The organism is Trichocoleus sp. FACHB-90, assembly GCF_014695505.1.
In the GTDB taxonomy this organism is placed as follows: Bacteria; Cyanobacteriota; Cyanobacteriia; order Cyanobacteriales; family FACHB-T130; genus Funiculus; species Funiculus sociatus.
Map to the genome: position 1 here is coordinate 1 of NZ_JACJOK010000011.1, position 57671 is coordinate 57671.

General features: G+C 45.4%; 41 protein-coding genes and 1 riboswitch (1 of these 42 running past the window's edge). Of the genes, 18 read left to right on the forward strand and 23 right to left on the reverse strand.

Features of this window, described 5'->3' with window-relative positions:
• Window positions 1-187: 187 nt before the first annotated feature.
• The 3 genes from H6F74_RS02450 to H6F74_RS02460 all read right to left on the reverse strand — a co-directional run bounded on the left by H6F74_RS02450 (window position 188) and on the right by H6F74_RS02460 (window position 2815).
• Window positions 188-556 carry a hypothetical protein gene (locus H6F74_RS02450; protein WP_190435773.1) on the reverse strand — a complete coding sequence of 123 codons (369 nt, stop codon included), beginning with the start codon at window positions 554-556 and terminating at the stop codon, window positions 188-190.
• Window positions 557-648: 92 nt separating this feature from the next.
• Entirely contained in the window at window positions 649-918 is a 270-nt protein-coding gene (locus H6F74_RS02455; protein WP_190435776.1) for a hypothetical protein, read from the reverse strand.
• Window positions 919-1159: 241 nt separating this feature from the next.
• Window positions 1160-2815 carry a mechanosensitive ion channel family protein gene (locus tag H6F74_RS02460; protein ID WP_190435779.1) on the reverse strand — a complete coding sequence of 552 codons (1656 nt, stop codon included), beginning with the start codon at window positions 2813-2815 and terminating at the stop codon, window positions 1160-1162.
• Between the two features lie 261 nt (window positions 2816-3076).
• Here H6F74_RS02460 and ahcY point away from each other — a divergent pair, with 261 nt between their 5' ends.
• The 9 genes from ahcY to H6F74_RS02505 all read left to right on the forward strand — a co-directional run bounded on the left by ahcY (window position 3077) and on the right by H6F74_RS02505 (window position 15628).
• Complete coding sequence (gene ahcY / locus H6F74_RS02465; protein WP_190435782.1) at window positions 3077-4354, forward strand: adenosylhomocysteinase; 1278 nt, start codon at window positions 3077-3079, stop codon at window positions 4352-4354.
• A 150-nt stretch (window positions 4355-4504) separates the two neighbouring features.
• Window positions 4505-5110, forward strand: coding sequence for a DedA family protein (locus H6F74_RS02470; RefSeq protein ID WP_190435785.1), 606 nt, complete (start codon window positions 4505-4507; stop codon window positions 5108-5110).
• A 250-nt stretch (window positions 5111-5360) separates the two neighbouring features.
• Entirely contained in the window at window positions 5361-6734 is a 1374-nt protein-coding gene (locus H6F74_RS02475) for a DUF3370 domain-containing protein (RefSeq protein WP_190435788.1), read from the forward strand.
• Window positions 6735-6982: 248 nt separating this feature from the next.
• Window positions 6983-11587 (forward strand): CHAT domain-containing protein, encoded by a 4605-nt coding sequence (locus H6F74_RS02480; protein ID WP_190435791.1) that lies wholly within the window; start codon window positions 6983-6985, stop codon window positions 11585-11587.
• Window positions 11588-11625: 38 nt separating this feature from the next.
• Window positions 11626-11976, forward strand: coding sequence for an HNH endonuclease (locus H6F74_RS02485; RefSeq protein ID WP_190435794.1), 351 nt, complete (start codon window positions 11626-11628; stop codon window positions 11974-11976).
• Window positions 11977-12018: 42 nt separating this feature from the next.
• A complete protein-coding gene (sufU, locus tag H6F74_RS02490; protein ID WP_190435797.1) occupies window positions 12019-12501 on the forward strand; it encodes a Fe-S cluster assembly sulfur transfer protein SufU in 483 nt (160 codons plus the stop codon).
• A 6-nt stretch (window positions 12502-12507) separates the two neighbouring features.
• On the forward strand, window positions 12508-13026 hold the full coding sequence (locus H6F74_RS02495; protein ID WP_190435800.1) for a Ycf51 family protein: 519 nt from the start codon (window positions 12508-12510) through the stop codon (window positions 13024-13026).
• A gap of 140 nt (window positions 13027-13166) precedes the next feature.
• Window positions 13167-14306: an iron-containing alcohol dehydrogenase family protein gene (locus H6F74_RS02500; protein ID WP_190435803.1), complete on the forward strand. Its 1140-nt coding sequence runs from the start codon at window positions 13167-13169 to the stop codon at window positions 14304-14306.
• Window positions 14307-14440: 134 nt separating this feature from the next.
• On the forward strand, window positions 14441-15628 hold the full coding sequence (locus H6F74_RS02505) for an aspartate aminotransferase (RefSeq protein ID WP_190435806.1): 1188 nt from the start codon (window positions 14441-14443) through the stop codon (window positions 15626-15628).
• Window positions 15629-15721: 93 nt separating this feature from the next.
• Here the strand turns inward: H6F74_RS02505 and H6F74_RS02510 are convergent, their stop codons facing one another.
• From H6F74_RS02510 to H6F74_RS02545, 8 genes are all read right to left on the reverse strand, one after another.
• Window positions 15722-16492 (reverse strand): ABC transporter ATP-binding protein, encoded by a 771-nt coding sequence (locus H6F74_RS02510; protein ID WP_190435808.1) that lies wholly within the window; start codon window positions 16490-16492, stop codon window positions 15722-15724.
• Window positions 16493-16557: 65 nt separating this feature from the next.
• Window positions 16558-17403: an ABC transporter permease gene (locus tag H6F74_RS02515; RefSeq protein ID WP_190435810.1), complete on the reverse strand. Its 846-nt coding sequence runs from the start codon at window positions 17401-17403 to the stop codon at window positions 16558-16560.
• Window positions 17404-17574: 171 nt separating this feature from the next.
• A complete protein-coding gene (locus H6F74_RS02520; RefSeq protein ID WP_190435814.1) occupies window positions 17575-18636 on the reverse strand; it encodes an ABC transporter substrate-binding protein in 1062 nt (353 codons plus the stop codon).
• Window positions 18637-18669: 33 nt separating this feature from the next.
• Window positions 18670-19380 (reverse strand): hydrogenase nickel incorporation protein HypB, encoded by a 711-nt coding sequence (gene hypB, locus H6F74_RS02525; RefSeq protein WP_190435817.1) that lies wholly within the window; start codon window positions 19378-19380, stop codon window positions 18670-18672.
• Entirely contained in the window at window positions 19364-19750 is a 387-nt protein-coding gene (gene hypA / locus H6F74_RS02530; protein ID WP_190435819.1) for a hydrogenase maturation nickel metallochaperone HypA, read from the reverse strand. Before hypA ends, hypB begins: the two co-directional genes overlap by 17 nt.
• Window positions 19751-19753: 3 nt before the next feature.
• Entirely contained in the window at window positions 19754-20959 is a 1206-nt protein-coding gene (gene speB, locus H6F74_RS02535) for an agmatinase (RefSeq protein ID WP_190417431.1), read from the reverse strand.
• Between the two features lie 88 nt (window positions 20960-21047).
• Window positions 21048-21163: riboswitch (guanidine-I (ykkC/yxkD leader) on the reverse strand.
• A 201-nt stretch (window positions 21164-21364) separates the two neighbouring features.
• Entirely contained in the window at window positions 21365-22795 is a 1431-nt protein-coding gene (locus H6F74_RS02540) for a DUF3370 domain-containing protein (protein WP_190435824.1), read from the reverse strand.
• 32 nt (window positions 22796-22827) lie between these two features.
• The gene (locus tag H6F74_RS02545; RefSeq protein ID WP_190435827.1) at window positions 22828-23346 is read right to left on the reverse strand and encodes a peptidase C15; all 519 of its coding nucleotides are present in this window, start codon (window positions 23344-23346) and stop codon (window positions 22828-22830) included.
• Between the two features lie 198 nt (window positions 23347-23544).
• Between H6F74_RS02545 and hisH the strand changes: the two genes are divergently transcribed.
• A complete protein-coding gene (hisH, locus tag H6F74_RS02550; protein WP_190435830.1) occupies window positions 23545-24180 on the forward strand; it encodes an imidazole glycerol phosphate synthase subunit HisH in 636 nt (211 codons plus the stop codon).
• A 208-nt stretch (window positions 24181-24388) separates the two neighbouring features.
• The gene (rsmD, locus tag H6F74_RS02555; RefSeq protein ID WP_190435834.1) at window positions 24389-24943 is read left to right on the forward strand and encodes a 16S rRNA (guanine(966)-N(2))-methyltransferase RsmD; all 555 of its coding nucleotides are present in this window, start codon (window positions 24389-24391) and stop codon (window positions 24941-24943) included.
• A gap of 37 nt (window positions 24944-24980) precedes the next feature.
• Here rsmD and petG read toward each other — a convergent pair whose 3' ends face one another.
• Window positions 24981-25094, reverse strand: coding sequence for a cytochrome b6-f complex subunit V (gene petG, locus H6F74_RS02560; RefSeq protein WP_190417421.1), 114 nt, complete (start codon window positions 25092-25094; stop codon window positions 24981-24983).
• Window positions 25095-25382: 288 nt separating this feature from the next.
• On the opposite strand from petG, the gene H6F74_RS02565 reads away from it, so the two are divergent.
• On the forward strand, window positions 25383-25757 hold the full coding sequence (locus H6F74_RS02565; RefSeq protein WP_190435837.1) for a cytochrome c: 375 nt from the start codon (window positions 25383-25385) through the stop codon (window positions 25755-25757).
• A gap of 80 nt (window positions 25758-25837) precedes the next feature.
• On the opposite strand, the gene H6F74_RS02570 is transcribed toward H6F74_RS02565, so the two are convergent.
• Complete coding sequence (locus H6F74_RS02570) at window positions 25838-27628, reverse strand: ABC transporter ATP-binding protein (RefSeq protein WP_190435839.1); 1791 nt, start codon at window positions 27626-27628, stop codon at window positions 25838-25840.
• A 324-nt stretch (window positions 27629-27952) separates the two neighbouring features.
• Window positions 27953-29902: a patatin-like phospholipase family protein gene (locus H6F74_RS02575; protein WP_190435842.1), complete on the reverse strand. Its 1950-nt coding sequence runs from the start codon at window positions 29900-29902 to the stop codon at window positions 27953-27955.
• A gap of 667 nt (window positions 29903-30569) precedes the next feature.
• On the opposite strand from H6F74_RS02575, the gene H6F74_RS02580 reads away from it, so the two are divergent.
• The gene (locus tag H6F74_RS02580; RefSeq protein WP_190435846.1) at window positions 30570-31580 is read left to right on the forward strand and encodes a 1-acyl-sn-glycerol-3-phosphate acyltransferase; all 1011 of its coding nucleotides are present in this window, start codon (window positions 30570-30572) and stop codon (window positions 31578-31580) included.
• Window positions 31581-31649: 69 nt separating this feature from the next.
• On the opposite strand, the gene mtnA is transcribed toward H6F74_RS02580, so the two are convergent.
• Window positions 31650-32708 (reverse strand): S-methyl-5-thioribose-1-phosphate isomerase, encoded by a 1059-nt coding sequence (gene mtnA, locus H6F74_RS02585; RefSeq protein WP_190435849.1) that lies wholly within the window; start codon window positions 32706-32708, stop codon window positions 31650-31652.
• A gap of 127 nt (window positions 32709-32835) precedes the next feature.
• The gene (gene dxs / locus H6F74_RS02590; protein ID WP_190435852.1) at window positions 32836-34743 is read right to left on the reverse strand and encodes a 1-deoxy-D-xylulose-5-phosphate synthase; all 1908 of its coding nucleotides are present in this window, start codon (window positions 34741-34743) and stop codon (window positions 32836-32838) included.
• A 444-nt stretch (window positions 34744-35187) separates the two neighbouring features.
• On the opposite strand from dxs, the gene H6F74_RS02595 reads away from it, so the two are divergent.
• From H6F74_RS02595 to H6F74_RS02605, 3 genes are all read left to right on the forward strand, one after another.
• On the forward strand, window positions 35188-38022 hold the full coding sequence (locus H6F74_RS02595) for an ATP-binding protein (protein WP_190435855.1): 2835 nt from the start codon (window positions 35188-35190) through the stop codon (window positions 38020-38022).
• A gap of 161 nt (window positions 38023-38183) precedes the next feature.
• Complete coding sequence (locus H6F74_RS02600) at window positions 38184-39632, forward strand: ATPase domain-containing protein (RefSeq protein WP_190435858.1); 1449 nt, start codon at window positions 38184-38186, stop codon at window positions 39630-39632.
• Window positions 39633-39885: 253 nt separating this feature from the next.
• Window positions 39886-41484 (forward strand): ATP-binding protein, encoded by a 1599-nt coding sequence (locus H6F74_RS02605; RefSeq protein ID WP_190435861.1) that lies wholly within the window; start codon window positions 39886-39888, stop codon window positions 41482-41484.
• Window positions 41485-41501: 17 nt separating this feature from the next.
• Here H6F74_RS02605 and H6F74_RS02610 read toward each other — a convergent pair whose 3' ends face one another.
• Entirely contained in the window at window positions 41502-41978 is a 477-nt protein-coding gene (locus H6F74_RS02610) for a cupin domain-containing protein (RefSeq protein ID WP_190435864.1), read from the reverse strand.
• 249 nt (window positions 41979-42227) lie between these two features.
• On the opposite strand from H6F74_RS02610, the gene H6F74_RS02615 reads away from it, so the two are divergent.
• Window positions 42228-42761, forward strand: a complete 534-nt coding sequence (locus H6F74_RS02615; RefSeq protein WP_190435869.1) for a transposase — start codon at window positions 42228-42230, stop codon at window positions 42759-42761.
• A 171-nt stretch (window positions 42762-42932) separates the two neighbouring features.
• On the opposite strand, the gene glcD is transcribed toward H6F74_RS02615, so the two are convergent.
• From glcD to H6F74_RS29125, 3 genes are all read right to left on the reverse strand, one after another.
• Window positions 42933-44405, reverse strand: a complete 1473-nt coding sequence (glcD, locus tag H6F74_RS02620; protein ID WP_190435875.1) for a glycolate oxidase subunit GlcD — start codon at window positions 44403-44405, stop codon at window positions 42933-42935.
• A gap of 8 nt (window positions 44406-44413) precedes the next feature.
• Window positions 44414-47437 (reverse strand): tetratricopeptide repeat protein, encoded by a 3024-nt coding sequence (locus tag H6F74_RS02625; protein ID WP_190435878.1) that lies wholly within the window; start codon window positions 47435-47437, stop codon window positions 44414-44416.
• Window positions 47438-47742: 305 nt separating this feature from the next.
• On the reverse strand, window positions 47743-51321 hold the full coding sequence (locus tag H6F74_RS29125; protein WP_199300769.1) for a PAS domain S-box protein: 3579 nt from the start codon (window positions 51319-51321) through the stop codon (window positions 47743-47745).
• Window positions 51322-52027: 706 nt separating this feature from the next.
• Here H6F74_RS29125 and topA point away from each other — a divergent pair.
• Window positions 52028-54364: a type I DNA topoisomerase gene (gene topA / locus H6F74_RS02645; RefSeq protein ID WP_190435881.1), complete on the forward strand. Its 2337-nt coding sequence runs from the start codon at window positions 52028-52030 to the stop codon at window positions 54362-54364.
• Window positions 54365-54499: 135 nt separating this feature from the next.
• On the opposite strand, the gene trpD is transcribed toward topA, so the two are convergent.
• The 3 genes from trpD to trpB all read right to left on the reverse strand — a co-directional run.
• Complete coding sequence (gene trpD, locus H6F74_RS02650) at window positions 54500-55528, reverse strand: anthranilate phosphoribosyltransferase (RefSeq protein ID WP_190435884.1); 1029 nt, start codon at window positions 55526-55528, stop codon at window positions 54500-54502.
• A 182-nt stretch (window positions 55529-55710) separates the two neighbouring features.
• Window positions 55711-56772, reverse strand: coding sequence for a 3-deoxy-7-phosphoheptulonate synthase (gene aroF / locus H6F74_RS02655; protein ID WP_190435887.1), 1062 nt, complete (start codon window positions 56770-56772; stop codon window positions 55711-55713).
• Between the two features lie 95 nt (window positions 56773-56867).
• Window positions 56868-57671: the 3' portion of a tryptophan synthase subunit beta gene (gene trpB / locus H6F74_RS02660; RefSeq protein WP_190436061.1), read on the reverse strand. 423 nt of this gene lie beyond the right edge of the window; only the last 804 of its 1227 coding nucleotides appear in the window; its start codon lies beyond the right edge, outside the window; it ends in the stop codon at window positions 56868-56870.

Genomic DNA, 57671 nt, shown 5'->3' on the forward strand with positions numbered 1-57671 from the left:
ACCCACATGGGCAAACGCGAAAGCTAAGAACATCGGAAGCCGGATGCACCGAAAGGGGCACGTCCGGATTTAACTGGGAGGGGCGGGAGATAATACTCCCCCTCGACCCAACCCAAAAGCCCACCTTACTTGTTTGTAGAAACACCGATTTATTCCATCTTCTGTTAATCGGTGAAGCTTTTAGCGGTTAGACGCCCACTAATTCAAGGGCTTCGGAACCAGCAAGTTGCCTAGCGATCGCCATCCGCGTTTCCAGCTTGGCAACGCTAAACTGGTTGCGGAGATACTCTAGATGAGCTACGGCGTTAGCCCGTTCAGCAGTTAAGCGCATCACCGTATTCAGTGCGTGTTGGTACTCCAAATTCACCATTAACAATTCAAAGCGGCGACCTTTGCGTTGATTATCGTTTTTCAAATCAGGCTCGAATGCTACGCTTTTATCAGCACTCGCTTCCATCCGATTAACTACCATTTGCGCTGCGGTAAGCTGAGAATCTATCTCATTAACAGTTTGTGCAGCTTGAGCGATCAGAGCTGGATATTGACTCAGTTTCATTTGCATCTTACGTGAGGAGAATACTTGTATAGAAAATTCTGTACTAGCCCGCGCAGGCGGGCGAGAGTTCGTTCGCTCTGGACTTTATGTTGTCAAGGCTTCGCCACTAATTCCTTGCGTTGCGACTTTTGCGTTGCTGACACATCCACCGAAACCCTCTCTGGCTGGGCAATTGGGGCTTTCTCCAAAACCTGAACTTCGATATGGACAGCAACCAGGTAAGAACCAGCCTCCTCTCCCACTGCATCGGCAATCAAGGCCGCCAAGTCGGGGCGTTCAGCAGTGATCGGGTTCCTCAAGGTGCAACGATCCCATTCATGCTGCGCGGAAGGGTTGAGGGTGAGAATGTAGTGCTTGGTCATGGGATAAAAACTTGACTCCATATGGGGTTCAGGCATTTGCTCGACTTGATTAGCCCACCTCTTTATTATAGTATATTTGTACTAAAAATGGCTGTTATAGGGTCGATTTATACGCTTTTTTTTAATGCGCGGCTACAAACAGATCCCCCCTTGCCTTCTCAGGATTAAAGAGGCAAGGGGGGATCTGTGAAACGCTTGATCAATCAAGAGTTGAGCGTCATGAACCAGCAATCATCAGCAACTACCGGATTAGCATTTTAGACTCGTGTCCATCCATCTGAGCTTTGGCTGGTAAAGATTGGTTAAACCAAATCTCCTGCTGAGGTAACGGAATCGGCACGCCAGCCTCATCAAACGCCACTTTCAGGCGGCGGCGAAACTCCCGCGCTACGTCCCATTGCTTCAGGGGCTGGGTTTTTATCCAAACGCGGATAATTACGCCCCGTTCTCCAAAATTATCAACTCCCAGCACTTGGGGTGCCTCCAAGATTTGCTGTAGCCAAATCGGGTCGCGGCTCATTTGTTGGGCAATATCATCAATCAGCTTTAACGCCTGATCCACATCGGTGTCGTAAGCAACAGGGATATTTAAGTCAGCCCGCGACCAGTTGCTGGAAAGGTTGGCAACTATTTTGATTTCGCTGTTGGGAATTGTGATCAATCGCCCTTCAGCATCGCGGACTTGGGTAATTCGGAGATTGATGTATTCCACTAAGCCGCCCACATCTCCGACAGCGATGACATCGCCGACGGCATACTGGTCTTCTACGATGATTAAAAAGCCGTTAATCGCATCTTTAATCAGGTTTTGGGAAGCAAGAGACACGGCAACGCCAACTAAGCCAGCACCAGCCAGCAAGGGGGCAATATTCACTCCCAAGGTAGTCAGGGCAACCAAGATGCCAATCCCGATGCAGCCGAGGGTGGTAATGCTTTTGGTGACGGCAGAAATGGTAGAAACTCGCAGTTGCACGCGGCGAGAGGCTTCTGGGGTGAGTAAATAACTACTGGCTAAAGCAGCGGCGAATCGGTCAGTCAGGACGTAGGACAGACGAATTAGCACGTAAGTACCCAGTCCGACAATTCCCACCAGCAAAGGAACTTGTAGGGCAGAGAGGGCTAAAACCTGAACTATACGGGTGTAGGGAAACAAACCCAGGATAATCAGCCCTCCACCGCCCCAAATGCCGCCTTGAGCCAGTTGATACAGACGGCGCTGAACTTCTTGTAAATTTCCCTTTTGCTGTTGAGTCAGCTGGGTGGTAACTGGGTGGACTGTTGGGGGACTAGCGGATGCTGCTAACCGTATTTGCGATCGCTTGCGCCAACGTCCTAGACTCCAGCTAGCCACAACCATCCCCAAAATCAAACTACCAGCGATCGCGCTAGATCGAGTTATAAACTGGGGCTCTCGTTCCTGTTTCGCCCGAACCAAACCCTCTTGCAGCGATTCTCTCAGCTTTTGGGCCCGTGTATCTAAATCTGCCCCTTGCAGGTTCGCATCCGGTTGTGTAACCGTCAGCACAGGTTGATCGTTGACAACGATAACTGGCAAATTATTTTGCTTTGCGATCTCAACTTGCAGTTTAGCGGCATCATCCTGCAAGTATTGGTTGCTAATATTTTCCAATCTCTGCTGAATATCTTGAATCCGCGCTGGTAACTCGGATTTTGGTGCTGCGACTTGAAACAGACAGCGACCATCCAAACGGATGCAACCAGCAACCATATTGCTTTGCGAGTCATTCAGCGGCCAGCTGGGAATGGGCAGTTGCAAATTCTGCGGCAGTGGGGTTTGTGCCTGAACTGGAGATACTACCCACCCAGCGAGCAGAATTGATCCAGCTAGACTTGCCAATGCCTTTGGGCGGTTCGCCCAATCAGATTTAGAACGCATTTCCAACCTCCGGAATATGCTTTTGAACACAAGTACATCAGTCTGAAGCAGACTAAGTACAGATGCCTATGTTAGTCACTCATCTCCAGATGCGTGTGATTTTGAGTCTGAGTTTTGAATTTTGAATCAAGAAGTGCTTTTACATTGAACATTTAAAAGCATTCAGGACTTCCATCTGAGGACTGAGGCTACCGTTTTACCTGCCCAGTCGAGTAATCTAGTGAGAACTGCAAGTTTAATTTTTGTTGAGAAGCCAATCTAATGACTGCAACTTTTACTCAGCCCAAGCACGAAGTCAAAGACCTCTCCCTCGCGCCTCTAGGTAAACAACGCATTGAATGGGCCGGTAGGGAGATGCCCGTGTTGAAGCAAATACGCGATCGCTTTGCCCAAGAAAAACCCTTGGCAGGTATTCGTTTAGTTGCCTGCTGCCACGTGACGACCGAAACAGCGCATCTAGCGATCGCTCTCAAAGCCGCTGGTGCTGATGCCCTGCTCATTGCCAGCAACCCCTTGTCCACTCAAGATGACGTTGCTGCCAGCCTCGTTGCGGATCATGGCATCCCCGTATTTGCCATGAAAGGTGAAGACGCCGAAACTTACACTCGCCACGTGCAAATCGCCCTCGACCACAAACCCAACATCATCATTGACGATGGTAGCGATGTGGTTGCTACCCTGATTCAGGAACGTCAACACCAGATTGCCGATTTGATTGGCACCACTGAAGAAACCACAACCGGCATTGTCCGCCTGCGCGCCATGTTCAGAGATGGTGTTCTCACTTTCCCCGCCATCAATGTCAACGACGCTGACACCAAGCACTTCTTCGATAACCGTTACGGCACCGGGCAATCCACCCTGGATGGGATTATCCGCGCCACCAACGTTCTGTTAGCTGGTAAAACCATTGTCGTTGCTGGCTACGGCTGGTGCGGCAAAGGCACGGCACTTCGGGCGCGGGGAATGGGTGGCAACGTGATTGTCACCGAAATTGACCCCACCAAAGCGATTGAAGCGGTGATGGATGGTTTCCGAGTGCTGCCAATGGCAGAAGCCGCCCCTGTAGGCGATTTGTTTATTACTGTCACTGGCAACAAGCACGTCATTCGCGCCGAGCATTTCGATGTCATGAAAGACGGGGCGATGGTTTGCAACTCCGGTCACTTCGACATCGAAATCGACCTTAAATCCTTGGGTGCCAAAGCGACTGAAGTTAAGGAAGCGCGGAACTTCACCCAAGAATACCGCCTCCAGAATGGTAAATCTGTTATTGTGCTAGGCGAAGGGCGTTTAATTAACCTGGCGGCTGCGGAAGGACATCCCAGCGCAGTTATGGATATGAGCTTTGCCAACCAAGCTTTAGCTTGCGAACACCTCGTCAAAAACAAAGGCAAGCTGGAACCCGGTTTGCACTCCATTCCAGTCGAGATTGACAAAGAAATTGCACGGCTGAAGTTGCAAGCAATGGGCGTTCAAATTGATAGCCTGACCCCAGATCAAATCGAGTACATCAACTCTTGGACTTCAGGCACATAAAAAGTAGCCAGTAGTCATTAGTTATTTGGGAGCCAGAGCCTGCTTTCCCTCGTTCCCAGGTTCAGCCTGGGAACGAAGATATAGAGGCTCTGCCTCAGTTTTTAGTGCAGTATCTCAGTAATAACGCCATTAATCAAAGGAATTCACTCAATGGTTGATTGGATAACCAACACAATGCAATCTCTGGGGTATGTCGGAATAGGACTGCTGATGTTTTTGGAGAACCTATTCCCTCCTATTCCCTCAGAATTAATCATGCCGCTAGCAGGTTTTACGGTGGCAAAAGGGAATATGAACTTTGTGCTGGCGGTTACAGCAGGAGTGTTGGGAACTATGTTGGGCGCATTGCCCTGGTACTATGTGGGCAAACTCGTAGGCGAGGAAAATTTAAAGCGATTAGCCAACAAGTATGGCAAGTGGATTGGGCTATCCAGCAAGGATATCGACAAGGCAGATAATTGGTTTGATAAGCACGGCGGTAAAGCAGTGTTTTACGGCCGCTTGGTTCCGGGAGTTCGCACTTTAATTTCGCTTCCGGCAGGCATCAGCGGTATGCCGTTGGTGCCTTTTTTACTGTACTCAACCCTTGGCACTACATTATGGGTGGGTTTGCTGACTTATGCCGGATACGCCCTGGGAGACAACTATGAGCTTGTGGAGCAGTATCTTGGCCCGGTTTCTAAAATTGTGTTTGTGGTTCTAGTTGTTGCCTTTGTTATCTGGCTGGTGATGAAACGGAAGAAGAAACAAACTTAGAGAAATAGAGGCGTTTTAAATTGAATTAAACCAGATTTTATCCTCCTAATAATATTAATTAGGGAAATGTAAAATGCCTTTTAATTTACCGTATTTGGTGTACAATACCCATGCGGTAAAAAGTAAATCCTAACTTCTGATAAACTGAAATGCACCATTGTAAACAATCGGGAGGCAGAGTCTCGATTTGATAGGGATGCAAAATTTCAGTTTATAAAAAGTCGTAAATTTAATCTGTGTCGAGGTAAAATTGCTGCCATTTTTACTACTTTTTCTTCTTGCCCAAGAACCAATACCTGCACCAAAAGAAGTGGTGCAACCTCAAGAGGTTTTCCCCCTACCAGGAAAACTGGATAAGGTTCCAGTTTTTAATAGCAATAGTCCGGAATTGGTGCAGACAGAGGGGATTTTGCTGTCTACATTTCCCCCTACTGGCAAAATCCCAAATGCTCACTTAAATTTGCCACTCCAGGGACGCTTTGATGTGTTTGCCCACCACATCGCTAAGGCGGCGACTCCAGAAGACTTGCGGACTCTTTATCTGGGGATAATTGTGCATAATCCCGGTACCAAGGCGGTGAAGGTGGATATCTTGCAGGCGGCGAGTTATCTGAGTCAGCCGGATGCGCCGTTTGTACCGATGCCCTCTGTGCAGGAGAATCCCTTGGGTACAGTTTACGCTGGCCCAGGCGATCGCGTAAGTAATGACATCTTGCGGGGCATTCGTCAGGCAGGTTTTCCCGCCCAGTTAGTCATTCCACCAGGGCAAAGTAAACTGTTGTTTAATCAGCCGATTCCGGTGAAGACGCTAACGCCGCCGTTGAATGGTCGCTCTACGTTGATGCGGCTGCACAGCGACGCGAATGTGTATATTGCTAGTTTAGGGATGTATGCGCGGCAAAATCCTGATGGCAGTGAAAGAGCGCCAACTTTGTCAGAATGGCAGACGCTGTTAAATACTGGTAGTTTAGCAGGGCCGCGCGATCGCGCTCCCACACCACCAGAACGAAGCAACGGCCAATTTCTCTACGGTCGTGTTGCTGGTGTTGCCCAAGGTTCTGTGTGGAAAGCTAGGCTGGTGGAAGTTCCATCTGCCCAGCATCGCAGCATTCCCCCGCGAGGATCGGCGTTTTCCTATGCTTTGAATACCTTACCTCGTGGCACGCTAGGCACCAACCAGAGTCAAAGTGCGCCGATGAAGGTGCGTTATCCAGACACCGCCTATCGCGCTCACGGCAACTACGGCATTCACTACAGCCTGAGTTTACCGTTAATCAATGACACCAGCAACGCCCAAACTGTGACTGTGGCTATCCAAACACCGATTAAACAGGATCAGCTGCAAGGGGGACTGCGTTTTTTGGAACCACCCGCACCGCAAGTCTTTTTCCGTGGTACTGTCCAACTCCGCTATAACGATGACCGAGGTTTGCCGCAAATTCGTTACGTGCATTTAGTACAGCGTCGCGGTCAACAGGGAGAACCTTTGGTAACGTTGAAGATGCCACCAGGGGATACACGTTTGGTGCAAGTAGACTTTCTCTATCCCCCAGATGCTACCCCGCCGCAGGTTTTGACTGTGAGAACCCAAGCAAATTCGTCCGAAGATGCTCTTGTTAAATGAAGCAACACCAAACATTTACATCAAATTTAATATAATTTTTATAGGAATTTAACCATAATTTAATTAAATTACGTATAAGTATAAGTATTGCTCGAAAAAAAAGAATAAGTTTACATAAAATACTAAAAAAGTAAGGGAAAAATAGATGCAAGCTGCACAAACCCAAATTAGAGAAAAAATTTTAGGGTAATTATTGCAGCCAGAAAGCGTTTGATTTCGGCAAAAGTAATAATTTTGGCCAGAGTTATATGAATAATGCTGGGAGAAGCCTGCGTTGTCTGCTGGTAGTTTTTCCGTTGTTAGGAGTTATCAGCAGTAAATCGGTACAGGCTCAAACGTCTATTGTTCCTGCGGCTGACGGCACTGGCACCAATATTATCCGCGATAGCGATGTCCTAAAAGGACGACCTTCGGTTCGCTTCGACATCAGCGGCGGACAGCAATCTGGGGCGAATCTTTTCCACAGCTTTGAGAAATTCGGACTCAACTCAAACCAAATTGCCAACTTTCTCTCCCAACCAGGTATTGAGAATATTTTGAGCCGCGTCGTTGGTGGCGATGCCTCGATTATTAACGGTTTGATTCAAGTTACAAATGGGAAGTCTAACCTCTTCCTGATGAATCCAGCAGGCATTGTATTTGGCGCTGGAAGTAGTCTCAACGTACCTGCTTCCTTCACAGCGACTACAGCCACCAGCATTGGCATTGGTTCGCATTGGTTCAACGCACTGGGTGACAAGAACTACGCCGCACTGACGGGCAATCCCAACGCTTTTGCTTTCGCCGTCAGTCAACCGGGAGCCATTGTCAACGCTGGCAACCTCAGCGTAACGCAGGGAAAAAACTTAACCTTACTAGGCGGCACAGTTGTCAGTACGGGGCAACTAAAAGCACCAGGAGGTAACATCACTGTAGCAGGCGTACCTGGCGATCGCATACTCCGCATAACTCAGCAAGGACTGCTGCTAGGTTTAGAAATCCAACCACTGGCAACGACGGACACTCAACCTGGAAACTGGACGTTGCCGATTCCCACATTACCGCAATTGCTGACTGGCGGGGGTGCAGGCAATGCTACGGAACTGACAGTTAACAGCAATGGACAGGTAATATTAACGGGGTCTGGCATCCAGATAAACGGTGACGCAGGTACTACTATTGTGTCCGGTACTCTTGATGCCTCAAATAAGACATCTGGTGCAGCTGGAGGCACTGTGGAAGTGCTGGGTAACAAAGTTGCGTTAGTGGAACAAGCTCAAATCGATGTCTCTGGAGATGGAAAGGGAGGCACCGCCTTAATTGGCGGCGATTATCAGGGTAAAGGTGAAGTACCGAACGCCACTCAAACATTTGTAGGCAAAGACGCAACTATCAAAGCTGATGCTATTGGTAATGGCAATGGCGGTAGAGTTATTGTTTGGGCAGATGAGACGACAGATTTTTTCGGAAATATTAGCAACAAAGGTGGCACCAATTTCGGTAACGGTGGATTCGTTGAGGTATCTGGGAAGAAAAATCTAGCTTTTGACGGCGTTGTAAACGTAGGGTCAACTGCTGGAAAAGCGGGTCAACTATTATTAGATACTCCCAACGTTGTTATTAGCGATACTGTGCATTATCTTGCCCAGCTAGACGACAGACAAATCTTCGTTAGAGATCCAGGCAACACATTTTTGATTTCAGCCGACAAAATTGAGAACATTTTGGCTACAGGAAATGTCTCAATTATCGCCACAAATAACATCACTATTAACAGCGACATTGATGCCAGCAGCAATGCCAATTCCTCCGATCTTACATTCACTTCTACCATCATCATCAACTTAAACGCCTCCATCGCCTTAAATGGGGGAAATATTACCTTTGATGCTCCTGTTCTCCTTGGCAGTAGCGAAACCATTAGCACAGGTAATCGTTCAGGTGACATTGTATTTAAAAGCACCCTGAATGCAGTCAGTACCCCTCTGGATCTAACTCTGAGTGCAGGTACAGGTAACATTACTTTCGGCCGCGCAGTCAGCGCTTCTAACATTACGTCTCCAGGCACACTCCTCAACGTCAACGGTACGCTGTATTTCAGTAGTCCCCAACCTCCGCCTCCTCCCCCTCTTCCTTCTCCTCTGCCTTCGGTTCCAGATAGGCCCTTTAGACCTAATCCGGGTACTGTGACTAACCCTGTTATTGTGACTAATTATACCAACCCGTTGGGTAGTTACTCTACAGGCGTACTCCTCAACGATATCCCCTTTAGACCTAATCCGGGTACTGTGGCTAACCCTGTTATTGTGACTAATCCTGTTATTGTGACTGCGAGTAGTAATAATATTCTTGTTGTCGATGACAGCCTCAAGAACAGGTTAAATGCACGTCATGCTGGCAGGGTAACGCGCAACAGCGATGGAAGGCTGAAATTGTCAACTTCTGAAACATCTGCTGTTTGCGCTGCACAATTGCAACAGCGATCGCAAAATCTGCAACTGCGAGATCCGCGTTGTTTGCAAGAACAACCCGCCGCACCAGTAACATCAGCGTCAGCTCAAGATAGCCGTAAACTGGCGGCAGATCGACTATTACAGCAAGGTTTTGAGCAGTATCAGCCGAATAAGGTTCAATCTGCCATCCAGTCTTGGCAACAGGCATTAAGAATTTACCAGGAACTCAAAGACGTTCCGGGGGAACTTGCTGCTAGAGGTGTTCTGGGTGCGGCTTCTCTGGTTCAGGAAAACTACAGGGATGCGATCGCGCTCTTACAGCCATTTTTGACTATGGGGCGGGAAAATGGCAATTCCACTGGGAAAGCGCAAGCACTCTCAAATCTGGGAATTGCTTACAAAGCTTTGGGAAATTATGCAAACGCGATCGCATCCCATCAGCAAGCTTTAACGATTATGCAGGAAACCAAAGACCGTCAGGGAGAGGGTCAGGTTTTAGTAAATTTAGGTAATACTTATGAAGCTTTGGGTGAATATGACAAAGCAATTAAGTCTTATCAGCAGAGTTTAACTATTGTACGGGAAATTAAAGATCGTTCAGGGGAAGGGACAGCATTAGGAAATTTGGGAGCTATTTACGCTAATTTGGGCAAGTATGACGAAGCAGTTAAATCTTACGAACAGAGTTTAGCGATTGCCCGACAAATTAGCAACAAGGAAGGACAAGGAAGTTCCCTAAACAATCTCGGATCTGCTTACCACGTTCAAGACGATCATGTCAAAGCGCTTGGTTACTATCACCAGAGTTTAGCGATCGCTCTCACAACTAGGGATCGCCAGTTGCAGCAGAAAGCACTCTCGAATTTAGGAATTGCTTACGAAGATTCAGGTGAGTACGCCAAAGCAATTGAATATCACAAGAAAAGTTTAGAGATTGCGCGATCGCTTGGTGACAGACGCGGCGAGGGAATGGCTCTGAATAATCTAGGACATACCCTATTTACCTCTGGCAAACTCCCAGAAGCAGAAAAAAAACTCCGCGATGCAGTTGAAGTTTTGGAATCTTTGCGATCGGGATTAAATGATATCCACAATGTCTCACTTTTTGATACGCAAGTTCTTACCTACAGCCTGCTGCAACAAATCCTAATCGCTCAGAAAAAAGAAGATTCTGCTCTGGAAATTTCTGAACGGGGACGCGCCCGTGCTTTTGTGGAGTTACTGCAACAGCGGTTATCTCCTGAAAAATCTGCTCGATCTAAAACTAATTTAAACCCTCCCACAATCGCGCAAATTAAAAGAATTGCTAAAGAACAAAATGCCACGCTGATTGAATATTCAATTGTTCCTGAAGAAGAATTCAAAGTACAAGGTAAACTCAGAGGTAAGGCCTCTGAACTCTTTATTTGGGTAGTTCAGCCTACAGGTAAGGTGGCGTTTCGCTCAGTTGACCTTAAACAGCTACGGCGGCAAAAAAAATCGTTTGAAGATTTGCTGGCTGACAGTCGTATTTTACACGGCCCTAATCTTGGCCAAGGAGAAGCTGCTAGAGAGAAACTTCATCAAGTGCTGATTCAGCCGATTGCTGAATTCCTGCCCAAAGACCCAAATTCCCACGTAATATTTATCCCGCAAGACAGGTTGTTCCTGCTGCCTTTCCCGGCGCTAAAAGCTGCCAATGGCAAATACTTAGTCGAGCAACACACAATACTAACAGCTCCATCTATTGAGGTGCTAGACTTAACGCGCCAGCAACAGCAACGTATAACGACGTTGCATAAAACATCTCAACATAGCAAAGATGTGTTAGTGGTGGGCAATCCGACAATGCCGACAATGCCCGCAAAACAGCCAGGGCAAACGCCTCAGCAACTAGACCCATTACCGGGTGCAGAACAGGAAGCACAGACGATTGCTAAACTTTTGAACACCACGGCGATTATTGGCGACAAGGCAACGAAGGTTAATATTGTGCCGCAGATGTCTAAGGCGCGGCTGATTCATCTAGCAACCCACGGATTACTTGATGATATTCAAGAATTAGGCGTTCCCGGCGCGATCGCTCTAGCTCCATCAAAGAATGATAATGGATTCCTCACTTCAGGAGAAATCTTTGACTTGAAGCTAAATGCTGAACTTGTGGTATTGAGTGCCTGTAATACGGGACGCGGTGAAATTACCGGAGATGGTGTTATCGGGCTATCGCGATCGCTCATTTCCGCAGGAGTACCCAGCGCGATCGTATCCTTGTGGGCGGTGCCTGATGAGCCAACTAACCTTCTAATGACAGAATTGTATCGAACTCTGCAAACAAACCCTAATAAAGCCCAAGCATTGCGAAGCGCAATGTTAGCGACGATGAAACAGTATCCAGACCCGTTAGACTGGGCAGCATTTACCTTAATTGGGGAAGCGGAGTAGAAACAACGGTTAAAAAATAAAATATAAACAATTCCCCAATGTCATCTTGGCGAGAAATTAGGCAACAAGCATTGCAAAGAGATAACCGCACCTGCCAAGTTTGCGGCAAACAACACAGCGGACAAGTTCATCACATTATTCCCAGAAGCAAAGGTGGAACTGATCACTTGTGTAATTTGATAACACTTTGCGGCAGATGTCACATGGTAATTAGCCCAGTTCCCGAATGGCTGATAAAAAAGCTTTGGAAAATTCCTGCTGAGGAAATTAGTGGGGTAAGCCAACAGGTGCAAAATCGGATCGACGAAATTACAGAGACTAGGAAGCAAAAACTGGGAGAGAAATCTGGGAGTGAGGTTAACCAGCCCTGCCAAATTGAGAGACACTGATAGGATCGAGAAGGATTCATAAATTTTAATACTTATCCACTCATGACTCTGGGCAACCTGCGCGACCTTTATCAACAGGTCATTCTCGAACACTACAAAAAGCCACGGCACAAAGGCAAAACTAATCCGGTGCATCGGTATCAGAAAGGACATAATCCTTCCTGTGGCGATACGATTGAGCTGACGTTGCATCTGAACGATGCAGGCAACGCCATAGAAGAAGTAAAGTTTGAAGGAGAAGGCTGCGCGATCGCGATGGCTTCTGCTGACTTGATGGCGGATGCCTTACGAGGAAAGAGTGTAAGCGAAGCGCTGGAAATGGTTGAACGCTTCCAAAACATGATGAAAGGGCAAGCTGAGTTTCCTAAAGAACAGCGAAAGCTAAACGTCATGCAAGGCGTTTCTCAGTTCCCAGTCAGAATCAAATGCGCTAACCTTACCTGGCATACTTTAAAAGCTGCCCTGGAATTGCCCAATGGCAATTCAGGAAATGGCTTTATCAGTAATGAAAAAGAAGACGCTTGATCTGCCATGCTAACGACTGCTGATTTTTTAAACTATGCCAAGTGGGCGGGTATCCTCACTCTAGCCTGCGGTGTCTTGGCAGGACTGGGGTTTATTTTGCAATGGGGTATCCGGTTTCGCCTAGTCGGTATCACTGGCTTTATGGGCGTACTGACTGGTGGTTTATTTGCTTTGGGTTTGGTGCCGTTAACCCACCCGGTAGTTCCGGGTGCGGTGCGCTATAAGCTGGTTTATGACACTGGGGGCGCGCAGACAGTAATCAAGGTTCCTCCGGAAATTACCGAAACAGAATTGGACGCAACGCTGCGTCAAGCCGCCACCAACTTGTTTTCTTATGGTCGTTTAGGTCAGATAAACAATCAACTCACTATTCGCGCACGCACCGTCATCCATCCAGAACCAGGAGTTTCTAAACCGCTTTACTTGGGTGAGGTGAAGCGGAGTCTCGTCACCCGCGATGATGACCAGTTGGCTATTAAAGTTTATCCGGAAAATATCGCCCAACTGCCAAAACCCAACGCTTGAGCGTTTGTCATTATGAAATAGAGGCGGTTGCTTCCAGTATCAGGAAGCAACCGCCTCAGGAAAATTCTATTTATTCGCTGTAAATTTTTTTAAGAAAAATCTTGAGAGATACCCCTATTTAGAATAAAATAGTTCGTTCTATGCCCAACCAATCTTTGCCAGATTTGTCTACTCAAACCGCTACTTCGTTGTTTTCACTCTGTGTAGCTCCCGGTCGGGTGCTGCGGGGTCAGAAGGCGCTCTCGCAAGCGGGAGAAGCGATCGCGCGTTTGGGGCATCGTCCCTTAATTGTGGGAGGCGATCGCACCCTTGCCGTCACACTGCCCCAATTGCAAGCCGTTCTAGAGCAATTAAGCTTTGCAACAGCATCTTATAGTCCAGATTGTAGCGAAGCCAGCCTAGGATCTCTGCGACAAGCAGCCACAGATTCCCAAGCCGATCTGATTATCGGCATCGGCGGCGGAAAAGCATTAGATACCGCCAAATTACTCGCTCATCAGTGCGGGTTGCCAGTAGTCACTATTCCTACCTCAGCAGCTACCTGCGCCGCTTGGACAGCCCTATCCAACGTTTATTCTGACACCGGAGCTTTTCTGTACGATGTCAGCCTCGACCGCTGTCCAGATTTGCTGGTGCTGGATTACGATTTGATTCAGACTGCCCCGCAACGCACCCTGGTAGCTGGTATTGGCGACGCTTTGGCAAAGTGGTACGAAGCTTCTGTGAGTAGCGGTCATTCTGAGCAAAGTTTGCTAATTGCCGCAGTTCAACAGGCGAGAGTCTTGCGCGATATCTTGTTTCAAAAGAGTGCGGCCGCCCTCCTTGAACCAGGTAGTGAAGCCTGGCGCGATGTTGTCGATGCCACAATTTTACTAGCTGGGGTAATTGGTGGATTGGGCGGCGCTCAATGTCGTACAGTAGCAGCTCATGCCGTACACAATGGTTTGACTCACATCCCGGCAGCTCATGGTGCCATACATGGGGAAAAAGTCGCCTATGGTATTCTCGCACAGCTGCGTTTGGAAGAAATGGTACAAGGCAACCAATTAGCTGCTACAGCCAGACAACAGTTATTAAAGTTTTACGCTGAGATTGGGCTGCCTCAAACTTTGGAGGATCTGGGTTTAGGTGACATCACTTTAGCTCAGTTGCGGCAAGCAGCTGAAATTGCCTGCGCTGCTAATTCTGATATCCATCGGCTACCCTTTAAAGTTGTGCCTGACGAACTGATGGCGGCAATGGTTTCTACTACAATTGGTCTGTCAATAGCTAATGGCTAATGGCTGGCGATTAATTAGCTATCTTTTAAAAATGTTTTGATTGAGTTAAGAGGTGGCATTTCATGTTCCAATTCCTAATAAGGATTTAGAGCGCTGCCTCGCTGAAAATATACACCAGTTTACGGATAGGTCTGATGACGTTAGATTGGATTAGCCCAGCCGAAAGGCTGCAAGCCCTGCCGCCCTATGTATTTGCCCGCCTGGATGAACTGAAAGCTAGGGCGCGGGAGCAGGGGTTGGATTTAATTGATTTGGGAATGGGGAATCCAGATGGGCCTGCACCGCAGCCAGTGATAGAGGCAGCGATCGCAGCTTTGCACAACCCCGCAAATCACGGCTATCCCCCGTTTGAAGGTACTGGCAGTTTCCGTCGCGCTATCACTAACTGGTATCGTCGTCGTTATGATGTTGACCTCGATCCGGATAGCGAAGCTTTGCCGCTATTGGGTTCTAAGGAAGGGTTGACTCACTTGGCGCTTGCTTATATCAATCCGGGGGATTTGGTTTTAGTACCTTCTCCGGCTTATCCGGCTCATTTTCGGGGGCCAGCGATCGCAGGCGGCAAAATTCACCAGCTGATTTTGAAACCAGAAAATGACTGGGTAATCAATATCGGTGCGATTCCAGATTCTGTAGCCCAACAAGCTAAGATTCTCTATTTCAACTATCCCAGTAACCCCACTGGCGCGACAGCACCCCGTGAATTTTTCAAAGATATTGTTGCTTTTGCTAAAAAATACGAAATTTTACTCGTGCATGACTTGTGTTATGCAGAGTTAGCCTTTGATGGTTATCAGCCGACTAGCTTGTTAGAAATTCCCGGCGGCAAAGATATCGGTGTCGAGTTTCACACCATGTCAAAAACTTATAACATGGCTGGCTGGCGCGTGGGTTTTGTGGTGGGAAATAGACACATTATTCAAGGCTTGCGGACGCTGAAAACTAATCTGGATTATGGCATTTTCGCCGCTTTGCAAACTGCTGCCCAAACAGCTTTGGAATTGCCAGATGAATATGTCAATCAGGTATGCGATCGCTATCGTCGTCGCCGCGATTTTCTAATTCAAGGTTTAGGCGAATTGGGTTGGAATATTCCCAAACCAAAAGCCACAATGTATCTCTGGGTTCCTTGTCCGGTGGGTATGGGTTCCACAGATTTTGCCTTGTCAGTGTTGCAGCAGACTGGTGTGGTTGTAACGCCGGGGAATGCTTTTGGCGCTGGCGGTGAAGGTTACGTGCGAGTAAGTTTGATTGCGGAATGCGATCGCTTGGGTGAAGCCTTGCGCCGCTTTAAAGAAGCGAATATCCGCTATCAGCCGTAAATCATCTCCGGTTAGCACTCAATAGATTGAATTACCTGTAGGCGGTCGTCTTGCCTACAGGTAATTGCCTGTTTAATTGAACCGTATAGATATCTATGCAGCCACCGCCTCCAAGGAATTTCTCCGCAGCAAGTTCATCAATTCATCCTTGTAATCGTGGAAAATAGAGTGGCGCTTCACAGCATGGGTGCGATTGGGCAATTCGATGGGGATTTCTTTGCTCACCGTACCGGGACGCGCACTCAGGGCGTAGATTCGGTTAGAAAGGAAAACTGCCTCTTCTACATCATGGGTGATCATGAAAACCGTGAGACGATTGCGTTCCCAAAGTTCCAGTATAAACTGTTGCATAGATTCTTTGGTGTGAATGTCCAATGCGCCAAAAGGTTCATCCATCAACAGAACTTTAGGTTGCGAAGCAAGGGCGCGGGCGATCGCTACTCGTTGCTTCATGCCGCCGGATAGCTCTTTGGGCAGCGATCTAGCAAAATCCGTTAACCCGACTATACTCAGATAGTAACTGGCGCGATCGCGTCTTTCCTTTTTTGATATTCCCTGAAGTTTTAGTCCAAACTCTGTATTATCCTGCACGTTCATCCACGGGTAAAGCGTGTAGTGCTGAAACACCATCCCCCGATCCGGCCCTGGCCCGGCGACGCGCACGCCATCAATCTTAACTTCCCCTGTCGTAGGGGTATCCAGTCCGGCAATTTGCCGTAGCAGCGTGGACTTACCAGATCCAGATGCTCCCACAGCACAAATAAATTCGCCTTCCTTAATCGTCATATTAATGTCCTTGAGGACAACTAAATTTCCTTGTTTTGTATTAAAGTGCTTGTGCAGATTATTGATTTGCAAGTACATAACTTTAAAACCTCTAAATCGTTAAATGGATATTTAGGATCGACACACGCTGATAAGTCGGAAATCTATCGTTTTTGGCTTGCCCACTTACAAGAAACCCGCATTAGGTACTGGAATAACAGGTCGAATGACAGCCCGATAACCCCGATTACAATTAGCCCGACAAAAATCTCATCAGTCTTGAGAAACCTACCAGCCACGCTAATCCGACGGCCCAACCCCTCCGTTGCGGCAATCAATTCTGAGACAATCACCAGCTGCCAAGCTGCTGCCAAGTTAATTCGACAGGCATCCATGATTCCGGGCAAAACGTGCGGAAAAATTACCTGAAACAACGTCTGCCAACGGTTCCCCCCCAGCGTATAGGTAGCTTCAATCAATTCTTTAGGCACGAATTTCACAGTATCCATCACCATCAGGGAATTGAAGAAAAAGACACCGATGAAGATTAGGGTAATTTTCGGTGCTTCCCCGATGCCCAGATAGAGGATGAAAAGAGGAATGAAAGCGGGCGCAGGCATATAGCGCATCAACCCGAACAGCGGTTCCAGCAATGCCCGAATACTGGGAAAACTGCCCATCAGGACTCCCACGGGGATGGAAAAAATTGCCGCCAGCAAAAACCCAACACCAACCCGCCACAAGCTAGCTACTGTGTCCTTGAGGAGTTCGCGGGTACTCCACAGCCGTCCAAATGCCGCCATAACTTGGGCAGGAGAGGGCAAAAATTTCGGATCGATGTTCCCGAACATTGTCACCAGCCACCACAGTAGTAGGGGTAGTGCAATGGAAGTGGCGATCAATGCTGTATTCAGAGGTTTGGGAATGTCTTCGCCAATGCGCCAGAAAACAGTGGAAGGCAACATTTTTGATTCGGTGGAAGACTCGTGCGATTTAGGGCTTTGACTCATAAATTCCTCTGTAGCAATCCTCGACCCAGTTGTGACTACCTTTTAAACGAACCGCACAGGCAAGAGAGGGCGCAAAGAGGAGGAAAGGGAGAAGTTCATATTAGGATTGCTAGAGGATTTTGAAGGTGTTTTAAGGGTTGTGCAGTTTGATCAGCAAGAACTGCCGGATAGCTATGCTTTCATGGTTTTTTGGGCATAGGCTTTGATGAAGCGGTCATCGAATAGCCTTCTGAGGTCTGGTTGTGTCTCCGCTAGACCCACTTCTTCCAAAAATTTGATCATTTCCTGAGATGCGAACATCAGGGAGGTCATATCGTTACCCGGTTGAAAGGCTTTCAGGTTATCCTCAACTGAGAAGATCCTGGTGCCTTGGGCGTACTCTTTGTATTCGTCAACGCTGACTCCCGCCCGATTTGCCATGATTGCGATCGCCTTGTCTGGGTTTTGCTTCATGTAGTCCAGGGTGGCAAACCAGGCATCGACCATTGCCTGTACTCGTTCTGGGTGTTCGTCTGCAAATTTGTGAGTGACTACCAAATGGTCGGGAATTGCCCCTGGAAAGTCTTTGGAACTGAAAAGTTCCTTACTGCCTGGGAGTTTCAGCGCTTGGGTTGTGAAGGGAGCAAATACTGCTACCGCATCAACTTGTCCGCCTACAAATGCTGATGCTGCTTTCCCCGTTTCCAGAGGGACGAATTGAATATCTTTCTGAGTTAAGCCTGCTTTCCTTAGTCCCAACAGCAGCAGGAAGTGATCGACGGCACCTTCTTCAGCTGCGACTTTTTTCCCCTTCAGGTCGGCAATGGAGTTGATGCCTTCCCGGACGATTACCTTGTCGTTACCTGTGGAGTTGTCGTTCACTAGCACTACAACCTGATCTGCGCCACCAGATACCGCGCTAAGGGTATCGTTTAGGGTTTGGCTATTAGCATCGATTTGCTCTGCACTCAAGGTGTTGATGGATTCCAAATAGCCATCAAACCATTTCAGTTCCACCCCCACCTGCTTAGCATCGAATATCTTCTGGTCGTAGGCAATCTGCCAGGGAAACCAACCGGGCCATGCACTGAATCCCAAACGCGCCACACCTGCATTCACTGAGTCAGCCGCCACTGCGGAGGAAGTAGTATCGGTAGTGGTGGTAATGTAAACTGCGGGATTAGTGCAACCCACGGCAAGACTTAAACTAACTAAAAAGAGAGCAAAACAGGACAGTAGCGATCGCCTTTTCATGAGAATCCCCCTTTTTCCTACTCTCGCTCCTTCTTATCTGCTAGCGATCGCTGCATCTAGTAGCGGTTGATTCTGAGATGCTACCTGTGACTGTACCCAATCAAACCAAACGTCTAATCCCTCGCCTGTCTTCGCAGAAACCGGAATAATTGTGGCATAAGGATTCATCTGGCGGACATTAGCGGCAATCCGATTAATATCAACTTCCAGATAAGGAGCCAAATCCATTTTGGTAATCAGCAAGCAATCCGCTTCTTGAAACATTACTGGATACTTAAGCGGCTTATCTTCTCCTTCAGTAATACTAAGCAGAGCAATTTTTGCGTGTTCTCCAACTTCAAATTCCGCAGGACAAACTAAATTGCCGACATTCTCCACCAGCACTAAATCGAAGTCTGAAGGGTTGTATTGATGTTCCAGTTGATGGATTCCCCCAGCGACCATTTTTGAATCTAAATGGCAGGAACGACCTGTATTAATTGCAAACACAGGTACTCCATACTGTCGCAACCTATCTGCATCTAATTCTGTAGTCATGTCGCCTTCTATTACGGCGATTTTTAACTTATCTTTCAAAGCAGCGAGAGTCTGTTCCAGCAGCACTGTTTTCCCAGCGCCGGGACTACTCATAATATTGAAACAAGTAATCCCCCACTTGTCGAAATGCGCCCGGTTATGTTCTGCTCCTTTCTGATTAGCATGGAGCAAGTTAATCCCTAGTGCCGCGTCAAATGTTTGGTGCATAAGCTTCTTTATTTGCCTCGTCGAAACTATATTCAATTCGGTCAATTTTCAATTCTCGTCCTGAGCGAATATCCTCCATCGGCGAGTGACACTGAGGACAAGAATATTGCAACCCAATTTCTGGGGTATATTCTTGTTGGCAAGGATGACAGAAGGCAATTAAGGGTTTTTCTTGAATTACCAACTCAACTCCTTCTAAAAAAGTGTTGTGCGTCTGTACCTCAAAAGCAAATTGCAGACTTACAGGCTCCACGCAAGTGAACTTACCAACAATCAGGTGAATTCGGGAAATTTGTGGGCGCTCAGGCTGGGATTGCCACCAGTCTTTTACTGTAAAAATGAGCGCCTTTGTCATGTCAGTTTCGTGCAAGGCTTATCTCCACTCTGCAACTAATTCTGGCTCAGCTTCTTCGTGAATGTAAGCTGGCTTTTCTTTTCTTGGTAGCTGACCTGAAACTACCAAATGTCCCATCGTGTCGCAAATTACACGAGCTGCCATTAATGCAGTCATATCGCTTATATCGTAGGGAGGAGAAACTTCCACAACTTCCAGTCCGCAGATAGGTGCGCGTTGGACAATTTTGCCCAACATATAGAGAGCTTCACGGGGTAATAACCCGCCGGGTTCAGGCCATCCTGTTCCAGGTACGAAACCTGCATCAATGCAGTCAATATCAAAGCTGATATAAACGCAATCTGTGCCGTCTAATGCTCTTTCTAAAGCAAAGTCTACAGCGTAATCCAGACCCTTTTCTGTAATATCTGTAACCGTCAGGATATTACTTGCTCGTTCTCGATAAAATTTCACGCCTTCACGCGGAACTTGCCAACCACCAATCCCCAATTGAACTAAGTTTTTTGGAGGTGCATTCTTGATGTTGGTGGCATGAAACCAGGGACAGGTGTGCATCCGTTCATCCAGGTCGGTTTCTTGGGTATCTACGTGGCGGTCGAAGTGAATAATTCCCACTTTTTTGTCGCCTAAGTGACGACATATTCCGCGCACTGTCGGATAACCAATGGAATGATCTCCGCCTAAAATTATCGGGAAGGCACCAGAACTAAAGATATGAGCAATACCTTTAGAAATTTGGTCAAAGGACTTTTCGTTATTAGCAGGAATTGTGAAAATATCCCCAACATCGCACAGGGTGATTTGCTCTCGCAAATCTACGCCTAATTCAAAGCTATAGGGAGTATAAAGTGCGGAAATGCGCCTAATTCCTTGGGGGCCAAAACGAGTTCCTGGTCGATAGGTAGTACCGGAATCATGGGGTACGCCCACAACCGCAACATTGTATTCTCCGACTTTTTTTACATCTTCTAAATAGGGCGCTTTTAAGAAGGTGTTAATCCCGGCGTAGTGGGGTAATTCGCCGCGTGAGAAGGTGGGAATGGAGCGATCGCGTATACTGTCTGCTCCTTCTAACCCTAAGTCTAATCCTCTGGAAACCTCCTGTTGCCAACCAGTCAAAGGCAGTCGCGCTTCTTTTTCCAAAGCTCGTTCAGCTTCGCTAGGAGGCTCTTGGGAGTGAGAATCTAAACTCTCAGAAAGGGGGCGATCGCGTTCTTCAGTCATCTTGCAAAATCCTAAAAATTGTTCAATCCCTAACTATTGCAATATCAAAGCCCAGGAAAGCACTAACAGTTCTGTAACTGGTAGATGTCTCTCCCGGGCTTTTTTCCCGCCGTGTCATCAGCTAATCCGATCAAGCTGATTAGCTTCTCTTGGACCAGACGTTTAAATCCTCAGATTTAAACCGGAACCCTAGAAGCTATGAATTTTTCTAGCAGATATTAGCAATAGTTTTTGGGGATCGCTTTTTAAAGCTTAGGTATATGTTTATCAACAAACTTACCTAATAAATGTATTAAAAGCTACAATTTATCTTGTTTTCCGGTCTGGATGGTCGCCTGTATAAGCGATCGCTATCTTTATCAAAATAATTTGAGTAGGGACGCGGAACGGGCGCGCCCCTATAATCTAAATTAAACGCCCAATTCCATACAACATGGGTATCGCGCTTAAAAATGCGATCGCGCCTAAATTAGCCGAGTTAGTGTCTAAAGTTCTCACAGTCAACGCCTGCGGCGCGGTGGCATCAGGAGGATAAATCAAATCAACTTGCACCTGTCGCCGCGTTTTCGGTGCCATTCTCAACGTTAGCAGTGGGTCTAAAACCTGACCTGTTCTGTGCCACAAATGCACGTAGCGAGTCTGAGACTTCCCTTGGTCGTCGTTGTAACGCAACCGCACTGTTCCTCGGAAAATTGGGAAATCTTGGGGTGGTTTCCGGAAGCGCAACCCGCCTTTACTCAACTTATCTTCCTTCAAAGGCGTTTCCAGAGTCAAGCTAACAGTTTCAGGTTTATTCGTAGAGTTAATTAAAGGTAAGGTGAGGTTGTATTCAACTCCATAGTTACCATGCGCTTCATAAGCTGTATCAGGATAGCGTACCAGCATTTTTGCTGTTTGCACTTGACCCGTCCCTAGAGTTCCTAGTTTCAAGCTGCTGATAGGATAAGAAATGGCTTTCCCTGATTCGGGAATTTTCAAATGCTGGGCATTTGGTTTATCCACCAGTCGTGCTTTCCATGCAGAACCTGCGGACACTCCCGCCACGCGACTATAGATAAATTTTCCTGTAGTTTGTTGTGGAGGACTCGGCGGTGTGTCGCGGGGCCCGGCTAAACCGCCGGTATTTAGTAAAGCTTTCCATTCTAGTTGAGTAGGTGCGCGATCGCTACCATCAGCATTTTTCTTAGCATACATCGCTAAACTGGCTGCATAAACCGTGCCATTACTGCGTAAGCGCATCAACGTCGAACGTCCATTTATCGGCTTTTCTAAATCCCGCACCGGAATCGGATGATTCATTAACATCCGGCTTTCCCCTGGCGGAATCGCTAACTGCGCCGGAATATCAGCCTGACGAATCCCCCGCAGGACATCATTCACAGCGCGATCGCCATGTCCAGAGTATACCTCCCCTTTAGGATTTTCCACATACGTTGGCAAGGTGACATAAGGTGCATTTTGCATTAGCTGGCTTGCCGCTTGCAATACTTGCACCCTTACAGTTTTTTTAGTTGGATTATGCAACATCACTCCTATATAAAGCGTCTGCAAATCCTTGGGAGTGTGGCTAAAATGGTGGGCAAATAAATCAAATCTCCCCTGAAAAGGAAAATTAAGATGAGCGGCTGGCACCTTTTTACCTGTAGGCGGAAAGGTAGACAGTAAAATTCCCTCAATTTTTACCCATTCTGGACTATTGCTGTTAAACATCGGCACATTATCCAGTTTCCCCGGTAAAGCCAAAACTGGCTGGGGTTGCACGATTTCTTGGGGTGCTGGCTTAGGTGGTGGCGGCGGTGTTTGAGCAAGGGGTAAAATCGATAATAACGGCAGCATAGGATGCAAGATTATAGATAAACGCTAAGACTCTATGAGTCGCCTAAAAGTGCCATGCTTTTAATAACTACTAAAAAATCTGCCATAATACCAGACAAGTTCTCTGGGGTCAAAACCGGAACGTGAACGAAAACGCAGCGGCTATTAAGTTGGCGTTCTTGTAAATACTCTAATACTGAATAATATAGTCCCTCGCAGACAAATTTTCCGGCATCGTGGCTGATATCAGTTGCCGCACAACCTGCTAATATTTTCTCTAAATTGACTGGTGTCAACAGTCGGTTATCTCCACAATTCGCGCAAGATTCCACGCTTAATTGGGTTCGCCCCTCTGCCATGCCGCAGCAGATAACCACATCTGGTTGCAATTCGTTGATTTTGGCAATGACGCGATCGCTTGCTTGGGCAACATCAACTGGTAGCTGTCTTAAAAAATTTAAAGACAGCGGGGAAAGCTCACTGGCAACTTCTAACAATAAATCATCCGACGAATTAGATTTTTGGTGAGGTAGCCAAGTGTCAAAAGAGGTCAATAAGATAATTTTACTCATTGGATATTCAGGGAAGTGTAACTATTAATAAAATAATCCTTTTTTTCTGAGAATTCTTATTTTATATATTGACTTTAGTAGGGGGCTGTTATATTATAAATATTAAAAACATACAGAGATAACTTCTCTTATGGCATCAACGTACAATTGTACGTTGATGCGGAAAAAATAAAAAACTCAGTTATAAGAAAGTCGAGCATGACAGTCATTGCAGTTATAGACTACGACATGGGGAATCTGCACTCTGCCTGTAAGGGGTTGGAGAAAGCAGGCGCGATCGCGAAAATTACCGATTCACCCTCAGATATTGAACGGGCGGATGCGGTGGTACTGCCTGGGGTAGGATCTTTTGACCCAGCAGTGCAACAATTGCGATCGCGTCACCTAGTAGAACCGATAAAAAACGCGATCGCTTCCGGCAAACCCTTCTTAGGCATCTGTCTGGGTCTGCAAATTCTCTTCGATGGGAGTGAAGAAGGCAAAGAACCCGGTTTAGGAATTGTCCCCGGTGTCGTGCGAAGATTTAGCTCAGAACCAGGATTAACAATTCCCCACATGGGCTGGAACACTCTGGAAATTACCCAGCCAAATGCCGAACTGTGGCGACAATTACCAGAACAGGCTTGGGTGTACTTTGTCCATTCCTACTACGTCGATCCAGTTGACCCGAAAATCAGGGCGGCAACCATCACCCACGGTAGTCAAACTGTAACAGCTGCGATCGCTCGTGACAACTTGATGGCTGTCCAATTCCACCCCGAAAAATCTTCCACCAGCGGACTACAAATTTTATCCAACTTCGTTGCCCAAGTACAGGCGAAAGTGCCAGCATAAAAAATTTTTGGGTACACTCCCAATATTTCTTGGCTAAAAGATCCCGCCCTTTAAACAATGATCAGAAAAGCCCCCCTTTTCAAGGGGGGTTGGGGGTATCAAGCCTTAACCGAGTATTAAGTAGACTCCTCTTTTTCTTGTCTTCCCTCCCTTGCCCTTAGCGTCTAAGCGCTAACGCGCAGCCTTCGCCAACGCGGTTTTTCTCACAATGACCCTAAGAATTTACGGCAATCGCCAACTCAAAACCTTACCCGGTCAAGAAACCCGACCAACACTAGGACGAGTGCGCGAAGCAGTGTTTAATATTTGGCAGGGCAGCATCAACGGCTGTCGCTGGCTGGACTTGTGCGCTGGTAGCGGATCGATGGGCGCAGAGGCACTGTGTCGCGGTGCCAACTGCGTAGTCGGAATAGAAAAATCGGGTAAAGCTTGCGCCATCGTACAGCAAAACTGGCAGCAAGTCGCTCAAAGCGAGCAAAAATTTCAAGTGCTGCGGGGAGATGTAGTAGGGCAATTGCCAACACTTGCTGGTCAGCAGTTTGACCGGATATACTTCGATCCGCCCTACGCCAGTGGACTGTATCAGCCAGTATTGGAAGCGATCGCGCACTATCAAATATTAGCTCCCACTGGTGAAATGGCAGTAGAACACAGCCCCAACAACTGGACAGTTGAACCCATTCCCACCCTGGAAATCTTTCGCCAAAAGGTTTATGGCAACACAGCCCTCACCTTCTTCAGAGTTATGAGTGGTGAGTGCTGAGGCGAGGAATAAAGCACTCAGCACTTTTGCACTTTTTCTACAAGCCTAGGTCATTACCGCGCTTGTACTGCATATAAGCAGCGAAAAACAGCCCAGCGAGGGTTACAAGGATTAAGCCCATCACAATTCCTGAAAGCAGAGGTTCGATCACGTCAGTTCTCCTTTGTTAAAGTTTTTTGCCTGTTTCTCATCCTACAAGGTACAGACAAAGAAAAGGTAAGGCTGGCACCAGAGAATTTCACAGCATCTCATCCCTTGCGGCGTAAAGCTACGCAAAATTACGCTTGCCTGGATTAAGAGAAAAATTTAAGCTATGTATATAAATTGAAACGTTTGTCGATACACTAGCACACATATCGATATACTCGGTCATTACACACTAATCACCCTCTCCCCCTGATAAAAAACTCTGTTTGTACATCTTCGCCTTAAGAAACCATTGGATAACCAGTACACTCTACGAGAAACCTTGATGCAGCGCTTAAGCTTGATAGCTTTGGCGTTTGTGCTGGTACTCCTGTTATCAGTTGTCAGCTTTCACCTGTGGCGCGTCTCCGATCCTTATGTAAAGACTGTTTTATCCTTAAACGGCGATATAGTGCAGGGACACGCCATCTTTCAAATGAACTGCGCTGGCTGTCATGGATTGGAAGCGCAAGGTCGGGTAGGGCCCAGTCTGGAAGACATCTCAAAGCGGAAGTCTCGCGTCAGAATAATTCACCAAGTTATCAGCGGCGATACCCCACCCATGCCGCAGTTCCAGCCTAGCACCAAAGAAATGGCAGATTTGCTGCGCTATTTGGAACAACTGTGATTGGGGGCTGGGGACTAGGGGCTGGGGACTAGGGACTAGATAGGACTTTTTCCCAATCCCCAATCCCCAATCCCCAATCCCTAACTAAACTGTTGGGCATAGAATCGCGCATAGCGATCGCCCTTTTCCAACAATTCTTGATGACTTCCAGATTCCAAAATCTGCCCCTGTTCCACCACTAAAATCCGATCGGCGCGGCGCACGGTGGCAAGGCGGTGGGCGATGATAAATACAGTCCGGTCTTGCATGATCCGTTCTAAGGCTTCTTGCACCAAAGCTTCAGATTCCGAATCCAGCGCTGATGTAGCTTCATCGAGAATCAGAATTCTGGGGTTGAGTAAAACAGCACGCGCGATCGCAATCCTCTGTTTTTGCCCTCCCGACAAGTTCACCCCTCTTTCACCCACCCAAGTGTAATAGCCCTGTGTCATTTGGCTAATAAACTGGTGGGCGTTAGCAATCTCGGCAGCAGCCTGAACATCTTTCAAGTCAAACTCAGCTTGACCAAAAGCAATATTCTGCGCGATAGTGCCAGAAAATAAAATAGTTTCTTGCGGCACAATACCAATTTGTCGCCGCAAACTCGGCAGCGTCACATCCTGAATATTGATCCCATCAATCAGAATTTCACCGCCTTGAATGTCATAAAAGCGGGGTAGCAGATTCACCAAAGTAGTTTTACCCGCACCAGATGCCCCCACCAAGGCAATCATTTCACCGGGCTGGACTAAAATACTCAAGTTTTTCAGAACTGGGGAATTGGGAATTGGGAATTGGGAATTGGGAATTGGGAAATCTCCCTTTTCGCCCAGTCCTCTGTCCGCTGGAGACGGATAAGCAAAAGTAACATTCCGATATTCCACCTTTCCAGTAACTGACGGAAGCACCTTTGCACCGGGCTTTTCCAGCACCGTCGGCTGAATTGCCATCAGTTCAAAAATCCGGTCAACCGATGCCTGACCTTGTTTAAACTCGTTGTAGTTACTTGTGAGATGGGCGATGGGGTCAATTAGCAACGCTACAGCTGCGATATAACTAACAAATTCTGCCCCAGTCAAATTGCCGATAGAAATTTGCCAGCCGCCCAGGAAAAACAGCAGCAACACGCTCATCGCGTACAGAAATCCTACCACAGGGTTCTGAATCGCTTTTAGCCGTTCAGTTGCATACTTAGCTTTCCGATTTTCTTCAGCTTCCTGGGCAAAACGAGCAATTTCATAATCTTGGGCGGCGAAAGCTTGCACCAGACGAATTCCGCTAAATACCTCTGTTAGCAAAGCCGATAAATTAGATACGTGATTTTGACTGCGGCGAGAAAACTTCAGCATCTGTTCGCCAAACCAGCCAATTAAAACGCCCATTAGGGGTGCTACCAAAAAAGTTGCCAGCGTCAGCTGCCAGTTGAGATAAATCATGTAGCCCAACACGACTATTAGCTGCAACACGCAGGGAATAAAGTCATGGAAAACTTTATTCACTACCTCCCCAACCCGGTCGATATCTTCGGTAAGACGATAAGTTAAATCGCCTGTCTGTGTAGTTTCAAAATAGCCAAAGTTGAGGCGGTGTAGGTGAGTATAAACCTGTTTGCGTAAGTCAAAGGCCACGAAAAGGGCGGCTTTCGCCATCAGGGTATCCTGTCCATACATCAGAATTTTCTGGACTAGAAAAACCACTGCCAGCACTCCGGCTAACTGGGCAAGCGCCGCCATATCGCCCTGTCCAATGAAATTGGCGATTTTGCCTGCAAGTGCTGCCTGTATAGGCCAGAATACCGTAACCCCTAATGTGCAAGCAAAAGCCTGAGCAATGGTTTTCCACTGAGGGCGGATGTATGGCAGTAGATGCCAATAACTAGAGCGCGTTTTCAAGCCGTCACGTCCTGTAACAATCTTTTCCTTTGTTTGACGTTACCAGCTTTGCGGTGTTTCTGAGTAGTCGCGCTTGTACTTATAAGGAGGGGAAGATGCCCACCCACAAGATAAGACTTTAAGACTTACGCACAGGAAGGAAATCAATTTCCTTGCCCAAAGCCCAAGTCAGTTGAAACTGACTAAAAAGCCTCAAAGCAACCCATTTCAATGGGTTTGAGCTTTGAGCCGGAACTTTAGTTCACGGCAACTGCGTAAGTCCTAGACTTATCTATTGTGGGGTGAGCATCTTCCCCGTTTTTGGTTTGGGCGACAGCAAATTTCTCAGCTTCCATTCCCAAACATCATCTTGTGCATTCTTTCAACCATATCGATTAAACAGATAAATAAAGTTGCCAAAATCTCCAGAATTGCCAATGCTAAAATCGTTGAAAGTTTCACAACTCCCAAAACTAAAAGCCAAGCAAAACCAATAATTTCTGACTCTGTTACCACAATTCGCAGAGCGCGTAAACCCATCCTGGCAATTCTAATCTTTTGACTAAACTTCAAATCTGCGGGTTGAGGATCTTTATCAAGAAGGTACTTCTGGGCATCCCTGACAAACTCTTCAACTTCGGCTTCGGAAATTTCTACATTACAGTGTTCGTGGAGCCAGGTAATGCCGCAGATCCGACCTAGTATAAAATCATGATCGCGATAGCGTTTATCGAAAAATCCCCCGAAAGCACCCAGAAAATCTGAAGCCAATAATGCCGCTGCGCTTCCTTCCTGAAGCGAAACTTGAATATTCTTTGGTAGATTCGCATAGATTGGTTTCAGTCGGCTCAGATTTGGATGCTTTTCTGGTTCAGCAATTTTGCCAATAATTGCTGGAGTAATCGGGCGAAGATTAACGTGCCGATAAGGTATCGCTTCCTCCAGCTTTTCCTTAATCTGGGTTATATTCTCAACACCCTGATATTGGAGCTTTTCTAGTAGTTCCTGCTTTGCTTGCACTAACTCATTCCGTTTTTGAATTTCTTTGAGCCGCATTGAGTCGTGTTCTGCTTTTGGCAATGTTAACCCTTTTATGCCAACTTCCAGCATCGGGAAGTATCCTTGTGTTAGTCTTTCGTCACTTTTTAAGTTCTCCACAGGAATTGGACGAATATAAACGTGCAACCTTTCTGTATTGCTTGAGGATTGTTGTGCAGTAAATTCCTGCCGGAACTGTTGACGCGAGTTACCGTTATTATGTATCTTTCTTAAACGTAAATCATGTTCAAGGTCAATTCCCTTCAAAATTGGTAAACCATCTAAAATGCCGCCGTCAGTATACAAAAACATTAAGTCTGTATCGCTGTTTTCGGTTCTTGGTATAGCTCCTAACCCTTCTTTTTTCAGAATTTTAGGATTAAGAGTTGCAAAGTAATCATCGCTGAGATTTTTCAGATTGAGGCTAGTAATATCTGAATGATCCCAAATCGGAGGGAAAGCGATAGGAAAAGCACCAGAAGCTCTACCACCTATAACGGCTTTCTCCCACATCTTATTCATCTTTTGCTGGTCGAGTTTAGAATGAAAAAGAAATTGACGAGTTTCTGAACTTGCGATCGCTTCTATTTCTTGCTCAAAAGAACCCTGCGAGTCTGCAAGAGTTACTTTCTCCAGAAGCCCCTGTAAGTTTGTCAGCGTCATTAGCAATGCTAAGGGCTTTGTATTGTCTGTTATTTGCGGCGGCTCTATCACAAGTTGGGCAATTTTCTTTATTGCTTCTCCGGACAAAACGCTCAAGTTTGTTCTATTGCGTTTTTGTTGGGGAGTAGATTCTGAGGATTGAGAATTCTTGAACAATTTTAAAATAGCTCTCCTAATTGGGCTAGAGCTAACTTTATATTTTTCCAAAGTAGATTCAAAGCTATTTGCGAAACTTTCTATAGTAGCTTTATATCCATCTTTGAAACTAGATACCATCACAGCAAAGCTGTCTATTTGTTCAATATCAGCTTGTTCAACCCAGGCTTGATATAACGGGCTTTTATGGGCTTCATCGGTAATTTTTTCCAAGTTTATGTATTTAGATGGTGGCGCTACGTTTCCGTTTAGTAGGCAGTAGGCAGCGATCGCGCCCGACATTGCCCCCGCTGAGGAGCCTGTGATAATATCAATGATGACTTTAGGTTCAGGCTTTACTGCTTCTTGCGTCAGCTCATAGAAAACTCCTGCCATATAAGCGCCTAATGATATACCGCCAGAGCAGTTGAGGGTGATGAGTTTGGGGGTTGTGGTCATGTTTTTATCCTTGTACTAAATTTAAAGGTACAAAATAATGATGTTGTAGAATGCGCTCTACTTTATGGTTGCTTGCGCTTCCGGAAGAATTATTATTTCGTTATATTTGGAAATAATGTTGAGCAGGTAAAGTAGCGATCGCTTAATATAATTGGCGAATTAAATTTACTTTTTTATAGAAAAACATCCCCCCAAGGAAAGAAATTAGGAGTTATATAACAGAATTTGGAATGGCTATTTGCCGATAAGCCGAATGTGTTGGTCGCTGGAAATTTGGCTTGGTATCTGTATCCACAAAACTTATCGCTAACATGGTTCTAGCACAGCTTTACTCCCAGTTGAGCTTTTAAAAATATTTTGTCAGCGATTTGCTGAAGCGAAGGCGCTAGAGACAGCTTCCTTTGTCAAGCTTCTACAGACATAGTAATAAATTCCTGCCAAGTGTACATTTACTCTAAGCCTATCTATAGTCTAAATTTGTTTATTCTTAGAATTACCTGTTGTGTAAAAGATTTTCAACTTTTTGTCGATTTACTGTCTGGAATCAGATTAGCTTTGCCAAAATGTAGAAAACAGAGATTGGTTGAAGAGCGAATCGTTTCAACAGGCGTATTGCTAAGAGCGTGACTCGCTGCTGTATGTCGAAAAGGTCAAGATTGAGGATGGCATGGCTAAGTGTTCTCAAGATTATCGATGGAATTGGTTCGATTGGTTTTGTCTGTGGTATCCTCCAGGCTGGCTGATTTTATTCAACCGTCACTGGCAACACTATCATGTAGATCCTGATGGTTGGAATTGGTTGGAGTATGGATTATTTTTGATTCCTGGGGGATTTTATCTAGCGTTGCTGATTCGTTGGTTACGTCTTGGTTGTCGTTCTCCGCGCTTTGAAAAAGGACAGTTTGACCCAAACTATCAGCAAGCTTTTCGAGATGAAGTTCTCGCTCCTATTGTGAAACATTATTTTCAAGGAGAGCTACAAGAACTAGAAAATTTGTCTCAGACAGGCCCATTAATTGTAGCGATGAACCATGCTGGGATGTGCTTCCCGTGGGACATTTTAGTATTAGGTACGCTCTTGAGCCAGACACGGGGATGGAGTATGCGATCGCTTGCGGGTATATCCTTATTTGAGCATCCTTGGGTGATTTGGTGGCTACCTCCCGGATGGTCAAACGTTCTGGGTGGTGTAAAAGCCCAAGCTGATGATTTTGAAGCGGCAATTGCCCAGAACACAATTTTACTTTATGCGCCGGAGGGTTTGCGCGGGCCTGGGAAAGGTTGGCGAAGGCGCTATCAGCTAGAAACGTTTCATCCCAGTTTTATTAGATTGAGCGATCGCTATCAAATTCCAGTTCTGCCAGTTGTTTGTATTGGTAATGAATCTTTGCATCCTTGGGCTGTTAATCTTAAAAAGTTAGCTAGAGTTTTCTATCTACCTTTCTTGCCTATTTCTTTTTTAATGTTTGCCTTTATTCTCTTCCCATCAATGGGCGTTTGGGCGATGAGAACCAAGTTGCGTTATCATGTTCAACCTATGTATAAAACTTGGTCAATAGAAGATACACCAGAATCAGAAACTTCTGTAAGAGAAGAGAGAACAGTTGCTTATGGACAAGCACAACTATTACAAGAAAAAATGCAAAGTCAAATTAATAAATTTTTATCAAAATTATAATTGTTAAAAGTAACTAAAACCCAACCAGTTAATCCCTTGGTTGGGTTTCGCTCAACCCAACATACAGCTCTAAACCAATTGCTTTTCCCGAAAATGTTTTAACTCAGCGGGGGCAACTGCACCATGTTCTGTAATAATGGCTGAAATTAATTCAGCAGGAGTGACATCAAAAGCGGGATTATAAAACTCTACGCCTGCGGGGGTGAGAATGGTATCCCCAACTTTATAAATCTCAGCCGGATCACGCTCCTCAATAGGGATTTCCTCGCCAGAAGATAACTCAAAATCAATCGTTGAAAGAGGTGCTGCTACAAAGAAAGGAACGTTGTGAGCTTTAGCCACCAATGCCAAACTGTAGGTGCCAATTTTATTAGCTGCATCACCATTAGCGGCAATTCTGTCAGCACCGACGACGACAGCATGAATTAAACCTTGTTTCATACAATGAGCCGCCATACTATCAGTAATGACAGTGACGGGGATGCCTTCTTGAACGCATTCCCAGGCAGTGAGTTTGGCACCCTGTAAACGAGGGCGGGTTTCATCGGCAAAGACTCGCATCAAACGCCCCTCGCGCCATGCAGAACGCACCACGCCCAATGCCGTGCCATAACCTGCGGTTGCCAATGCTCCGGCGTTGCAATGAGTAAGAATAGTTAGTTTATCAGGGTTGGAGGGTAAAACTTTTAAACCGTTGTCGCCAATTGCCTGACAGGTTTGCAAGTCTTCGGAATTAATCGTCTGAGCAGTTTTTAGTAAAATGGCTTTGATTTCTGCTACGGTTCCTATGGACTCGTAGGCCGTTCTCATCATTCGCGCGATCGCCCAAAATAAATTAACCGCAGTTGGACGAGTTTGGCGCAACATCTGAGCAATTTGCTCTAACTTAGTCAAAAACTCATCCCGGTTTTGGGTTTGAATTTCCGTTGCTCCCAAATACATTCCATAAGCAGCAGCAACACCAATTGCAGGTGCGCCTCGCACAATCATAGTTTTAATTGCCTGCCCCATATCCTCAGAACAGGTAATTTCCACAAATGTGTACTCGTTGGGAAGGCGATTTTGGTCTATTAATAAAACGCGGTCTTGGTTCCAAATAACTGGATAAACTTGGTTGGTGATAGACATATGAGTTGGGTAGTTAGTGTGGGATGCAAAATCAAAATTTTAACGCAAAGGGTCACTGAGGTAATCGCAAAGCTACGCCAAGAACCTTTGCGTTGCTCTGCGCTTCCCTCTGCGTTAAAAAACCTTCTTAACCGCCAACTGCTGACAGTTGAGGACTAAAAGATTTTCGTACTCTTTCGGCAATTTGGGGCGGTGTCAATCCCAATTCTGCCATAGACTGATCTGGCGTGGCGTGGTCTACTAAGACATCGGGTACGCCAATTCGCATCACAGGCACTACGACATTATTATCTAGGAGAGATTCCGCGATCGCGCTCCCAAAGCCGCCCATCAAGCAGCCTTCTTCCAGCGTCACAACCCGACCAATCTGTTTGGCAAGGGGCAAAATTAACTCAGTATCAAGAGGCTTAGCAAAGCGGGCATTGATCACAGTGGCTTCTATCCCATGTTCGCTCAAAATTTGAGCTACCTGCATGGTTGGGTAAACCATTGAACCATAGCCTACCATCAGCACATCATCCCCTTGGCGCAAAATTTCTCCCTTACCGATGGGCAAAGCTTCCCAACCTTCTTCCATCAGAGGAACGCCGTAGCCGTTGCCGCGAGGATACCGCATTGCAATTGGGCCATCGGTATAATTCACTCCCGTCACCACCATTTGCTGCAACTCTGCCTCATCTTTGGGTGCCATCAACACTATGTTGGGAAGGCAGCGCAGATAGGCGATGTCATACATCCCCTGGTGGGTGGGGCCATCAGCGCCGACAATTCCCGCCCGGTCGAGGCAGAAGAAGACAGGCAGGTTTTGAATGCAGACATCGTGAACAATCTGGTCGTAACCGCGTTGCAGGAAGGTTGAGTAAATCGCAGCCACAGGGCGCATCCCTTCACAAGCCATCCCAGCCGCTAAGGTGACGGCGTGTTGTTCCGCAATGCCGACATCGATGTATTGCTGGGGCAGTTTGCTAGCGAGTTTGTCTAAACCTGTTCCTGTTGCCATTGCCGCTGTAATGCCAACAATTTTCGGGTTGTTCTCAGCAAGTTTCACCAGCGTGTGGGTAAAAACTTTGGAGTAGGCGGGAGGCTTTGGTTTGCTGGAAGGGATGGCTTTGCCAGTGGCAAGGTTAAAAGGGCTTTGGGCGTGGTAGCCTACTTGGTCTTTCTCGGCTATTTCGTACCCTTTACCTTTCACAGTTGCCACATGAACCAGCACTGGCCCTGGCATTTTGTGTGCCTGCTTGAAGGTGGCAATCAGTTCCTCCAGGTTATGACCATCCACTGGCCCCATGTAGGTAAAGCCGAGTTCTTCAAACACTGCCCCAACTTTGGGAACTGCCAGCCGCTTCATTCCTTCTTTCACCCTTTCCAGTTCTGGGGAGAGGGATTCGCCGACAAAGGGAATATGTTTGAATTGTTCCTCTAAGTTGTCTGTGAGGAATTGCATCGGCGGGCTGAGGCGCATTTTGTTGAGATAGCGGGGAATTGCGCCCACATTGGGCGAAATTGACATCTCGTTATCATTCAGCACTACCAGCAAGTTAGTTTTCGGCAAATGTCCGGCATGGTTAATCGCTTCTAATGCCATACCGCCAGTAAGTGCGCCGTCGCCAATCACGGCAACGACTTTGAAGTTATCGCCTTTCAGGTCTCGCGCTACAGCCATGCCCAAGGCAGCTGAGATACTGGTCGAAGCATGACCTGCACCGAAGTGATCGAATTTACTTTCACATCGCTTGAGATAACCAGCAATACCGTCTTTTTGCCGCAGGGTGTGGAAGTTGTCGTACCGCCCGGTAATTATTTTGTGCGGATAGGCTTGGTGTCCGACATCCCAGACTACTTTATCTCGGTCTAAGTCGAGAGTTTGATACAGCCCTAATGTAAGTTCCACGACACCCAATCCTGGCCCCAAATGTCCACCGCTGGTGGCTACGGTTTGGAGATGCTTTTCCCGGATTTGACGCGCAATTTGCTGGAGTTGACGAATTGATAGACCGTGCAACTGGTTAGGATGGGTTATTTCACTCAGGTGCATTCCAAGTTTCCCTATAAGCTTAAGGATCGGTTTTTACTTATCTTTTTTACTGTAATGGATTTAGGGGTATTACCATTTTTGATTTTGGATTTTTGATTGTGAAATCCAAGCCTGTAGTGAGTTTGGGCAAATCAAATGCTGCAAGTATAAAACGAAATAGTCTACCCAGCCGGGTCAGTGCTTCATCCACCTTCATGTAATGCGGGTGTTCCAAGACAACAGGTGTCGTCTGGGTTGACTCTTAAGGGCTTTTTGAGGAAGCGTAGGACGGACTCCGAGAGGAAGCGATCGCTATCAGCGTAGGTGCGTAGCGCTATTCCCTTTCATCCTCAGTGTATTTACTAATGTTTAAAGCCCCTCTCATCGCCTAACCTAACAAAAGTACGTCGGCAGTTTTAAAAATATATTTAAACTTCTATAAAGGTTCGCAAACTTTAATTACTTATGTTCCTATCTCACCACAAGCAAAGAGCAATTATTGCTTTTTTTATTTTGATTGCAGCAGCATATGCAGGCAATTATTTCAGCTTTCCTCTCTTTTTTGGGGTGGATTTTGTGTTCGGTAGCATTGCCGTTTTGCTCGCGGTGCGCTTTTTTGGCACCGCATGGGGAACGCTGGCAGCCATTATTTCTAGCAGTTACACAATTTTACTCTGGCATAATCCCTACCCTGCAATTAGTTTGATTCTTGAAGCTATATTTGTGGGTTGGCTGTGGCACCGCCAGCAATACAATATAGTGCTGCTGGATGGTATTTATTGGCTGCTGATTGGTATGCCCTATTTGTGGCTGGCTAATTTCGGTATCATGCACGTAAATGCCACTCAAACACTGTTGATTGTGCTTAAGGCTTATGTTAATGGTGTTTTTAACGCCTTAGTTGCCAGTTTGCTCATCACTTACTTACCAATTCATAAATGGGCCGGTCGTCCAACTGTCAACAATAAAATATCTCTCCAACAAACTTTATTTAACTTGTTAGTCGCATTTGTATTTTTGCCAGCGCTGATGCTCATGGTCTTGGATGGACAGCGTGTCTACAGAGATATTGATAATAATATTCAAGTCGAACTCAAATCCACTTCGGCACACATAGCTTCTGATATTCAACATTGGCAAGAGCAATATCTGAATGGGCTTGGTGAACTAGGAAAGATTGCTGCTGAGTCTGATATGAAACCATCAGATATGCTACAGCAAAGCACAAAACTTATGAAGCGGATGTTTCCGGATTTCGATAATTTATATGTGGTCAATACCTCTAAAAATATCATTACCTCTTACCCAACAACTAATCAAACTCAAAATTTAAAGATAGGTGTAGGTGTTGTTAATCAATCGCTTTTGCAAAAAACAAAGGCTACTTTGCAACCCTCAAAGATTAATGTACATATCGATCCGATTTTGCTAATTCCCCATCTTGAGTTGAGCGTACCAGTGGTGATAGGCGATGTAGCTGAAGGCTTCGCTTATGGTTCTCTAAATTTGAGCCACATCAGCCAATTACTTCAATTGCATACTCCTCATAAAGATATTCAAGTCACGCTAGTTGATAAGCAAAGAAATATCGTTGCCAGCACTAAGTCAGATCGGTTGCCAATGCAAGTTTTTGATCGTACCAGAAAAGGGGAAATTCAGTTAAAAGCTGATACTATTTATCAGTGGCTACCAGTTAAGGGGAAGATGCCTCTTTTGACACGCTGGTATAAATCTTTGTACGTGCAGGAAACTCTAATTAGCGGCAATATCCCCTGGAGTTTGGTTGTGGAGTTACCCGCCGCACCACATATCACTTATCTGCAAAACTTTTATATTAAAGACCTTACTATTATGATACTAATTTCTGGTTTAACACTGCTATTGGCAGTGAAAATCAGCCGAAGATTAGTTAGTCCGCTACTCAATTTAGCTTATGTTACTAGCAATTTACCTGATAGATTATTAGAACAAGAAAAAATTAATTGGTCTTTTAGTTCAGTGAAGGAAATAGACTTGCTTTCGCGAAATTTCAAGTTGATGGCGATCGCGCTCAAGGAGAAATTTCGCGAAATCTGTATCGCCAACGAAACCCTCGAAAAACGAGTCACTGAGCGCACAGGAGAGTTATTGCACACCAACCAACAATTAGCGATCGCGATCGCAGAACATAAACGCACGGAAGAAGCTTTGCGGGAAAGCGACGAACGGTTCCGTCAGATGGCGGAAAATATCCAAGAAGTATTTTGGATGAGCAAACCCGATATGAGCGAAACCATCTATGTTAGTCCCGGCTACGAGGAGATATGGGAATGTAGCTGCGAGAGTTTGTATGCGAACCCTAAATCTTGGTTAGACAAAATTCATCCGGAAGACAAGGAGAGTGCGATCGCATCTTCGGCAGGACACTCTCACACAGAATACAACATCGAGTATCGGATCGTGCGTTCTGATGGCTCAATCCGCTGGATCTGGGATCGTGGCTTTCCGATTCGCAACCAGGCTGGAGAAATTTACCGCATCGTGGGTATTGCCAAAGATATCACTCAGCGCAAAATCGCTGAACAAGAAATTCGTTCTGCACTCTTAAAAGAAAGACAACTCGGCGACCTGAAATCTCGCTTTATCACCACAGCATCCCATGAGTTCCGTACCCCCCTAACCACCATCCTCATGTCTGCCAAATTGCTCGAAAGGTTCAGCCAAGTTGCAACTGAGGAGAAAAAACGTATGTATATTAACCGAATTGAAGTAGCCACCAATCACATGACGCAGTTATTGGATGGTGTTCTGTTGATCGGCAAAGCGGAAGCCGGGAAACTAGAGTTTAACCCAGCACCAATGGATCTAGAACAATTTTGTCGGGAGCTGGTGGAAGAAATGGAACTCACTACTGTTCATAAGTACGAGATTATCTTTCAGACACTGTTTGCTAACGATTTTCTCTGTGAAGGCGACTGCACTACCACCTGTCTAGATGAAAAACTGCTGCGGTACATTCTGAACAATTTGCTCTCGAATGCCATGAAGTATTCACCCCAAGGCGGCAAGGTTTATTTTGACTTAATCTGCGGACAAACAGAAGCAATTTTCCGGATTAAAGATGAAGGCATTGGTATTCCGGAAGCTGACAAAGCACAATTATTCGATTCCTTCCATCGGGGTAGCAATGTCAGGAATATCTCTGGTACAGGATTAGGATTGTCAATTGTCAAACAGTGTGTAGACTTACATGGGGGGAAAATTACTTTTCACAGTGAAGTCGGAGTAGGTAGCACGTTTATCGTTACGCTGCCATTATGAAAAAGGCAATCATGCAGCGATCGCGCACGTGTAAGGGCGTATACTAACAAATCAAGACAGAGTGATTGTTCTACTTGCAGCCTAGTGTGAATTTTATATACAAAAACGGCGCGATCGCTTCTAATAATAAATTAGTATTCTAACCCCAGAGAAACAGATCAATGCTGCAAGATCGGCTATCCACAGGCATTTCAGGTTTAGACGAGGTTCTGCATGGCGGTCTTGTCCCAGCTTGCTCCTATCTAGTGCGAGGCGGCCCCGGAAGCGGCAAGACCACGCTCGGACTGCACTTTCTGGCGGCGGGCATAGCCAATGGCGAAAAAACTCTTTACATCACACTGGGCGAATCCGCCCAGCAAATCGGCACCAATGGCGATCGCCTTGGTTTTGACATGAAAGGGATGACCTTCCTCGACCTCAGCCCCACTTCTGAATTCTTCACACAAATTCAGACCTACGACATCTTCTCGCCAGCTGAAGTAGAACGAGAACCAACCACGCAAAAAATTATTGAATCTGTAGAAACCCTCAAACCAAAGCGAGTGGTTCTCGATGCGATCACCCAATTCCGCTACTTGTCAGCCGATGCCTTCCAGTTCCGCAAGCAAGTGCTTTCATTTATCCGCTTTCTTTTAGAACAAGGTGCAACGGTAATTTTCACCTCCGAAGGCAGCGATACAGCACCCGACGACGACTTACAATTTATCAGCGATGGGGTAATTAACCTCAACCACGATGCCGAGGGACGTACCCTTAACATCACCAAGTTTCGCGGTTCTAACTTCCACAGTGGTTTGCACTCGATGCGGCTAACCAATAAAGGGATGGGAGTCTCCCCCCGTCTACAGCCGGAAGTTTACAAACGGGAATTTGCCGTTCAAAGCATTCCCTCCGGCGTACCGGAACTGGATGAACTGCTGCACGGCGGGATAGAGCGGGGTACTGTCACCATTTTTACTGGCTCCACTGGTGTCGGCAAAACCACCATTGGTTTACAGTTCATGAAAGAAGCGGCGGGAAGAGGTGAACGTTCTGTCGTCTACTGCTTCGAGGAACCAGAGGAAATTTTGCTGCATCGCTGTGAATCGGTCAATATTCCGGTTCATGCCATGAGCGATCTGGGTACCCTTTCAGTCATTGCTGTGGAACCGCTGCACTTCAGCCCCGACGAATTCGCCAATATGGTGCGTCAGGAGGTAGAGCAGAAAAAAGCCCGGATTGTGATGATTGACAGTGTTGCTGGCTATCGGCTTTCCCTGCGGGGAGAAGATTTGATTAGCCACCTGCACGCTCTGTGCAAGTATTTGCAAAACATGGGTGTGACGGTGATTCTAGTCAACGAACTCGAAACAATTACCGGAGACTTCCGGGCGACCGATGTTGGCATCAGCTACATGGCAGACAATATCATTTTCCTCCGCTACATAGAGGTTCAAGGTCAGCTGCGTAAGGCAATCGGGGTGCTGAAGAAACGGATGTCTGACTTTGAAAAGACGATGCGCGAAATCGAGATTAGCCGTTATGGCATCAAGGTGGGTAAGCCACTGACAAATCTGCGCGGAATCTTGAGCGGTATGCCGGAGCTTATCGGTAAACAGGAAAATGAATGACGAAAAACCGTTGATGCTAACGGTACGCAACCATCGGAACACAGAACTGTTGGCTCAACTTTTGGTTAACGAAGGATAGCAGACTATCGGCGCTACCAGTGGAATCGGCAAATATCCTTTTTTGATATCGCCCAAGCAAAGCGCTGTTATTGGGCAACAGTGCATTGCCCACGGCGGGGAGAGTATGCTAGGTAAAACCACTGGCGATCAAAAAATTTTTTATATTTATTAAAAGTCTGTTGGGAGAATGATCATGAATCGGATTTTGCTGCTTGTAGAAAACAAACAGAACCGCCGCCTGCTGTCGGAGTGGCTGGCGATGCGCTACGAGGTAATTTCACCGGATTTAGAAGTTGCAAAGCAAGAGCCGGATTTTCTACTAGCGCCATCTTTCGATTTATGTATTGTATGCGGGCGATCGCTCGATCAATTCTGGGAATCGGTGCAACGAATACGAGAGCTTCAGCAGCCTGTCTTTCTCCCATTTCTCCTAATTACTTCACGCGCTGATGTGAGGATGGTAACGCGACATTTGTGGCAAACCATTGATGATTTGATTGCTAAACCCATTGAAAAGGTGGAATTGCAGGCGCGGGTAGAAATTTTGTTGCGAAGTCGTCAGTATTCACAGAATCTCAAAGCCGCGAATCAGGAACTGCAAAGCGAAATTGCCTACCGTCAGCAAGTAGAAGCAGCACTGGCACAAAGTGAAGCCAAATTCCGGGCGTTGGTGCAAAATTCTTCAGATGTAATTAAAGTTTTAGAGGGGGATGGAACCATCACTTATGCCAGCCCTTCAAGTCAAATGGTTTTAGGTTTGTCTAGAGAAGAACTGGAAGGAACAAATGTTTTTGATTATATTCATCCTGATGATTTAACAGAAGCGATCGCTACTTTTAAGGCAAGTTTAACTAATCCCGGCGAAACGCAAATCTCCGAATATCGTTTTCGTCACCAAGATGGAAGCTGGCATTACCTGGAATCTAAAAGTAACTTTTCAAATACTGAAACTATTTTGACGGGGATTGTTGTCAATTCAAGAGACATAACTATTCGCAAACGCGCTGAAGAAGATATGCTCGAAGCTTTGCAAAAAGAACGAGAGCTGAATGAACTTAAATCCCGTTTCGTAGCAATGGTATCCCACGAGATTCGCAATCCACTAAACACCATTTTAGCTGCGACTCAAATCTTAGAAAATTATAGTGATAAATGGTCTGTAGATAAGAAACGCGAATTTTTTGAGCGAATCAAAAAGAATGTCAAAACCATGACCGCGCTATTAGATAATGTTTTGATAATCGGTCGCTCCGATCAAAGAAGATTAGAAGTTAAACCAGTACCTCTCGATCTGGAAAAATTTACCCGCAATTTAATAGAAGAAATCAAATTAAGCACAAGTTGCAAACACGCGATCGCCTTTGAAAAACATACTAATGATGCCTGTATCAACCAAAGTCAATGTATAAGCGTTTGCCTAGATGAAAGCCTGCTGCGGCACATCCTCACTAATTTGCTCACAAATGCGATTAAGTATTCCCCTGAAGGCAGCACCATTCGTTTTAACTTGCTGTGTCAGAATGAACAGGCTATTTTCCAAATTCAAGACGAAGGTATTGGCATTTCGCCAGAAGATCAACAGCAACTTTTTGAATCATTCCAACGAGCTAGTAATGTCAAAAATATTCCCGGTACTGGACTAGGATTAGCAATTGTCAAAAGGTGTGTAGACTTACAAGGAGGCAATATTGCCGTTACCAGTGAAATTGGGGTAGGCACCACTTTTACCGTCACTCTACCATTACAAAACTCGGTATCAATGGACGCGAATGATATTGTGTCAACGCTATGAAAGGCTATTTCAACGTCTCAAAATGGTTGCAAATCTTCCCAGTCTACAAGAGAGCGATCGCCATTAACTCGAAACAGACGTTTCTTCAGTCGTGGGTAGTCGCAGACATCAAACTTACTTCGTTCTCCACCCATCAAATAAACTAAATCTTCCTCAAACGGATTTCTCATGCAATGGGGTAAAGAAGGTGCAGTAAACCCCAGAAAATCGCCTGCTCCAACTTCAAATTCTTCCTCTCCAATTTCCGCAATTCCCCTTCCAGAAACGATATAGATAAATTCTTCTTCTTGATGATGAAAGTGAAATTGAGTTGTTTCTTTCCCAGGTTCCACGCGGACTAAATGAACGCCTATATGCGTCATCCCCACAGCATCACTTAGGGATTTTGTATGTCTCACCGCTTGAGGATTTAAAGGATGTACTTTTATTTTTTCCGGCATCGCCTCAATGTCGCTGGCTTTTAGAACATGAGGAATCAAATTTTGGTTCGTCATTGATTCAGTGTAATTACTCAATTTTAAAGATTATATCCTCGTTATCCTCGTTCCCAGGCTGAGCCTGGGAACGTATTCTGTGAGGCTCTGCCTCGCCTCAACATGGGATGAAGCCGCTACCATTTAAAGTTGCTTATATTTACTGATGCAACACTTTTATTACTTTTGCTATATTTTTTCTTGTTCCCAGGCTCAGCCTGGGAATGCCACTCCAGAGGCTCTGCCTCGCCTCAATCACAAGGTAACACAATGGGACGCAGCCGCTACCATGTAATAGAAAACCAGCCGCACTTCCTCACCTCTACAGTGGTTAATTGGATGCCTCTGTTTAGTAAAGTTGAACTAGCACAAATTATTCTAGATTCTCTCTCATTTCTGCAATGCCAGCAACGTCTGGAATTATATAGCTATGTGATTATGGAAAACCATCTCCACCTAATCGCATCTGCTACAAATTTGTCAAAAGAAATAAAAAATTTTAAATCTTTTACTGCTCGGTCTATTATTGACTTGCTTAAAGTCAACCAAGCCAACCATATCCTCAATCAGCTCAATTTCTACAAACTACGACACAAAATAGACCAGGAATATCAGGTTTGGCAAGAAGGATTCCATCCGCAAGCTATCCTGAGTGAGGAAATGTTTATACAAAAGTTGGAATATATTCACAATAATCCGGTCAGGCGTGGTTATGTAGATGATCCGGCTCATTGGCGATATTCTAGTTATCGCAATTATATGGGGCAGCCTGGATTGTTGCAAGTAAAATTACTCGATTTATAATCTTTTCTTCTCGTTCCCAGGCTGAGCCTGGGAACGATGTCAATCTTTTCTTCTCGTTCCCAGGCTGAGCCTGGGAACGATGTCAGAGAGGCTCTGCCTCGCGTCAAAGTTAGGGAGAGGGAGGCTGAGCCTCCCGGAAGGCATTCCCAGGCTCAGCCTGGGAACGAAGGGTTAAAATAAATCTGCTGACTCAAATTGTGTTTGGGTTTTAGCGTGTGCAGCTTCGCCACAAGTACGCGGCGTGGGGAATATTTTACCTGGATTCGCTAAACCTTTGGGATTAAAAACTTGACGCACAAATTGCATCGTTTCTAAATCTGTTTCGGTAAACATTTGCGGCATATAGCACTTTTTATCGGCACCGATGCCGTGTTCTCCAGAAAGGCTTCCCCCCACTTGTACGCAAAGCTTGAGAATTTCTCCGCCTAATTCTTCCACTTTTTCCAACGCTCCTGGCAGGGAATTATCGTAAAGAATCAGCGGATGAAGATTACCGTCTCCAGCATGAAACACATTAGCGATACGATAGCCGTATTTTTGACTTAACGCTTCAATTTCTTGCAGCACAAATCGCATCTGAGTGCGGGGAATTACGCCATCTTGTACATAATAATCGGGACTGAGCTTGCCTGCTGCTGCGAAGGCTGCTTTACGTCCTTTCCATAGTTTAAAACGCATTTCTGGTTCATTAGCTGTGGTAATGTTACGCGCCCCATTTTTGGTACAAATTTCAGCAATACGGTGTTTATTGGCTGCAACTTCTACTTCTAACCCATCTATTTCTACTAACAGTATCGCCGCTGCATCTCTAGGATAACAACCTGTTGCCACAACGTCTTCTACAGCGTTGATGCTGAGGTTATCCATGATTTCCATACCACCAGGAATAATTCCACCGCTGATAATATCAGACACTGCTGCACCAGCATCTTCAACACTGGTGAAATCTGCTAAGAGTACGCAAATTGATTCGGGTGTTTTTAGAATTCTTAGAGTAATTTCTGTGGCAATTCCTAGCGTTCCCTCAGAACCAACAAATAACCCGGTAATGTCATAACCAGGCATTTCCGGAATCTGTCCCCCTACATCTACAATGGAGCCATCGGGTAGCACCAGTTTTAAACCCAAGACGTGGTTGGTGGTAACGCCGTACTTGAGGCAATGGACACCTCCGGAGTTTTCTGCAACGTTACCGCCAATGGAGCAGACAATCTGACTTGAGGGGTCGGGGGCATAGTAAAATCCGGCACCGCTAACCGCTTGTGTCACCCAGTTGTTAATGACTCCAGGCTGCACGACGACTCGCTGATTGTCCAAATCAATGCTTAGTATTTTCCGCATAAGGGCGGTTACAATTAGCACGCAATCTTCTACGGGTAATGCTCCGCCGGAAAGTCCGGTTCCTGCGCCGCGTGCTACCCAAGGGAGAGAAAAGCGATCGCATATTTTCACCACCGCCGCCACTTCTTCTGTAGTTCGCGGTAGCACGACAAGGGCGGGTTTTTGTTTATAGCTGGCTAAACCATCGCACTCGTAGGTAATCAACTCTTCGCGGCGTTGAATAACACCGTTTTTGCCGACGGCTGCTTCAAATTGTTTGATAATTTGTTTCCAGCTTTTCTGTTGTTTATCTTGGGTTATCATGGGTGTCTCTACGTTTGCGAAAGTCCTTTTTGAACAACCTGTTTATAAAAATCTTCAAGACCTGCTACACAAGTTTTGTCGTCATAAAGATAGTCATGGCGAGCCTTGATTTTTTCTGCAACGTCGCGCCGCCAAACTGGGTCTAAACCCAACTTTACCGCAATATCAATATATTCTGCTTCAGTTTGAGCAATTGTCTCTGTCACTCCTAACATTCTGAGAATGCCATAAGAATGACGACCTCGCATAAATTCCCCAGGACAGGTGACGACGGGTAAATTGCAAGCGATCGCATCTAATGTAGTATTACCTCCCGACCAGTCTAAAGTATCAAGATAAATATCTGAAACTGAAAGCAGCATAAAATACTCATTTCGAGGTAAAACGGGTGAGAAAATGCAATAATCTTCACTATTCAAACCTACTGCTGCAAAAGCTCGTTGCAGTCTTTGCTGCGGAACGCCAGCACGAAGAAACATAAACTGAGCTTGAGGAACCCGACGGGCAATTTCTGCAAAAATATAATCATGTTGCGGCAAATATTTATAAGGTGCTTGGCTAGATAAATAAACGACAGCATTATCCCGTAGCTGAAAATCCGCTCGTGTTTTTGTCGGTTCAGAAATCTCTGATTTTGGATAAGATACTCCGATATTTGGTAAACGAATCAAAGTTTCTGAATAATGTTCTTGACCATTTTCCGGTTCCATTAAATGGCTGGATAAAAAGTAATCTATAGTAGGTAAGCCAGTAGTTACTGGATGTCCCCACACTACACATTGAACAGGAGCAAGACGCAAACCAGCAAGTGGTATCGTTGGAGCGTCCATCCCAATTTCGGGGAAAACAAGTATATGTATTTTATCTGCAATAATTTGTTCGCAGACGGCTTCGAGATTATGGGGAATATGGTGAAATACATCACTGTATTTCTGAAATATTTTCGTAATAGCGTCTGGCTCATTCCCTGTGTAGTAACAGTAAACTTCAAAATTTTCCTTATCGCAGTGGCGTAGATAGCCAGTTGACAAAAATGTTCCACTCCAGCTATGCAAAAAACCCGAAACATAGCCAACACGAATTTTTTGGTTATCCTTCAGGGGTGGCATAGATAGCGGCTCCACCCACCCTGGATAGTTTGCTGCCATAATTTGATGGACTAAATTACCATACTGGCATTGCAACTCCAGATCGTTGTGAGCCTGATAAGCCAAGTGAAAATTTGTGACGCAACCAATACCTGCAAGAGCATTTTTTTTGTCTTCAGGAGTTTCTAGAGATGTCTGCTGAATTAAATTTTGTAAGCCTTGTGTAAATCGCTGACGATAAAAGCTGATTTCCTCTGGAGTATTATAAACGGTTGGTAATATTAAATTATTGAATATTTTAAAAACATATTCATTAGGCAGTAATCGCGATGCCCTATCAGCACTTGATATTGCTTCTTTGATTCGGGCATTTTGTTGCAATATTTTTATTAGGTAAAAGTGCAATCTACCAGACTCTGGATAAATGTCGATACCTTCTTGAAGTGTATTGATAGCTTCTTCTACTCGATTTAAATGTCTAAAACATTCGCTCAAATTAAAATAAACTTCTGAACCTCCCGCTTGAATTTCTACAATTCTTCGATATTGCTCAATCGCCTCCTCATATTTCCCTGACTCATAAAGTTTATTTCCCAAGTTTAGAATAAATTGAGCCGGATTAGCTTGGGCTGTCAATGCGATTTGCAAGTTGTTCAATATATCGGTATCATTTGGGTTGAGTGACAGAGCTATTTGATAAGCCTCAATTGCTTGATTCAGCCGGTTTTGTTCCATCAAGAGGTTTCCCAAGTTGAGGTAGCTACCGAAGTGGCTGGGGTTAGCTGCGATCGCTTGACGATAAACTGCTTGGGCCTGCTCAATTTCACCTGCTTGAGTGAGAAGATTACCTAAATTGTTGTAAGCCTCAATCAAATGTGGTTCCAGCGCGATCGCGTCTCTATAAGCCGAAATTGCCTGATTAGGTTGATAGATTTTCTCCAAAGCCAGTCCTAAAACATAGTAAGCTTTAGCTTGAGAATTATCAAAATTTAGTAAAGTTAAAATTGATTCTATGGAGTCTTGATATTGCTCCATTTCATAATAAACAATTCCCAAATTTAGCCACGCTTGGGCATCACTGTCGCGCCACAGTAAAAACTCGCGATATTTTTTCACTGCGGTTGAAAATTGCCGTTGCTGATGCAGTGATAAAGCTTCTTGATAAAGCTTATCTAACGCCTCTTCTTTTTGTTCAATAAACTGTAATTTATAAATAGCCTGAACAACTGATTTTTGGCGCAATTGGGTGAAAGTAGACCAGGGATAGTTAGATTTTCTAGTCGAATCCCAACTGAGAATCTGAATCCCGTTCCAAAAAGTGTAATAACCGTCTCCTGGTGTCAGCAAATCCAGCAATAATTGACATTCTGGATTAGCAGCCATAAAGTCCCAATTAGCTTGACGCACTGTTCCCCAGTTACTATCATCCACAATAATCAGAGCTTTTTCAGCCAGAAAAGGTTTTATTAGGAGTAATCCTAATAATTGCGATCTATAGTCGTGAGCGCCGTCATACAAATAAACGCCGATTTTCTCTTCTGGCTTGATTTCTCGAAGCTCTAATAAAAATTCTTCAAAGTCTTGATTGCAGAAATAAACTTGATCTTCAAGATTAAATTTAGATAAATTATCAATTAATTTTTCCAGGTTTTCGCCCGCTGGATCAAATTCAGCAAAATTGTCTACAGCGTATGCCATTCGCTCTGAATGATCGAGGAGTGCGCCAATTAAAGTCGAACCTTGATAGCTGCCAACTTCGCAGTATATTTCATCTGGTTCCATGCACTCCACAGCAAAATTCAGCAACTGCATCACGTTTGCTGTCGTCATCCCTTGAACTTGATCGAGTGCCTGTTGAAATCGTTCTGATTTGGGGCGAATAGAGTCTTCTCTCCAATTTTCATATAAGTTAGGCAGTTGGTCGATAAATCTCTGATAATCCATGTTTACATTCCTCTTGCTTACTTGAAATTTAGTTAAATAAATTAAAATAAACCTTATATATTATACTTTTTTAGATACTAAATTATAAAAAAAATCATAATAAAAAAATATTGTATATTGAGATAGATTTTACAAAAATAAGGTGGGTTATGGTGGTTAGCATTATTCTATAGTTACGATAGCTAATTATAAATATATTAGGCAAAATTATTAATAAATTTTACCATAAACTGCTACAGCAGCTGCGGTGCCGCAGCTGCTGCTAGGAAGGGGTAAGAGAGCGATCGCTACCGCCACTGTTGCAGCTAATTGAGAATTTCGTGCAAGGCTTTTAATAACTCTTCTGCTGTGAAGGGTTTCGACAAAAATGTTTTGATGTTGCTACCTATGCTTGCAGCCAGTTTATGATTTGAAACCAGTCCGCTGACAGCAATAATCTTGAGAAGTGGGTTAATTTTTTGCAAGGCGCGGATGGTTGTCGGGCCATCCATAGATGGCATCATCATGTCCATCAACACAGCGCTAATTTCTAATCTGTGTTGTGCGTACAGCGCGATCGCTTCAATACCATCACTTGCAGTTAGCACCCGATAGCCGTAACTCTCTAGGGATGTTTTTGTCACTTCACAAATTGACTCTTCATCATCAACAACTAAAATCAATTCTCCGTTTCCTGTAGGTAGTTCGTGACGCTCTTCGTTTTCTTGATCTGTTTCAGTTGTCTCTATTGCTGGTAAATACACCTTAAATTGCGTTCCTTTTCCTACTTCGCTATACACATTAATAAAGCCGCCATGCCCTTTAATGATACCAACAACTGTTGAAAGACCCAGCCCAGTGCCTTTGCCAAGTTCCTTGGTTGTGAAAAATGGTTCAAAGATTCTATCTAATATTTCACCAGGAATGCCCATACCACTATCCACGACAGTTATCACAATATAGGCACCAACTTGGGCATCTATATTCATCCGGGCATAGTTTTCATCAATGAATAGATTTTCAGCAGTAATACTCAAACTACCGCCATTTGGCATCGCATCGCGAGCATTGACACAGAGATTCATTAAAACTTGATGTAGTTGTGTGGCATCTCCAGAAACAGGCCACAGGTCTATCATCGATACATTAGTGGAGATTTCGATTGATTTAGGAAAGGTTTGCTTGGCAATTTTCTCTATTTCATAAATCAGGTGTCCTACTTGCAACATCATCCGCTCACCTTCAACTCCTCGCGCAAAAGACAGAACTTGCTTAATTAGCTCGGCACCACGCTTAGCATTTGTTTCTAGTAGCGTCAATATCCGCTGACTACGCTCATCGGGAAGCACCATTTCTAAGATTTGAATTGATGCCAGAATTGGCGTTAGTACGTTGTTCAAATCATGAGCAATACCGCCTGCAAGAGTGCCAATACTCTCCATTCGCTGAGCGCGAAGAAACTGGGTTTCAAGTTTTTTCTTTTGAGTAATGTCAGTGTCAACAGTGAGGATTGATTTTGTTTTCTCTCCTTCATCGCGGACAAGTGTCCAGCGGCTAGCGGTAATAACTTCTTTACCGTTTTTGGTAACTTTATGCAATTCCCCTTGCCACTCACCTTTCTCTAGCGCAATATCTTGGGCTTCTAGGAGTTGATTTGAAGGATATTTGTACAATAGGTAATCGGCATTTTTTCCGATGGCTTCTTCTGCCTTCCAGCCATACACTGCCTCAGCGCCTTTGTTCCAGAATAAGATTTTGTTGTCTAAATCTCGAACTAGAATCGCGTCTGTTGCTACATCAAGTAAAGCAGCTTGTTGGCGGATTTTCTGTTCTGACTGCTTGCGTTCGGTAATGTCTGTATGAGAGCCGGCCATTCGCGCCGGATTCCCCTCTTCATCCCAAAGAGCTTGTCCCCGATCTAGAACCCATTTGTAGGTTCCATCTTTGCACAGTAATCGATGTTCGCTGATATAAAACGGTGTTTTTTTCGCAAAGTGATCTTCGATTAATTGTGTCATCAAAGCAATATCATCTGGATGGACTCTTTTCCTCCATTCACCTAAATGGTTGGCAATTTGACTTTCTTCATAACCCAGCATTTCCTTCCATCGTGCTGAAAGGAAAACTTCATTAGTTTTTACATTCCAGTCCCAAATGCCATCATTATTGCCGCGCAAAGCTAATTGCCAACGTTCTTCACTTTCTTTGAGTGCTTTTTCAACCCGCTTCCGCTCGGTGATGTCATTAAAATAAACTGATAAACCTTCTTTAGAGGGATAGGCGTGGACTTCAACCCAGGTATTTAACGATGGGTAAAATTCCTCAAATTCAACAGCTACTTGTTCGGCTACTACTTTGTGATATTGATGGAAGAAAACTGAGCCAACAGCTTCGGGACATTTATCCCATATATTGCAACCGAGGACTTCGGCTGCTGTTTTGTGTAAAATTTGTTCAGCTTGTCGATTAAAATAAGTAAATCGCCATTCTTTGTCTAAAGTATAAAAGGCATCAGTAATACTTTCAAGAATGTTTTTCGTGCGGTTGCGTTCTGCTTCAGCTTCGGCGCGTGCCTCTTGTTCTCTGTTCAAAAGTTGGATGCGTTCTTGTTCAGCAGCAATGCGATTTGTAATATCTGTCTGAATACCGACAAAGTAAAGTAAATCACCTTTGTCTGAGAATACGGGAGAGATTTTTACTTCATTCCAGAATGGCTTACCATCTTTGCGATAGTTGAGGATGGTGGTTTTAACTTCTTGGCGTTGAGCGATCGCGTTTTTAATCAGCGCGATCGCTTCTTTATCTGTCCCATCTCCTTGCAAAAACCGACAGTTATGCCCTAACGCCTCTTCTGGCTGATAACCAGTCATCCGCGTAAAAGCAGGATTAGTATAAATAATCGGGTTGTCCGGCAGGTTCGGATCTGTAATCACAATTCCATCTGAGACAAAAGCCACAGCACGCGCCAGCCGCAGATTTTCGTCAGCAGCTGCCTTAAGCGCTTCCTCAGTAACTTTGCGTTCGGTGATGTCGCGAGTAAAGCACCTTGTGTGGATAAATTTATCATTTTCCCACAACACGTTTGAATCAATTAGTACATACTTAATCGAGCCATCTTTGCACAGCAGACGCGCCTCATAGTCATGCAGCATTTCTTTGGCTTTTAGCCGTTGGAGAATATCTTCTATTACCTCTTTGTCTGCATGGAAGTTGCCGATATTCTGACCAACATACTCTTCCCAAGAGTATCCAAGAAGATCCAATTCTGCCTGATTTACCCAGAGAATTTCTCCATTTGCTCCCACCCAATGCAATCCAACGACTCCATTTTCTAAGAAGTCAAAAAGATCCTTTTCTCTAGTGGTTAGCTTCGCCTCAAGCGCCTTGGCGCGGGCGATATGGCGTTTTTCTTCAGCTAAATTACGCCTTAATTCTAGTTGGCTAACTACCTGACGGCTTAGCGCTTTAAGTGCCTCTACTTGTTGCGAACTCAGCTGCCTTGGTACAGTGTCAACGACACATAGCACCCCGATCGTCTGCCCCTTTGGTGTAATTAAAGGTGCGCCAGCGTAAAACCGGATATGGGGAGAGGAATTCACCACGGGGTTTGTGGCAAACTGTTCATCCGCCAAAGTATCAGGAATAATCAGAACGTCGCCCCTGTTGATACAAGCGGGAGATAAACCGATATCTCGCGGCACTTGGGAGATATCTAAACCGACCTTCGACTTGAACCACTGACGGTTCTCATCGAAAAGATTTATCAACGCGATTGGGGTTTCACAAATCTGCGCGGTTATTTGAGTAAGATCGTCAAAAGCTGCTTCCGGATCGGTGTCGAGAATCTGATATTGGCGAATGGCTTCCAGCCTCGCCGCTTCATTTTTTGGTAGTATATTGTTCATTTTATTATTCCTACTTTGACAAGAGCAAAGGGAGCAACCACCTTTAGAGCGATCGCTTGCTAAGTCATCGCTGATTTCTGTGACGCAGTGAAAAAGCATGAGAAATATTAAGCTATTAGCTACTCGATAAGTCTTATTAAAGTGTTCCCTTTTGTTTCAATGGACTAACGCTTCTGTTGAAGTCCTCATAGAAATTACACAATTCCTACACATTCAAGAGCCACTAAGTAGAAGCGATCGCCTATGGGTACTCCCTAGTCGCTGGCGCTAAGAGTGATTTGCGTAGCTTGCAGATATAAATGGTGGTTTTGCTTCTTCCATTTTTGATTAAAATAGTTTGTTCGTATCTATTATTAATTTTATGCCATCCATCTTGAGGCGGATTATCGGATATTTATACGAAATATTTTCTTTTATAAAGATTATTATAGATTTATTTGAATGCCGTTTCGTTCATAAATCACAAATCGCAACATATCCCCCAACTCCCCACCTGTGGCGAATCCTCTCCTAACAAGAGAAGCGACTGATGATTGAATTAAAGGTAACGCGGCACAGCTCAAAACAAATCGCCGCAGACCCTACTTGCCAGGTGAAATCTGAGAAAATAAGCTGAATAATGCTTATTTAAGAAACAATTGCTTTTCTTAAATCTCTTTTTAAACCGCATATAGCTTTCTTTAGCAGAAAAGAACTTGGAGCAACAATGAAGCTTGTCTTAATCGAATCGCCGGGTAAAAAAGAAAAATGGCAAAAATATCTTGGTAGCGGCTTTAAAGTCATGGCAAGTATAGGTCATGTCGTCGAACTAGCCAAAGATGGTGAGGATGCACTAGGGTTTGACATGACCGACAACCGGGTAATTTGCCGATTCGTTCCTCGCAGCGATCGCGCTAAAAAAGTGTTAGGAGAACTAAAAAAAGCTTCTTCAGCAGCAACAGAAGTAATATTTGCAACAGACCCAGATAGAGAAGGCGAATGTATAGCTTACCACCTAGCGCGAGAATTAAAAGTCAAAAGCCCCAAGCGGGTTAGAACCAGCGAAATAACCGAAACAGCCATCAAAAAAGCAATTAAATCCCCCAGTTCCCTTGACCAAAATCTGATCAATGCAGCCTTGGGGAGAGCAGTATTAGACAAACTGGTAGGATTTCGCGGCTCAAAGCTGATTTGGTCGCTCAACAATGGAGCCAAATCAGTAGGTCGAGTTCAAAGTGCTGCATTACACATAGTTTGCGATCGCGAAAGAGCGATAAAAGCCTTCGTTCCAGAAGACTATTGGAGCGTATGGGTAGATTACGCCGAAGGATTTCGAGCTTTTTACGCAGGACAAGTTAATACTCAAGACACGCAAGAATCAGAGCGGTTAGATACAACAGATGATTCTGAATTGCCAAGCAATGAAAAAGAAACGGGAGCGAGAGTGCGATCGCAATCTCAAGCCGATACTCTAGTCCAAGCAGCTAAAACTCATCCTCACAGCGTGCTGAGTGTAATTAGTAAGCAAGCAGTTAAAAATCCACCCGCAGCATTTACAACTAGCTCACTCCAGCAAGCAGCATCAACGCGACTAAAGTTAAACCCGCAGAAAACAATGCAGCTGGCACAGAAATTATACGAAGGCGGGTTTATTACCTATATGCGTACAGATAGCACAGCTTTGTCAGCAGAATTTTGTGCTTCAGTGCGGAAGTATTTATCCGAAAATGACCCAGAAAACCTTTCTGACAAGAGTGTAAAGCATAAGAGTTCTAGTAGCTCTCAAGAGGCTCACGAAGCAATCCGACCAACAGAGATTACCCGCACCCCAGAAGTAATTAAAAATCAAGTGGGAGCCGAAGAAGCGGCATTATACGACTTAATTTGGCGGCGTGCTTTGGCTTCTTTGTGTCAAGCGGCTAAACTTTTAAAAACCCGCATACTTACTCAGTCAGGAAATATCACCTGGGTTGCATCCGGACAAGTTTTGCAGAGTGAAGGATATCTGCGTTACTGGAAAGACATTGCAGGAGACGTGGTATTACCTACCCTCAAACAAGGTCAGCCATTAACATTGAAAAAGGCTGGTGCTGATAAAAAAGAAACTCAACCGCCACCGAGATATTCAGAAGCAAAATTAATTTCATTAATGGAAAAGTTGGGAATTGGCAGACCTTCCACCTATGCTCCGACTGTAGCAACTCTGAAAGAGCGGGAATATGTAGTTGTCCAAAAGGGAAGTTTGGTGCCTACACCTTTGGGACTGGAAGTTGATGAGTTTATGGGACGGGCGTTACCAGATTTAATTAAGTCAGATTTTACCGCCAAAATGGAGCGAGAATTGGATGCGATCGCATCCGGCAAACTTGACTGGGAAAAGTATGTAATTAACTGGAACCAGGACTATTTTGCACCAGCAATATCTAAAGCAAAGCAGTTGGTAACACCTGCTGCAACTGGATCAGCCGTTAAGCAAATCTCCAGCAAGAATTCTTATTCAGCGCAAGTTGAAAATAATAATTACCCGGTTAATCGTTCTTCCAGCAGCGCAAAACGCGCTCCAAAAAAATCTCGCTCTTTACCAAAAAGCGATTTTCCTCAAGTCACGGAAATCGTTTGTCCCAAGTGCAGTAGATTTTTAACCAAAGTTACTTCTAAATCTGAGAAAGTGAAAGCAGGCCACTTCCTAAAATGTGATGACCGTGCTGGTGGATGTGGTGCAGTGATGTTTATGAATGAACGCACTAAAAAGTACGAATTACCTTACTCAGAACGTTCGGCAAAAAGCTCTGATTCAGAAAAATTGACAACTTATTCTTGCCCGGTTTGTAGTTCTTATTTGGAAAAGTTTGGTTATTCCGATAAGAAAACCGGAGAAGATAAAACGATGCTGAGGTGTTCTAATGTTGATAATAGGAAAGGTAGCTGTAAAGAAGTGGCTTTTTGGTGGACTAAAGAGGGTAACTGGTGGTCAAAAGTGTATGGGGAAATTGGAGAAAAGATTGTAAACTCCCGAAAAACCGTAGCAAAAACCCGGTCGTCTTCCTCTGCAAAACGAAAATAGTGGGGAATGCGATCGCGCAGAAATTGCTTCCTCTATCAGCTAGTAACTATATCACTCCTATTTAAGTTTTGAAATGCCAGGGATTCAGATACCCGACTTTTGTACAGAAGTCGGGTATCTAAATCCCTGGTCTAATTAACGCCCATCTTGCAAAGGTATGCACTCGTTAAGTGTACTCTTCTGTTCGGTCATCAGAAACTTGCGGAATTGTTGAAAGAATACTTCTACAGTTCCATCCGCTAATGCACTCTGAACTGTAATAATAGCCTTTTCCACAGTGTAATTTGGATCAACTAAAGACAATCCAAATGCTGCATTTAAAGTTACCAAATCGACAATATGTTTCCGCCCCTGTCCGCTGATTATAGCTAAGAATTCAGCGGCATTAGCTGTAGCATCGCCTCCGGCAATATCTGATACTTGCACAGTCGTCATCCCGAAATCTTCAGGTACGATTTCTCGTGTAGTAATGTTATCTTGTACCTCGATTAGTTGGGAACTACCAGCTAAAGTAATCTCATCAAGTCCATCCGAACCAGTCACAACTAACGCTTTCACTCCGAGTTCAGATAAAGCTTCCGCAATAACGAGAGCTACTGATGGATTGCCACAGCCTACCATTTGGTGAACTGGTTTACTGGGATTGAGTAATGGCCCTAATAGATTAAAGACAGTAGGTTGTCCTACCTCAGATCGTGCAGCAGCGATCGCGCTAAAAGCAGGATGCCAATCACGAGCAAAAAGAAATGTTAACCCGGTGTTCTGGAGACTCTCAACGGCGCGTACTGTGAGCGCAGATAGAGAAATGCCTAATATTTCGAGTAGATCGAAAGATCCATTAGGCTTTACCGAACCGCGATTGCCGTGTTTAGCAACTCGAACGCCAAGGGCAGCAACAATAAAGGCTGCCGTTGTCGAAACATTGTAGCGTGGCTGACGAACGCCTCCAGTACCAACTATATCGAGATCGACGCGACCAAAGTCTGCCTTTCGTCTTTTCTCCCAGAGGGAATCGCGATACCCCAGTAGTTCTTGGGGTCGTGCGTCCAAAATCGGTCGGGACTGAAGGAAGCTGACGATCTGATCGTGTTCAGCGTATCCTGACAACAGAAAGTCCATAACCTCGCAAGCCTGAGAACGTGTCGGGGGTATCGATAGTTTCATATATGGTTAGTTTTTCTAGAGACTTGCCTTCAAAGAGTGTAGTAGGGTGTCCAGGCTAAAGTAGTAGCGATTGTCTTGATCAAGGCGATCGCTACTATAGCCCGATCCAGAGCTGTGAGATACCAGCCCTTCAGATACCCGACTTCTTAGAGTCGGGTATCTCGTCACGAATCATTTACAAATTAGACAAGAGCTGGAACAGGTTGAGGCCAGCGGTTCATAGCTTTACCAATGATGGACAATTCCTGCATGAGGCGATCGAAGCGCTCTGGAGTCAGGGATTGGGGGCCATCAGACAAAGCTTTAGCGGGATTGGGGTGAACCTCAATCATCAGAGAATCTGTGTCAGCTGCGATCGCTGCCATCGCCATAGAAGGCACATACTCGGCTTTACCTGTACCGTGACTGGGGTCAATCATAATCGGTAGGTGCGTCAGGCTTCGCAACACAGGTATCACTGACAAATCCAGCGTATTCCGAGAGTATTGTTGATCGAAGGTGCGGATACCGCGTTCGCAGAGAATTACATTTGGGTTCCCAGCTGCCAACAGATATTCAGCTGCCATCAACCATTCTTCAATCGTGGCTGCCATTCCCCGCTTTAGCAAGATTGGTTTATTCTGCGCCCCCACTTTTTTGAGCAGCGAGAAATTCTGCATATTGCGAGCGCCTATCTGGATAATATCCGCTACTTCGGCTAATTTTTCCAAATCAGCAGCATCCATGAGTTCAGTGATGATACCTAAACCTGTCGCGTCCCGCGCTGCTGCTAGCAAACCTAGAGCGCTCTCACCATGACCTTGAAAAGCATAAGGTGAAGTACGAGGCTTGTATGCACCTCCGCGCAAGAATTTTGCGCCAGCTGCCTTAACTCGTCGTGCCGTCTCGACGATCATTTCTTCATTTTCAACTGAGCAAGGCCCTGCCACAACTACCAGTGGATGGTTTTCTCCAAAATAAACAGGCCCGTTAGGAGTGGGTACCACTACCTCACTCGCCTCACCATGATGAAAGGCACGGCTAACTTGTTTAAAAGGTTTCTCAACTCGCAATACCTGCTCAATCCAAGGGCTAAGTTCTTGCAGTTGCAATGGATCTAATGTAGCGGTATTACCCACTAGACCTATTACAACCTTATGTTTACCGACGATTTTTTGTGATGTCAGCCCCCAAGAAGAGCTGAACTCTTGGCTAAGGCGATCAATCTCCGCTTCTGGAGAGCCGCTTTTCATAATCACGATCATCTTTTAAGTCCCTGTTAATATGTTTGCGTACAAAATGTTCGGATCGTAATTAGGCTTCACCCAAAAGCAGTAGGGTGAAGTCTAATCAGTAGGATTTAAGCAATGTGCAAAAACTTGGCAACTGTTTGCACATCCTTGTCACCACGCCCAGAGCAGTTAATCACAATGCGTTGATTGTCAGCTAGTTGCGGGCAGAGAGTTTCTAAGTATGCGATCGCATGAGCAGTTTCCAGCGCTGGGATAATCCCCTCCAACTGCGACATTCGCTTAAATGCGTCTAAAGCTTGTTGATCCGTCACGCTGTAATATTCGGCGCGCCCAAGTTCCTTGAGATAACTATGCTCAGGGCCAACACCGGGATAGTCTAGTCCAGCGCTAATAGAATGCGCCTCGATAACTTGACCATCATCATCTTGCAGTAAGTAGCTCATCGCACCGTGCAGAACACCAATTCGCCCTTGCGTCAGAGTCGCTGCGTGCTTCTCGGTATCTACACCTTCACCCGCAGCTTCAACGCCAATCATCCGTACTGTTGATTCATCCACAAACTCGTGGAACAGTCCGATTGCGTTGGAACCACCACCCACACAAGCAAGCAGAATATCCGGTAGCCCTCCCCATTTTTCCAGACACTGGGCGCGAGTTTCTAAGCCAATTACCGCGTGGAAATCGCGCACCATCATTGGGTAGGGATGAGGCCCAGCAACGGAACCGAGAATATAATGGGTAGTCTCCACATTTGTCACCCAGTCCCGAATCGCCTCCGAAGTGGCATCCTTGAGCGTTCCTGTTCCTGCTTCCACTGGACGAACTTCTGCCCCCATCAGCCGCATCCGAAACACGTTGAGAGCTTGTCGCTCCATATCGTGAACGCCCATGTAGATTACGCACTCCAGACC

Excerpts from the sequence above, each read along its gene's own strand:
- H6F74_RS02485 (WP_190435794.1), top strand. The coding sequence starts at position 11,626 with ATGTCATCTTGGCGAGAAATTAGGCAACAAGCATTGCAAAGAGATAAC.
- sufU (WP_190435797.1), top strand. The coding sequence starts at position 12,019 with ATGACTCTGGGCAACCTGCGCGACCTTTATCAACAGGTCATTCTCGAA.
- H6F74_RS02545 (WP_190435827.1), bottom strand. The coding sequence starts at position 23,346 with ATGAGTAAAATTATCTTATTGACCTCTTTTGACACTTGGCTACCTCAC.
- H6F74_RS02505 (WP_190435806.1), top strand. The coding sequence starts at position 14,441 with ATGACGTTAGATTGGATTAGCCCAGCCGAAAGGCTGCAAGCCCTGCCG.
- H6F74_RS02500 (WP_190435803.1), top strand. The coding sequence starts at position 13,167 with ATGCCCAACCAATCTTTGCCAGATTTGTCTACTCAAACCGCTACTTCG.
- H6F74_RS02605 (WP_190435861.1), top strand. The coding sequence starts at position 39,886 with ATGAATCGGATTTTGCTGCTTGTAGAAAACAAACAGAACCGCCGCCTG.
- mtnA (WP_190435849.1), bottom strand. The coding sequence starts at position 32,708 with ATGTCTATCACCAACCAAGTTTATCCAGTTATTTGGAACCAAGACCGC.
- H6F74_RS02595 (WP_190435855.1), top strand. The coding sequence starts at position 35,188 with ATGTTCCTATCTCACCACAAGCAAAGAGCAATTATTGCTTTTTTTATT.
- H6F74_RS02470 (WP_190435785.1), top strand. The coding sequence starts at position 4,505 with ATGGTTGATTGGATAACCAACACAATGCAATCTCTGGGGTATGTCGGA.
- glcD (WP_190435875.1), bottom strand. The coding sequence starts at position 44,405 with ATGATAACCCAAGATAAACAACAGAAAAGCTGGAAACAAATTATCAAA.
- H6F74_RS02480 (WP_190435791.1), top strand. The coding sequence starts at position 6,983 with ATGAATAATGCTGGGAGAAGCCTGCGTTGTCTGCTGGTAGTTTTTCCG.
- aroF (WP_190435887.1), bottom strand. The coding sequence starts at position 56,772 with ATGATCGTGATTATGAAAAGCGGCTCTCCAGAAGCGGAGATTGATCGC.
- dxs (WP_190435852.1), bottom strand. The coding sequence starts at position 34,743 with ATGCACCTGAGTGAAATAACCCATCCTAACCAGTTGCACGGTCTATCA.
- H6F74_RS02495 (WP_190435800.1), top strand. The coding sequence starts at position 12,508 with ATGCTAACGACTGCTGATTTTTTAAACTATGCCAAGTGGGCGGGTATC.
- H6F74_RS02520 (WP_190435814.1), bottom strand. The coding sequence starts at position 18,636 with ATGAAAAGGCGATCGCTACTGTCCTGTTTTGCTCTCTTTTTAGTTAGT.
- H6F74_RS02615 (WP_190435869.1), top strand. The coding sequence starts at position 42,228 with ATGGGACGCAGCCGCTACCATGTAATAGAAAACCAGCCGCACTTCCTC.
- speB (WP_190417431.1), bottom strand. The coding sequence starts at position 20,959 with ATGACTGAAGAACGCGATCGCCCCCTTTCTGAGAGTTTAGATTCTCAC.
- H6F74_RS02575 (WP_190435842.1), bottom strand. The coding sequence starts at position 29,902 with ATGACCACAACCCCCAAACTCATCACCCTCAACTGCTCTGGCGGTATA.
- ahcY (WP_190435782.1), top strand. The coding sequence starts at position 3,077 with ATGACTGCAACTTTTACTCAGCCCAAGCACGAAGTCAAAGACCTCTCC.
- H6F74_RS29125 (WP_199300769.1), bottom strand. The coding sequence starts at position 51,321 with ATGAACAATATACTACCAAAAAATGAAGCGGCGAGGCTGGAAGCCATT.
- hypB (WP_190435817.1), bottom strand. The coding sequence starts at position 19,380 with ATGCACCAAACATTTGACGCGGCACTAGGGATTAACTTGCTCCATGCT.
- H6F74_RS02540 (WP_190435824.1), bottom strand. The coding sequence starts at position 22,795 with ATGCTGCCGTTATTATCGATTTTACCCCTTGCTCAAACACCGCCGCCA.
- rsmD (WP_190435834.1), top strand. The coding sequence starts at position 24,389 with ATGACCCTAAGAATTTACGGCAATCGCCAACTCAAAACCTTACCCGGT.
- H6F74_RS02610 (WP_190435864.1), bottom strand. The coding sequence starts at position 41,978 with ATGACGAACCAAAATTTGATTCCTCATGTTCTAAAAGCCAGCGACATT.
- topA (WP_190435881.1), top strand. The coding sequence starts at position 52,028 with ATGAAGCTTGTCTTAATCGAATCGCCGGGTAAAAAAGAAAAATGGCAA.
- H6F74_RS02510 (WP_190435808.1), bottom strand. The coding sequence starts at position 16,492 with ATGTACTTGCAAATCAATAATCTGCACAAGCACTTTAATACAAAACAA.
- H6F74_RS02515 (WP_190435810.1), bottom strand. The coding sequence starts at position 17,403 with ATGAGTCAAAGCCCTAAATCGCACGAGTCTTCCACCGAATCAAAAATG.
- hisH (WP_190435830.1), top strand. The coding sequence starts at position 23,545 with ATGACAGTCATTGCAGTTATAGACTACGACATGGGGAATCTGCACTCT.
- H6F74_RS02450 (WP_190435773.1), bottom strand. The coding sequence starts at position 556 with ATGAAACTGAGTCAATATCCAGCTCTGATCGCTCAAGCTGCACAAACT.
- H6F74_RS02625 (WP_190435878.1), bottom strand. The coding sequence starts at position 47,437 with ATGGATTATCAGAGATTTATCGACCAACTGCCTAACTTATATGAAAAT.
- H6F74_RS02580 (WP_190435846.1), top strand. The coding sequence starts at position 30,570 with ATGGCTAAGTGTTCTCAAGATTATCGATGGAATTGGTTCGATTGGTTT.
- trpD (WP_190435884.1), bottom strand. The coding sequence starts at position 55,528 with ATGAAACTATCGATACCCCCGACACGTTCTCAGGCTTGCGAGGTTATG.
- H6F74_RS02460 (WP_190435779.1), bottom strand. The coding sequence starts at position 2,815 with ATGCGTTCTAAATCTGATTGGGCGAACCGCCCAAAGGCATTGGCAAGT.
- H6F74_RS02455 (WP_190435776.1), bottom strand. The coding sequence starts at position 918 with ATGACCAAGCACTACATTCTCACCCTCAACCCTTCCGCGCAGCATGAA.
- H6F74_RS02600 (WP_190435858.1), top strand. The coding sequence starts at position 38,184 with ATGCTGCAAGATCGGCTATCCACAGGCATTTCAGGTTTAGACGAGGTT.